The organism is Achromobacter sp. FW305-C-30-7 (genome assembly GCF_058783105.1).
In genome coordinates this window covers 334619-390364 of the sequence record NZ_JBYSYI010000005.1, presented here as the reverse complement: position 1 = coordinate 390364, position 55746 = coordinate 334619, and the positions used below count along the sequence as shown (strand labels likewise).

Sequence of the window (55746 nt, the reverse complement as noted above, 5' to 3'; positions counted from 1 at the left end):
CGGTCGGCCTTCATGAGCTTGGTGATGCGGGTCAGGGCGTCGTCCCACGACATCCGTACCCACTTGTCCGAACCTGGCGCCCGGTATTCCGGGTACTTCAGGCGGTTGGGGCTGTGGATGAAGTCGATCAGGGCAGCGCCCTTCGGACAGAGCGTGCCGCGGTTGACGGGGTGGTCCGGGTCGCCTTCGATGTGCATGATGCTGGCACGGGCGTTCTTGGAGCCGTCGCCCAAGCCGTACATCAGCAGTCCACAGGCGACCGAACAGTAGGGACAGGTGTTGCGCGTTTCAGTCATGCGCGCAAGCTTGTACTGGCGGACTTCGGCCATGGCCGTGCCGGGGGCAGCCCCCAGCAAAGCCAGGCTGGAGCCTGCCAGCGTCGCACCGGTCACCTTGAAGAACTGGCGGCGATTCATGTTGACCATGAAACACTCCTCTCCTGGTGAATGAAGAAAGCCTTAAGGCCGCCGAAGCGAAAAGGCCCTACGACTTCCAAGGACATTTTCCCGAGTATAGGCCTTGCGCGACGGCCGCGCCATGAGATCAGTCCTAAGACTGGCCCGTCCTTATGTCTGAGATTTGGATGCCAAATCGGGTTTTTTCGCAGATTTTGGATGATCCCGCGGCTGCTACCATTCTCGGCTGCCTGGACTGGCCGCAAGCTTCCCGCTGCGGGGACGCCACGCCGGCCCGATCTCCCTCTTTTCCCCCGCATGTCCGTAGGAGCGCCGATGCGCCGCCTTGTTGCCCTGGCCCTGTCTTTCGCCGCCGTCGCCGCGCTGGCGCCGGCCACGCCCGTCGTGGCGGCGCCCTCCGCCCCGACCCCGGCCGCCGCCGCCACCGAAGCAGCCCACCAGGCGGCGATGGAAGGCTATCTCTATTTCTATCCGCTGGTCACGATGGACCTGACCCGCCGCCAGTTCACCCATCCGTCGCGCGGCGCCGAGGGCGCCCCGGCCAATACCTTCCTGCACGGGCGCGCGCTGCCGCAGCCCGGCGCCGCAACGCCCTGGGCCAATCCCGACATGCTGCGCAGCGCCGCCTGGCTGGACCTGACTTCCGGGCCGGTGGTGCTGTCAGTGCCGGATACCCAGGGCCGGCTCTACACGCTGACGCTGCTGGACATGTGGACCGACGTGTTCGCCATGCTGGGCAAGCGCAGCACCGGCACGGCCAAGGGCAATACCGTGATCGTGCCGCCGGGCTGGAACGGCGTGCTGCCCTCTGGCATGGCGCGCATCGACGCGCCTACCGCCCATATCTGGGCCAAGAACCTGATCCAGACGGGCGGGCCAGCGGACTACCCCGCAGTCCACGGCTTGCAGGACGGCTTCGTGCTGACGCCGCTGGCGCAATGGAATTTGCCCGCGCAGGCGCAGCGGGTGAAATCCGATCCTTCCCTCAATCTGCGGATCCCCGTGCGCGAGCAGGTTGAATCCATGCCGACCGACGCCTACTTCGAGTACGCGGCCGAGCTGCTGCGCAAGAATCCGCCGCATCCCACCGACCAGCCAGTGCTGGCCAAGCTGCGCGGCGCGGGTCTCATCGCCGGCCGGCCGTTCGACTTCGCTCAACTCGGCCACCCCGCCAAACAAGGCATGCGGCGCGGCCTGCGAACGGCGCGCGAGCGGATGACGGCCGCTGCCGGCGGCACGGTGCGCAGCGTGAACGGCTGGCACCAGGAAACCGCCAACCTCGGCGTCTACGGCAATTCCTATCTGCGGCGCGCCCTGACGGCGCAAGCGCAGCCGGGCGCGGGCCTGCCCGAAGACCTGAGCGTGCTGCTGCTGGCCGCCGACAGCCAGGGCGCGCCGCTGGATGGCGCGCACGGCTACACGCTGCATTTCGAGAGCGGCCAGTTGCCGCCCGCCGCGGCGCTCTGGTCGCTGGCGGCCTACGATGCGCAAGGCATGCCGTTTGCCAATCCGCTGAGCCGCTACGCGCTGGGCGACCGCGATCCCCTGCGCTACAACGCCGACGGTTCGCTGGACCTGCGCATCAGCCACGCGCCCCCCGCGCCCGAGGAACAGTCCAACTGGCTGCCCCTGCCCGCCGCCGGGCCGGCAAGCCTGCTGCTGCGCGTCTATGCGCCCGAGCCGGCGCTGCTGGATGGGTTGTGGACGCCGCCCGCCCTGCTGCGTGACGTGCCGCCCGAAGAATTGGTGGAAGCGCCTGCGGAAAACACTGAAAAGACCCAGCCATGACAGTCGCCTGCCGCTACCATAGGTGTTTTATTCAAGATTGAACGACCGCCATGGACGAAGCCTTTAGCCACCAACTGTCGATGACCATCCTGATGACGCCGGACATGGCGAATTTCTCGGGAAATGTGCACGGCGGAACCATCCTCAAGTACCTGGACCAGGTGGCCTACGCCTGTGCCAGCCGGTACGCCGGCCAATATGTGGTGACCCTGTCCGTGGACCAGGTGGTGTTCCGCGAACCCATCCACGTGGGCGAACTGGTGACCTTCCTGGCAGCCGTGAACTACACCGGCCGCACCTCGATGGAAATCGGCATCAAGGTCGTCACCGAGGACATCCGCAAGAAGCTGGTGCGCCACACCAACAGCTGTTACTTCACGATGGTGGCGGTGGATGAGCAGGGCGCGCCGACCGCGGTGCCGCCCCTGGAACCGCGCAACCTGGAAGAAAAGCAACGCATGGAAGCCGCGCGCCTGCGCCGCGAACTGCGCCAGGAAATGGAACGCCGGCACGGCGAGATCAAGCGGGAGACCACGCACGACGGTCAGCCCTGAAACGGGCTTCCAGACCGATCCTCCCAAATAAAAACGAGCCCTACCGGGCTCGTTTTTATTTGCGCGTTTCCAACCGGGAAAGCGCGTGGGGCAGTTCTCAGGCGCGTTCCGCGGAAGCCGGCGGCGCCGGTGGCGCGGCGGCAGGCTCGCGATCGCGGCCGACCATGCGCTTCAAGCCCAGCCACTGCTGCGACCAGAAGCTGCGGCCGTAATCGCGCCCGCCCAGTTCCGCCTGCTGGTCATGGATGCCGGTAGGGCCGTAGCCCACGCCGAAGCGGGCGGTGCGGAACAGCACGTCCCAGATGGGGAACAGCGCGCCGAAGTTGTAGCCGCCCACCGGCCCTGGCGAAGACGCGTCGTAGGCGATGGAGTGGTGATGGCGGTGAAAGCGCGGGCTGACCAGCAGGCGCTCGCCGATGGCGCCGAAATGCATGCGCAGATTGGCGTGCGAGAAACTCTGCGCCAGCTGGGTAATGGCCACCACCATGACGAACTGCGCGGGCGGCACGCCCACCAGCTGCGACACGAATACCACCAGCACGTCGCGCAGCATGTCGTCCAGCAGATGGTTGCGGTCGTCGCTCCAGATCGTCATCTGGCGCTGGCTATGGTGCACCGCATGCAATGCCCAGAGCCAACCGAAACGATGCTGGGCGCGATGGTAGAAGTAGTCGACCGCGTCGAACAGCAGCAGGTAGATGATCAGGCTGACCCAGGCCTTGTCCGTGACGCCGGGCCAGTACTGGTCCAGCTGGAAGGCCGCGAAGCCCCAGACGTGCAGTTGCCCGAACACGCTGTCCCACAGCGGGTCCACGGTAAAGAACAGCAACAGGCGGAACGCGCCCAGGCGGTGGATCAGCGTGTACAGCACGTCGATGCCGATCTGGCGGCGGTCGGTCACGGCCTCCACGGGGCGCAGGCGCTGCAAGGGGCCGAATATCAGCACCAGCACCGCGATCTGCAGCAGGCCGACCAGCAGCCACATGGTGGCGTCGTAGCCGTCTTCGATGAAGTTGCTCATGCCCAGGTGGAACAGCGCGGGCTGAATCGCCGTTTCGAAGAGCCATTGCTGGCACTCTCCGAAGAATTGACTAAGCGTATCCATGATCAATGATGAGTAGCGATCCAGTCGCGGTAGGACGGGTGCGCGTCCAAGGTAGCAAAACAATAGCCCTTGCGCTGCAAACCGACAATCAGCGGCTCCAGCACGGCCGGCGCCCAGGGGTCCTGGCGCGACCAGATGCCCAGGTGGGCCAGCAGGATGTCGCCGGGCTTGATGGTGCGCAGCGCCTGATCCAGCAGGCGGGCGTTGGGGTATTTGTCGCTGGGCAGTTCATCGCCCAGGAAGCCGGCGGGCGCCCAGCCCACGTGCTCGAAGCCGCAGGCCTTGGCCGCCTTCAGCAGCGCAGGCGAGGTCTTGCCACCGGGCGCACGGTAGATCGGCAGCATGTTCTTGCCCGTCATCTGGTGGAAACGAGTGACGGACCGCTTGATCTCGGCGCAATACTGCTCGGGCGTCCATTCGGCGCGCTTGCCCGCGTCCGGACCGGCGCTGGGCTTGACGCGGAACTTGCCGCCGGGCAGGTCGGCCTGCCAATAGACGTGATCGTAGGTGTGCGAGCCGAAGACATGGCCTTCGGCCGCGCGCGCCTTCCACCACGGCGCCCACACGTTATCCAGGCTGGAGCCGTCGGTCAGCGTGCGCTCGTTGGCCAGGAAGAAGGTGACCTTGACGTTGTGGCGGGCCAGCACGTCGGCGATCAGCGGGGCCACGCCCATGTGGCCGGTATCGAAAGTCAGGTAGACCGGCTTGTCGCAGGTGGCGGGCGCGGCCGTTCCCAGGGCGGGAAAGGCCAGCGCGAGCATCACGGCCACAGCCACATGTCGTTTTGCCGGCAAGCGCTGCCCCTTGGGGGGCAGCAAGCCCGCGCAAGCGGGCGCGGCGTGGGGGCTCTTACCTCGTCGGAGCATGGTTCAAGGTCCAGACGCCGTGAGGCGACTTGCCCACCGGCACCTGATTGACGACCTTCTTCTGCTCAAGATCCACCACCGTGAGCTTGCGTGCCCAGCGCGAGGTGACCAGCAGGGTCTTGCCGTCGGCCAGCACGTCCATGCAGTCCGGGCCGCCCGGCACCGGGAAGGTGTCGGTGACGGCCAACGTCTGCAGGTCGATGCGGCTGATGGAATTGGCGGTGCGGTTGCTGACGAACAGATGGCGGTGGTCGCCCTGCGCGCGGAAGGCGTGGGCGCCCGCGGCGGTCTTGATGCGCGTCACCAGCTTGGCCGGGCCGTTGCTGACATCGTAGGCCTCGACGTAGGAGTCGCCGGTCAGCGCCACCAGCAAGGTCTTCTGATCAGGCGTCAGGAACACGTCGGCCGGCGTCTTGCCCACCGACACCGTCCACTTCGGCGTCTGCGTGGCCAGGTCGATGGCGATGAGCTGATCGCTGTCCTGCAGCGTCACGTAGGCCGTGGTGCTGTTCTTGTCGATCATGATGTGGCTGGGCGTCTTGCCGGCCTGGATACGCTTGACCAGCTTGAGGTCGAAGCCCTTTTCCAGCGGATGCCAGGAATAGATGTCGATGTGGTCCAGGCGGTTGGCGGCGGTCACGAACCACTTCATGTCCGGCGAAAACTGCAGCTGGTAGGGATCGACAATGCCGGTCAGCGTGCGCTGCACTTCACCGGTCTTGGGATCCATCAGCGTGATCGAATCGCTGGTGGCGTTGGCCACCATGAGCGACTTTTCGTCGGGGGTCAGGTACAGGTGATGCGGCTCTTTGCCCGTGGGCACGCGCCGCAATTCCTTGTAGGTGGCCGGATCAACGATGCTGACGTTGGCGTCCAGGGAGTTCAGGACGAAAATCGGGGCCGAGGCCGCCGCGGCGCTCAGCGCCATCCCTACGCCGAACAGGGCGTAGCGGACAAAATGCATGGGATTCAATTTCTAGGTCCGGCAAAGGGGTATCGGGCAGGGTCCCGGTGCTCGCCATTTTAGGCACAGCGCGCTGACAAAAGGGCGTCGCGCCACGCGATGCGGACAAACGGACACGCCTGTTGCGACCCAGCAACAGGCGTGCGCGGATTACTCCCCGAAAGCCGGAAAAATCATTTGGTGCCAACGGGTTGCGCGTCGGCGTCGGTCCAGGTTCCGGCACTGATATCGCGTTCCCGCAAGGCGGCGGCGCGCGCCGCGGACGCGGGTCCCAGGTCGGACTCCAGTACGCGCCCGTCGGGACCGATGACAAAGGTGTCGATGCCGGTCTGCCCGTAGCGGGCCGGCCAGGCGACGATGCGGTACGAACTGCCGTCGGCGCCCGGCATCACCTTGTACCGATAGCCGTAATAGGCGTCGTCCAGCGGCACCTCCGGCCCCATGCTGAGCGCGTCCAAGCCGTAGGCCTGCTGAGGCGCGCCAGGCACTTCGGGCCAGTACAGGCCGTCGCGTTGTCCCGGACGGCTGACCAGGCGGCTCGCATAGCGCCCTTGGCCCACGCTGTCCTTGTAACGGCCCTGGGCCGCCTGCAACTCCCGCAGCGTCGCGATGGCGGTCAGTTCGTTGCGACCGATGGCGCGGCGGCGGATTTCCGCCGTGCCGGCTGCCGGGTCGAAACGCCAGCCCTGCCCGGCACGCACAATGGGTACGGGCAGAGTCCAGCCCGAATCCCCGACCGCCAGCCAGGAACGGCCGCCGTCGGCCACGATTTCGTGCTTGCGCGACCAGGCCGCCAGGAAACGGTAGATATCGTCCTGCGCCACGCCACCCGGCACGATCTTCCGGTGATTCGGCCCCAGTACCTTGGCCAGTCCGTCCAGGTCGCCAGTGGCCATGGCGTCGACGAAGGCGTCGGCGGCGGCCTGCGGGCTCGGATACAGGCTTTGCGCGGCGACGGGGGCCGCGAGGCCCAGCGCCAGCAGCGACGCGGCGCCCAGCGCGCGCAAACGAGCAATGGTCATGAGAGTTCCCTTGTCCATGGTGCTTATCTCCGGCCGCCGAAATGTCCGCCGCCGCCACCGCCGCGTCCGCCGCCGGCGTGGCCGCCCCCGCGCGCGCCGCCTCCGCCGCCGCGGTTCATCTCGCTGCGGCTGTGCTGCTGCCGCATCTGATCGCCGTTGCCGGCGCCGCTCAGCGCATTGGCGCTATTGGAAGCACGGCCCCTGTCGCGCGCGGCCGCTTCGTCCGCGCGCTGGCGCTGGGACGCGGCCTGGCGGTCCTGCGTCGACACGCTGGAGGAAGGCCGGTTGTGCTGCGCTTGTCCGCCGCCCTGGGTCCGGTCGCGGGCGCCCTGCCCGCCCTGTCCGCCTTGCGCGGCTCGCTGGCCTTGCCCTTGTCCTTGCCCGCGGCCGGCTGCGGCATCGCCCCTGCCGGCGGCGCCTTGGCCACGTCCCGCGGACGGTCCGGAATGGCCGGCAATGGATTGCCCGGTGCGACCCTCGAACGACTGCGCCGCGCGGTCACGGGCGGCATCGCGGGAACTGGCGGCCGGCGCCGCGCCCGGCGTACGGCCGCCCTGGCCCTGCGCCCGGCTCTGCACACCGGCCTGGCGCTGGCTGTCGAAACGCTGCCGGCTGGCCTGGTCCGCATACGGGGTATTGCCGCGGTTGGCGGGATTGTGCTGCCAGTTGGTCCTGTTGTTGTTGATGTTGGTCCGGTCGATGCGCTGGTTGACGTTGATGTTGTTGTAGCGGTTGACGTCGATATCGACGTCGTTGTGCCCCCAGTCGAACCCGCCCCACATGGAGTTGACCGCGGCCACGCCCAGGCCGAAGCCTATGCCGGCCACCAGCGAGGTGGCGAACACCGAGCCCGGAGGCGGCGGATAGTAGTAAGGCGGATAGGAAGGATAGGCCCAGGCGCCGTAGACCACCGTCGGGTTGTAGCTGGGCACATACACCACCTGCGGATCGGCCGGCTCGATCACCACCACCGTCTTGTCGTTGGTGGTGTTGGAGGTGACCTTCTGCTGCGGCGTGCTCTTCAGGTTGCCGGCTTTCTGCGCCTGGACTCGCAGCCGCTGGACCGAGTCCATGACAGCGTCGGGTTGCGCCAGGAAGGCGTCGCCCACGGACTTCACCCAGTCCGGCTGGCGGCCCATCATGTCCATGACCGAAGGAAATGCCACCAGGGATTTGACGCTGGGATCCCAGGCCTCGCCTTCGACAGCCTTGACGGCCTTGTCGCCGGATTCCGAGGTGTGCGCGGCCGACCACTTGGCGGCCGCCGCGACATCGTCGGGGTAGGTCGCCCCCATGAGGATTTGCGAGAGCAGCGAATCCGGATACAGCGCCACGGGCGCCATCAGCTGATCCAGTTGCGCGTTGTCCAGCTTGGTCTGCGCCGTGGCGGGGAAGCAGGCAACCAGCCCCAGGCATAACCAGCCGATGAACCATTGTTGCAGTCGACGCATTTTCCGTTCTCCGTGAATCGCAAAACATGCTGCCACAAGCCAGGAGGAAATTGCCGGATATCGCGCAGACAATATATGCCTAACGCCGGCGCAGGGGAAGCGCCGGCGCGGATCTGTCTCGGTTCACAGTTTGGCGACGGAAACCTCGGTCGCCTTGACGAAGGCCAGCACCTCGGTGCCGACCTGCAAGTCCAGTTCCTTGACCGACCGGGTGGTGATGACCGAGGTCACGATGCCGGCCGGCGTATCCACGTCCACCTCGGACACCACCGGGCCCAGAATGATTTCCTTGATCTTGCCGCGGAACTGGTTGCGGGCGTTAATGGATTGAATGCTCATGGGTCTTGCTCCTGGTGTGTGGGGCGGCGCCATGCCGCCCCTGCGTGAATCACGGGGTGCGGCCTCAGACCGCGAGCCGCAGATGCCGGATCTGGATGACGGGCGCCAGCGGCCGATCGGCGTCTGGGGTGTCTTGCTGGCGCAGCGCGGCGCGCAGCACACGGGCCTCCAACGCGGCGAGCGCGGCCGAGCCGCGCACGCGTGGATGCGCGAGGCCGACACGCTCGTCCAGCACCACGCCGCCTTCGTCCAGCACCAGGATGCGATCCGCCAGCGCCACGGCCTCGGCCACGTCGTGGGTCGCCAGCACGGCGGTAAAGCCCTGCTGGCGCCAGAGGTCTGCCAGCAGCCGCTGCGCCTCGATGCGGCTCAGCGCGTCCAACCCCTCGAAAGGCTCGTCCAGCAACAGCAGGCCGGGGTGGCGCGCCAAGGCCCGGGCCAGCGCCACGCGCTGACACTGGGCCTCGGACAGCTGCGCGGGCCAGTCGCCACCGTGGCCGTCCAGGCCCACCTGCCGCAACGCATCTGCCGCCTGCGCCGTGCCGGGCAGGCCCAGGGCCACGTTGTGCAGCACGGTCTTCCAGGGCAGCAGGCGCGCGTCCGGCAGCAAGAGGCGCACACGGCTGTCGGGCGCCCAGTTGGGAAAGTTGTCGAACAGCAGCGGCGAGCGGCTCGGCTCTCCGCCCTGCTCGCCGCTGGGCGCAAGCTGGCCAGCCAGCAACTGCAGCAAGGTGCTTTTACCGCTGCCGGCGCGCCCGACCACCGCCACGAACTCGCCGGCCGCAATCTCCAGGTCCAGCGCCTGCAATGCAATGCGGTCGCCATAACGCTTGGCAAGCTTGCGCAAGGTCACGCGCAGCGCAGCTTGCGGTGCAGGCTCGGACGCTTCGTCCGGCTCCGTCCGCGCGCGCGCGTCCAGGTGCTGCAACAGTTCAAACTCATTGGGATTGATAAACATCATCGCGGCCTCCAGCGCAGCAGCCAGCGCTCCAGCACGCCTACCAGCGCCCCCGAGCCCAGACCGAGGCCCGCGTACAGCGCGACCCCCAGCAACAGCGTCGCCGCGCCCGGAGGAACGCTGTCCAACAGCGGCAGCCTGCCCGGGCCCGCCGGCGTCGCGTAGAGTTCCAGCGCTATCAAGCTCAGCCATAAGAGTCCCAGCCCCTGCCGCAGGCCCGTCAGGATGAACGGCAACGCGCCCGGCAGCAGCACGTCCCGGTAAAGAGGCCAGCCGCTCAAATCGTGCGACCGGCCGGTCTCGACCAGCGCCGGGTCCACCGCGCGTATGCCGCGCACCGTCTGGTATAGAAGCGGCGCAAGCAGGCTCAGCGGCGGCAGGACCTGCCTGGCCGTCTCGCCGCTGCCCAGCCACAGCGCCGCCAGCAGCGCGGGCGCGAGCCAGCGCAGGATCGGCGTATCGGGAGGGGTGTAGGCGTGGGCGCGGCGCATGGGTCACACGCTGAAACTGCCCGCAAGCGCGAGCCGACCCAGGTCGTAGGATTGATTGACAGATGCGCCGCGCGGCAGCACCTGTTCGGACAGGCGCTCCACCGAGTCCTCCAGCCGCCGCCGCGCCTCGGCGTCGATCTCACCCACGCCGAATTCATCCACGCGGACCTGCGCATCGGTGGCATAGACGCCCGCCAGAATGTGGCGCGCGCCCAGCGCGGACAGCACGGGCTTCAGGCCATATTCCAGCGCCAGCAGATGCGCGGGGCTGCCGCCCGTGGCGATGGGCAGCACTACCTTGCCCGCCAGGGCCTTGGGATCCAGCAAATCCAGCACCGCCTTCAAGCCGCCGGAAAACGAAGCCTGGTAGACCGGCGTGGAAATCAGCACCGCATCCGCCGCCGCTACCCGCGCGCGCAGCGTATTGGCCGCGGCGCTGGCGTAGTTGCCTTCTATCAGTTCTTCGGCCGGGATGTCGCGCAAGCCCAGTTCGCCGACACCCAGGCCCCGCGACTGCAGGATCCCGGCAGCGTGCCGCAGCAGCACCGAGGAACGGGAGCGTTGCGACGGACTGCCCGCTATGGCAAGTACGCGGGCATAAGCCTGGCGGCGTGGCGATGACATGGAAGTTCGTTTCCGGAAGTAGGTTCAAGGCGTCGAACCGATTCTGTCATCGCCGCGCGGCGCGGAAAAATACTTAGTCGATATGAGGTTATGTTGCAGCCCGGGTTCGGCTTCTTTTGGAAATATGCGCGGCGGGCCCCCCCGGGAACCTCGTCCGTATGCAGGACTGGATTGCGCCTGACGGCGAGCCTATACTGGATTGGCGAGTTGCTCCCTATTCCTTTCCCTAAAGGAGAGGCAACATGTATAAGCACCTGCTCGTCGCCGTGGACGGCTCCCTGCTGTCCGAATCGGCTTTCAAGCGCGCTCTTGTTTTCGCCAAGGAAATGGGAGCCACCATCACGCTCATCCGCGCCATCCCGGAGGACCATCTGCTGGTCTACCAGGCCGAAATGCTGGGCACCACGCAGGCGCAGCATACCGACCAGGCGCGCAAGAACGCGCAAACCTACCTGGACAACCTGGAAATGGAAGCGCGCCACGCGCTGGTGCCATGCAACGCCGTGGTCACGGTCAACGACCACCCCCACGAGGCCATCGTCGAAGCGGCGCAGAACCAGGGCTGCGACCTGATCATCATGGGTTCGCACGGCCGCCATGGCATGACGGGCTTTCTGCTGGGCAGCGAAACCCAGCGCGTGCTGGCGCGCACGCGCCTGCCGGTGCTGGTGTACCGCTAAATAGGCATGCGTGGCCGCTCAGGCGGCGGCCAGCGCGTGCTGGAAGGTGAAGCTGTCGGAATACATGTGGTCCAGACTGGCGCCGCGCGCGGCCAGGAGGCTCTTGGCTTCGCGGATCATCTCCGGCGCGCCACATAGGTAGAAAGCGTGCTCGGACAGATCCTGGTGGTCCTCCAGGACTGCCTGCTGCACGTGGCCGCGGCGACCCAGCCAGTCCGCACCCGCGCGCGACAGTACCGGCACGAAGTTGAACTCGTACAGTCTTCCCGCCCAGCTTTCGATCACCTCGCGCAGATAAAGGTCGGCCTCGGTGCGCATGCCCCAGTAAAGCGTGACGGGCGGGCAGTCTTCGTTGTCCAGCAGCGACTCCAGAATGGCCTTGATGGGCGCGATGCCCGTGCCGGTGGCCATCATGATGAGCGGCCGCCAGTCTTCCTCGTGATAGCTGAACACGCCCAGCGGCGCTTCGATCTCCACGCCGGCGCCGGCCTGCGCCTGGCCCAGCCACTGGTCGGTGTAGCGCCCGCCGGGGATGCGGCGCACGTGGAAATCCACCAGGCCGCCGGCGGGCGTCGAGGCCATGGAAAAGCTGCGCGTCTCGCCGTCGGGCAGCACCACGTTCATGTACTGGCCCGGCACATAGTCCATGCCCTCTTGCGGCAGCGCCAAGGTCAGGTGGATGACGTCGTCGCAGAACTTTTCGATGCAGTGGATGGTGGCCGGCAGACGGCGCGGTTCCGGAAACGACTGCCGGCTGCTGGCCACGCTGATGCAAAGATCGCCCAGGGGCCGGGCCTGGCAGGCCAGCGCATAGCCTTCGGCCGCCTCCTCCGGCGTCAAGGCCATGGGGAACTCTTCGTACTCCACGGCGCCGGACTCCAGTTTGATGCGGCAGGTGCCGCAGCCGCCAAAGGTGCACTCGTGCGGCAACTTCACCGCCGAGCGCTCGGCGGCCTGCAGCACGGATTCGCCTTCTTCGACCTGGAACGACTCGTCGGTTTGCAGGATATGCACGCGGTATGCCATGGCCGGCCTCGCTTATTTCTTGATGTCCGCCTCGACCAGCACCTTCATGCCGCGCGGCTCCAGCAGCGTCGCCAGGGCCGCCAAGGCGGCCAGGCCGGCCTTGGTGTCCTGTTCGCCATTGCCGCCGCTCAGGCCCACGCCGCCGATCACCTCGTTGTTCACCACGATGGGAAAGCCGCCGACGAATACGGCGAACTTGCCGTCGAAGCTCCACTGGATGCCGAAGGCTTCGTTGCCGGGCAGCGCCGGACCATTGGGCGGGGTGTTGAACAAGTGCGTGGAACGCTTGTGCCCGGCCGCCGTGAAGGCCTTGTTCCAGGCGATTTGCGGGCCGGTGATGCGGGCGCCGTCCATGCGCTCCAGCGCAATGGGATAGCCGCCGTCGTCGACGATGCAAATCGTCTCCAACACGCCGATCTCTTCCGATTTGGCGATGGCCGCGCGCACCATCACGCGCGCTTCTTCAAGTTCCAGACGATAGACCTGCTTCATGGGGATGACCTCCTCTGCTTGCGTTTAGGAACCGCGGCCTCAGCCGGCGCGGTAGACAGTCTTGATCTGCGTGTAAAACTCCAGCCCCACGCGTCCCGATTCGCGGAACGTGGAGGTGCTGGAATGCTTCAGCCCGCCGAACGGCGCGTTGATCAGGTTGCCGGTGGTGGTCCGGTTGATCTTGACCGTGCCGGCCTGGATGTCGCGGGCGAACCGGTGCGCGTAGCGCGCATCGGTGGTGGCGATGGCGGCCGACAGGCCATATTCGGTGTCGTTGGCTTTGGCAATGGCGTCCTCGTAGCCGTCCACCTCGATCAGCGCGATCACGGGCCCGAAGATCTCTTCCCGGGCGATGCGCATCTGCTGCGTAACGTCGGTGAACAACGCCGGCGACACGTAATACCCGCGCTCGAACCCGGCGCCCGTCAGGCGCTCGCCGCCGTACAGATGGGTGGCTTCCTGCTTGCCGACGGCCACATAGCCCAGCACGTTGTCCAGCTGCTTGGCGGTGGCCAGCGGCCCCAGGTCGAAGTTGCCGTCCAGGCCGTTGCCTATGGTCAGCGCCTTGATGCGGGCCAGCAGCTTGTCGGTGTAGGCCTGGCGCACGCGCTTGTCGACCAGCACCCGGCTGGTGCCGGTGCAGGCCTGGCCGCTCAGCGAGAATCCGCCCTTCACCGCCAGGTCCACGGCACGGTCCAGGTCGGCGTCCGCCAGCACGATCAGCGGATTCTTGCCGCCCAGCTCCATCTGCGTGCGGGTGGTCAGCCCAGCGGTCCGGTGGATCTGTTCGCCCGCGGCGGTGGAGCCGGTAAAGGAAATCGCCCGCACCGCGCGCGCGCCCGTAATGGCCTCGCCCACCGCGCCGGCCGGGCCGGTCAGGAAATTCAGCACCCCGGCCGGCAAGCCAGCCTGCACGAAAGCCTCGGCCAGCCGGTAGCCCGACATGGGCGCGTCGGACGAGGGCTTGAACACCACGGTGTTGCCCGTGATGAGCGCCGGGGCGATCTTGCGGGCGGGAATGGAAATGGGAAAGTTCCAGGGGGAAATCACCGTCACCACGCCCAGCGGTTCGCGCTGGCTGTAGACCACCATATCCGGATCGTCGTTGGGATAGGTTTCGCCCGTAAACGACTGCCCTTCCACCGCATAGAAGCGGATCGTCTGCGCCGAGCGCAGTACCTCGTCCTTGGCCAGGTTCAGGCTCTTGCCCTCTTCCCGGGTCAATTCGCGCGCGATGTCGTTGGCGTGGTCTTCCAGGTGCTGGGCCGCGCGGAACAGGATGGCGGCGCGCTTGGAAATCGGCGTATCGCGCCAACCGGCAAAGGCGGCTTCGGCGGCGGCCACCGCCTGGCGCGCATCCTCGGCGTCCGAGACCTGGAAACGGCCGACGATGTCGGCGGTATCTGCCGGGTTGATATTGGGCGCGGTCTTGCCGGTGCCGCTGGGCATCCAGCTGCCGCCGATGTGATTCAGGAATGTTTGCTGCGAGAGATCGTCCACGGGAGCGCTTCCTTGGTCTGCGCCCGGCTGGCCGCGAGTGCCTGAGCGGGCTGGCTTACTTATGAACATTGTATACTTTAATCAATATGGATCGATACGTGTAAACCCCTGCCCGGTATCGACCTCGCCCTTGGAAAAAAGGGTCCCCGCAGGGACCCCAAAGCAGCGCCACAAACAGGGTTCAACTCCAGATCAGCACCGCGCAGATCGTCGAAACGAACAGCGCCAGCAGCACCGGCAACAGCAGGGCGCGCACCAGCGACAACACGTTCACCCGCGCGAAGCCTGCCACCGCGATCAGCGAGGACCAGGCGATCAGCGTGCCGCCCCCGGTCCAGACCGCGCCCATCTGGCCCACCGCCGCCAGCGTCGCCGGGTCCACGCCCACCACCGGGCCCAGGGCGCCCGACAGCGTGCCGGTCAGGGGCAGGCCGGCAAAGCCGGAACCGTCGATGCCGGTGATCATGCCGACCAGCAGCACGCCAAAGGCCACCAGGAAGTGGTTTTCGGGGATCAGGTGCTGGCCGGCGGAAATCACCTCGAACAGCAGGCCCGGCGCCTGCGCCTGCGGCACGCCCAGGATCTGCGCGGCGGTTTCGTTGGCGCCCACGAAAAAGAAGCCGGCGATCGGCAGCACCGAACCCATGGCCTTGAAGGCGAACACAAAGCCGTCGGTGACGTGTTCCGGACAGACGTCCAGCATCTTGCGCGGGCCTTCCGCGGCCAGGGTCACCAGCATCATCACCACGAACGCCACGCCGCCCACCAGCGCCGCCGCGTCGCCGCCACGCAGCGCGGGCAGGGACGGGAACAGGCGCGGCAGCACCATGACGGCGATCACCGCCAGGAAGGCCAGCGGGGTCACGACCGCGAAGGTCTTGGACCAGCGCACTCGACGGCGCTCCTCGTCGCTCAGGGCCGGGCCGCTAGGCAGGGAGGGATCGGCGCCCATGGTGCCGCGGGCCAGTTCGGCCTTATCGAAAGAGCCAGACTGCTCAATGCGCGCCAGGCTGCCGTCCTGCGCGCGGGCCTGCCAGGCGGACAGCAGCGCCGCGTCGGCCGGCACGATGTGCTTGCGGATCAGCAGATAGGCGGCCACCAGCGCCACCCCGCCTGTGATCAGCGACAACACCAGCGCGCGGTCCGCGACCACGGCGGCGCTGACCGCCGCCCCCGCTGCTTTGGCGCTGATGCTGGGCGCCACGCCGATCACGTAGTCCGAGGACAAGGCCATGCCCTGGCCGGCGATGGCAATGGCCATGGCGCCCGCCAGCGGCGGCAGGCCTGCCGCGATGGCCGCGGGCAGCAGGATGGCGGACACCAGCGGCACCGCCGGCGTGGGCCAGAAGAACAGCGAGATCACGTAAGTACAGAGGGCGATGATCAGGAAGGACGAATGCCCGCCCCGCATGACGCGGCGAAACGGCTGCACCATGCGCACGTCCGCCTGCAAGGTCTTCAGCGCATTGAGCAGCGCCGTCATGAAGGTGATCACCAGAAAGATGTTGAACAGCTCCTTGGCCGCCACGAAGCTGGCCGAGAAGATGCCTATCAGGGCGCTGATCGGATTGCCCGTGATGGCAAGCACCACCAGAAAGGTGCCGATCACCGACGGCACCACCACATTGGCCCGCAAGATCATCGTCAGGATGATGGCGGCCACGCTGATCAGGTACATCCAGTGAGCAGCGTTGAGCACTACGTCCGCTTGCATGTGCTATTCCCCTTGTATGCGTGGCTGTCGTATCACCACATTCGGTATACTATATTTCGTTTGTAGCCATACCAATCGAAATATGCAGCGCCTAGGGAAAGCGATAATTCTGAAGAATCCATGAATATCGCCAGAAAATCAGGGGATTACCCTAGTTTTTGAAGCGCTTCATGAAATTCGGAAAAATCCTGGATAGACTATCGTATACATAGTAAGAACACATCCAGGCATGACATCTTCCCTGCCGTACCCCGATCTTCTCCAGTACGCCACCATGGCCGCCGTGGTGTTCGGCGCCGCGATCGCGCAGGGCGTGGGCGGCGTGGGCTTCGCCATGTTCGCGGCGCCGGTGGCGGCCATGTTCTTTCCCCAATTGGCGCCGGGGCCGCTGCTGACACTGGGCGGCTTCATTTCGCTCTTGACCGCGCTGCGCGAGCGCGCCGCCATCGACTGGCCCTCGGTGTCCTACGCGCTGGCGGGCCGCGCCGTCGGCACGCTGATCGCCATCTACGCCATGACGCGCTTCGCGCCGCAGGCGCTGGGCGTGCTATTTGCCGGGCTGATCCTGGTGGCCGTAGCGCTGAGCGCGGCGGGCCTGCACTTTTCCGCCACGCCCGGGCGCGTGTCCGGCGCGGGCGTGGCCTCCGGCATCATGGGCACCATGACCTCGGTGGGCGCGCCGCCCATTGCCATCGTGATGCAGCACGCGGCGCCGCCGCGCCTGCGCGCCACGCTGGGCATGGTGCTGTTCCTGGGCTCGATCTTCTCGCTGGCGATGCTGGCCTGGGCCAAGCGCTACACGGGCTATCACGCCGGGCTGGCGCTCAGCCTGGCGCCTTTCCTGCTGGCCGGTTTTGCGGTCTCCAACCGGTTGCGCCACCGCCTGCCCCCGCGTGCCGTGCGCGGCGTGCTGCTGGCGGTATGCGCCTTGGGCGCGCTGGGCGTGCTGGCCAAGGCTTTTTGGGGACACTGATGCGGTTCGCCCCCAAAGCCACGCAGCTACACCCGGTAATACAATGGAGACTGTATCCATTAAGCCGAACCTGCTCGCCATGACAACCTCACCCGTCAGCCCGCAAGCCGCAGAAACGCAGCACTCCGCCCCGCTGAAGATCGGCGAGCAGCATCCGCAGTTGTTCGCCGTCATCCGCGACAAGCTGCGCGAGCGCATCCTGAGCGGCGAATTCACGCCTGGCGATCGCCTGGTCGAAGGCCGCCTGTCCGAAGAAATGGGCGTGTCGCGCATCCCGGTGCGCGAGGCGCTGCGCGCCCTGGCTGCCGAAGGCCTGGTGACCATCGAGCCGCGCCGCGGCGCGTCCGTATCAGTGCTGTCCGACGCGGTCGCCTACGACATGGTGGAAGTGCGCGCCACGCTGGAAGGCCTGAACGCCAAGCTCGCGGCGCAGCGCCGCGACGAAAAGACCGTCGAGCGCCTGCAGGCTTTCCTGCGCGAAGGCACCGAAGCCGCCCGCAGCGAGCAGCTGGACAAGTTCCTGGCGCTGAACTCCCAGTTCCACGAAATGCTGGCCACCATCGGCGGCAACGTGGTGCTGACCGACCTGATGCGTTCGCTGCGCGACCGTACGGCGCTGCTGTTCGCGCCCAGCAACATGCTGCGCGCCAAACAGAACTGGGACGAGCATTCGCAGATTCTCAATGCGGTCATCGCCGGCAACGGCGATTTGGCGGCGCTGCTGGCCAGCCAGCACGTGCACAACGCCGCCAAGGCCTATACGGAAGCGCAGCAGCAGCCGCACGCATCGGTGGCCTGAGCCGGCCCGCGCATAAGCCGGTCCAGGCCCGCCGCGTCCTGGCGGGCAGCCGCCCTCAGGTCGCCGCTTCGACAGGATCGGACGCCGCGCCGACCACCACGCCCTTGCCGTTCTGGATCACCCACGAGACCTTCACGTCGCCATTGACGAAGGTCTGGCAAGCCATGCGGTAGCCGGCCTCGAAGTCCTCCGGGCGCAGATGCTTGCGCTCTTTCGGCTTGATGGCGTCGGTGTTTTCCAGCCCTTCCTCGATGCGGCACTTGCAGGTGCCGCACAGGCCGCCCCCGCACTTGAAGGGGATGCCGCCCTTTTCCTTGAGCGATACGCGCAGCAGATTGCTGTTTTCGGGCGCCGTGGCGACCATGCCGCCATTGGAAATGAATGTGATCTGGACCATATTGTTCAATGCTCCGCTGCGACCGCGCCTGGGCGCAGCGTCAAGGTCGATTCCATGCTGCCAAAACGCGTCAAATGGGCGAGCTCCTTGCGGGCCGCTTCCACCGACTCGAACTTCTCCAGGAATTTGGAAGGCACGCGGTTCACCACGTAAGGCGGGGTTTCCTCGGTGACGACCAGCTTGGTGTCGCCATGCAGGCGGGCGATGCAGTAGACCGCCAGCGCACGGCCATAGAAGGCGTAGTCGTAGGTTTCCAGGATGTCCACCGAGCCGTCGTCGGCTTCCGTGCGGAACACGCCGGGCTTGCTGGTCAGGATGACGTATACCGGGCCCATCGCCGCTATGCCTCCACGTCCTGGACCAGCTCGATGTCGCTGCTGAGCCAGAGCTGGCACGCCAGCCGGTAGCCCTGGTCGATGCGCTCGCCCAGCTGCTTCTTTTCCTTCCAGTTGACCGGCGGCAGATGCTCGGCCCCGGCCAGCACGCGGCAGGCGCACTTGGCGCACTTGCCCATGCCGCACTCGTAGCGCAGATGCGGATACGGAAACTGCTTGATGCCGGCCCGCACCACCAGGTTGGTGTTGTCCTTCACCACGTCGGTGTAGGTCTGGCCGCCCTTATGAAACACGATGGTAGGCATGGGTTTTCTGCTCTGGGATCTGCGGGCCGCGGCCGTCGGGCACAACGCACCGGACGGCCGCGCGATGTGCTCAGGCGGCAAGGCCCAGTTCGGGCAGCGTGATTTCCTGCTGCACGTAGTCGGTGTAGAGCGCGGTCGTGTACAGCAGCCGCATCTGGGCGCCGATCTCGCAGATCTTCAGGCAGCGCTGCTGCAGGTCCACCGTGTTGGCGTGCTCCAGCACGATCTGATAGCCGCGTTCGCCGTGGATTTCGTCGGACACGATGTGCAGGTCGAAGAATTCCACTTCCTCGTCGGTGAAGCCGTACTTCTCGCGCAGGGTCGGGGTCTGCTTGCGGTAAATCGACGGCACTTGCGATTCCAGGCCCACCACCAGCCCGGCCACCGCCACGATGGGATCCTCGCGCATGGCCACGGCGTAGCACCAGCTTTGCAGGGCGCGCGTGGTGGGCGACATGTTGTCGGGGTTGACGACCCGTTCGCGGGTGGTGCCGCAGGCTTCCGCAAAACGGATCAGCAGGTCCGTGTGGCGGTCACCGCCGATTTCCTCTTCATACATATTGGCCAGCAGAAAGTCCTTGGCCTCGGTGTACGTGTCGGGCGTGCGGGCGTAGAGATAGCCGAGGTAATCGGCGAACGGACCCACATAGTGATAGTGGTTCTCGGCCCAGCGCTGCAGGTGCTGCCGGCTCAGCTTGCCTTCTGCCCAGGCGATGGAAAAGGGAGAGGCGTTGGCGCTCTTGCCCTTGATCGCGTTTTCCAACGCGGTACGGAATTCATCTCGGTTCATCAGTTCAGCCATGACGCGCTCCAGGTCCAATGGTGAAGACTCCAGGCTGGTCTTAGCCCGGGCATGATGAACATTGTATACCGTCTACTATTTTGAACTGCTAGGGCAATCCCGAAGATCGGTGAAAGCTTGCTCAACAAACAGGGACAGTACTTATGGATCAATAACTTGGCGCTCACGCAGGGTGGTTGCCCGGATGAGCGCATTTGAGTACAATGAATACACTTTCAATGCAATACGGAAATACCATGAATACCCGCCACCCCCTGGGAGACGCCCCGATCGGCCAACAACTGCTGACGCACTACGCCCGCCGCGACGCCGTGCGCCACGCCACGCCGCTGTTTCCGTCGTCCTGGGCCGAACTCTTCGCGCCGTTCCGCAATGCCCGGCTGCAACCGCTGCGCGCGGCCAAGCCCGCCGCGCGCGCGCATGACGACGCGCCGGTCTGCCAGGCAGGCTGATTCCCGGGTGGAAAGCCTGGCGCTCGCGGCCAGGCGGAAAGACGAAAAGCGCTCAGGCGCCGCGCAACGCGGCGCCCCGCCACCGGTTCCAGGCGACCAGCGCCAGCACCAACACGAATCCCAGCGTGTAGGCCAGCATGTCCCACCAGTCGGGCACGCTGCCCAGGACGATGCGCAATAGCGGCTGCTCCAGCCGCCAGCCGAAATGCCGGGCCAGGTATTGGCCCAGTTCCACCGCGTAGCCGGTGAACAGCGCGGCCAGCGCCAGCGGCAGCACATCCGCGCGGATGAAGCTGCGATACACCAGATAGGCCCAGCCCACCGCCACCACGTCGCCCACGAAGCCCCGCAGCAAGGGATAGGGCGCGCCCAGGGTGGCGATCAGCGCTTCCAGCGCGGTTACGGCCAGCAGCGCGGCGAAGGCGCGCTTGTTGAATGTCAGGATCATCGAAGCGGAAAACGCGGAAATTGGAATGGGCAGCGCGGACGTTAACGCATTTGTCAGGCCGTGGCGCGTAGCCTCGTGTGAATGCGCCGGGGGCAGGGCGCTGACAAGAACGAGGAGACAGCAAGATGAGCACATTCGACCCGAATGGGCGCCGGCGCTTCCTGCGCCAGGCCTGTACGCTGGGCGCGACCGGCACGCTGGCCGGCCATGCGCTGACCAGCCTGGCGGCGCCGGCCACCGTCACCCTGCCGTTCGCCAATGGCGAGCGCGAGTTGATCGCCTATCCGCAAAAACGGCCCCTGATCCGCCAGACCTCGCGCCCGCCACAGCTGGAAACGCCGTTCTCGGTCTTCAACGAAAACGTCATCACGCCCAACGACGCCTTCTTCGTGCGCTATCACCTGGGCAACATCCCCACCGCGATCGACCTGAACACCTACCGCATCAAAGTGAGCGGCCTGGTCGACAAGCCCCTGGACCTGTCGCTGGCCGATCTGAAGCAGCAATTCGGCAAGCCGGTGGAACTGGTGGCGGTCACCCAGTGCTCGGGCAACAGCCGCGGCTTCTTCTTGCCGCGCGTGGGCGGCGGGCAGTCGGGCAACGGCGCCATGGGCAATGCCCGCTGGTTGGGGATCCCGCTCAAGCGCGTCCTGGAAAAGGCCGGCATCCGCGCCGATGCGCGCCAGATCTCATTCGAAGGCATGGACCGGCCGGTGCTGCCCGGCACGCCCGAGTTCGTCAAGGCGCTGGACGTCGCCCATGCGCTGGACGGCGAGGTCATGCTGGCCTACGCCATGAACGGCGCCGACCTGCCCATGCTCAACGGCTATCCCGTGCGTCTGGTGGTGCCGGGGTATTACGGCACCTACTGGGTCAAGCACCTGGCCGACATCAAGGTGCTGGACAAGGAGTTCGACGGCTTCTGGATGCAGAAGGCCTATCGCATTCCCGACAACGATTGCGCCTGCACCCCGCCGGGCAAGGCTCCGGAAAAGACCCGCCCCATCGGCCGCTACAACGTGCGCAGCTTCATCACCAGCTTGAGCGCGGGCGCGCGCGTCGCCCGCGGCAAGCCGGTGCAGGTGCGCGGCATCGCCTTCGACGGCGGCAAGGGCATACGCGAAGTCCAGTTCTCGTCCGACGACGGCAAGACCTGGCAGGCCGCCAAGCTGGGAAAGGACCTGGGCCGCTATTCCTTCCGCGAATGGCATGCCGACTTCACGCCCAAGGCCGCCGGCGACTACACGCTGAAGGTCCGCGCCACCAACATGGCCGGCGACACCCAGCCGCTGGACCCGCTGTGGAACCCGGCCGGCTACATGCGCAACGTGGTCGAAGCCGTCCGCGTCACCGCCGCCTGAGGAGAGCGCCATGAACCGCCATTTCCGTCGCTGCCTGCCGGCGCTTGCGCTGGCCTGCGCCTGTCTGTCCCCGGCCGCCCAGGCCCTGGAGATCAAGCTGCCCCAGGAAACCGCCACGCTGCACCCCGGCGCGGGCGCGGGCGCGCAGCACGCGGCCCTGTGCCTGATGTGCCATTCGGTCGACTACGTGTCGTCCCAGCCGCCCATGCCGTTGGGCTTCTGGGATGCCGAGGTCAAGAAGATGGTGGGCACCTACGGCGCCCCCATCCCCGCCGACCAGGTTCCGCTGATCGTGGAGTACCTGAATCAGGCTTATCCTCCGGCCCCGGCTGCGGCCCCCGCCGCCAAGCAGTAGGGCTGGCAAGCAGCAAGCTCCCTGGGCGGCGCACAGCCGCTCTGAGGGGCCGCGCGCGCTCCCATCGATCGCTGGCTTAGGCGTACCATTACCCGACCCAGACCACGCCCGACAGGAGCGCCCACCCGGCGCGCCGGAAGAACTCCATGCTGCAACCCGTTTCGGCCAACACCGATCTGCCCGCGGACGCGCCGGCCGCTCCCGCCCCCGTGCTGCAGGTGAGCACGCTATCCCCCTTCGCGTTTCCGGCCTTCCGCATCATCTGGATCGCCAACCTGTTCGCCAACCTGGGCACCTGGGCGCAATCCGTCGCCGCCGCGTGGATCATCACCACTGAGCAGAGCAGCCCGCTGATGGTCGCCATGATCCAGGTGGCCGCCGCCTTCCCGCTGGTGGCGCTGTCCATCCTGACCGGGGTGCTGGCGGACAACTACGACCGCCGCAAGGTCATGCTGACCGGCATGCTGCTGGAGCTGGCGGGCGGCGTCTTCATCACCATCCTGGCCTTCGCCGGGCTGCTGCATCCCATCACGCTGATCGCGTCCGTCTTCTGTATTGCCATCGGCAGCGCCATCGTCACGCCGGCCTGGCAGGCCGCCGTCGGCGAACAGGTGCCGCGCGCCCACGTCGGCAGCGCGGTGCTGCTGAACAGCGTCAACTTCAACGTGGCGCGCGCGGTCGGGCCGGCCATCGGCGGCCTGCTGCTGGGCGCCATGGGCGCGCCCTGGGTGTTCCTGCTGAACTGCTTCTGCTATGGCGGCCTGATCTGGGCCATCTGGCGCTGGAGGCGCGAGCTGCCGCTGCGCCGCCTGCCGCCCGAAGGCATCCTGGAAGGCGTGGTGGCGGCGCTGCGCTACACCCAGCATTCCACCGTGACGCGCGTGGTGATGCTGCGGTCCTTCGCTTTCGGGCTGTCCGCCAGCGCGCTGTGGGCATTGCTGCCGCTGCTGGCCCATGAACACGAAGGCGGCAGCGCACTGCTGTACGGCTACATGCTGGGCGCGCTGGGCCTGGGCGCCATCCTCGGCAGCGCCTTCGTGCGGCGGGTGCAGGCCGCCTGGGGCGCGGGCGGCCTGGTCAGCGTGGCCGCCGCGCTGCTGGCCGCGTGCCTGCTGGCGCTGGGCCTGACCGGCACCTTGTGGGTGGCCTTTCCGGCGCTGCTGCTGTCGGGCAGCTGCTGGATCGGGGTGCTGGCCACCTACAACACCACCGTCCAGATGCTGGTGCCCGACTGGGTCAAGGCGCGCGCGCTGGCGCTGTACCAGACGGCCATCTTCGGCGGCCTGGCGGCCGGGTCCTTCATGTGGGGCCACTTCGCCGGCACCATGGGCGTTTCCGGCGCCCTGGCCACCGCCGGCATCATGCTGGGCATCACCGTCGCGCTCATGTACCGCTCGCGCCTGCCCGAACACCTGGACACCTCATCGCTGGCGCGCGCCGACAGCACCGAGCCGACCATGGCCGCGGCCGGCTTCAATACGCAGCACGGCGCGGTGCTGGTCGCGGTCGAATACCTGATCGAGAAAGACAAGCTGTCCGCGCTGATCGGCGCGGCGCATCCGCTGCGGCTCATGCGGCTGCGCAACGGCGCGCAGCAGTGGCAGCTGTTCCGCGACCTGGAGCGCGAAGGGGTCTGGCGCGAAGTATTCCTGGTGGAAAGCTGGATGCAATACCTGCGCATGATCGACCGCATGACGCTGGAGGACAAGATGGTGCTGGACAAGGTGCGCGCGCTGCATGCCGGCGACAAGCCGCCGGTGGTGTCGCGCAACGTCAGCTATCTGGCGATGAACGAGGCGCAGGGCTTTTCGCTGCGACGCGACCCGGAGTCCCTGTAGCCGGCCGCGCCCGCCAGGCTTGGGCGCGTTCCGCCCAAGCCTGATGGACGGCGTCCATGTTGCGCGCCAGGGTGGCCGCATCGCCGAACCTCACCCGCGAGCCCTGCAAGCGCAGTTGCGCGACAACCTCTTCGGATTCGAGCGCCTGCGCCACCTGCTGCTGCAATTGCTCGATGCGGGCCGGCGCCACGCCGCGCGGCGCGAACAGGCCGGCCACGCCGCCGCGCTCCAGCCCGGCCACGCCTTGTTCGGCGAAGGTGGCAACGTCAGCCACATCCGGATGCCGGGCGGAACCCGAGATCGCCAGGAGACGCAGCCGCCCTGCACGCACAGGGTCCAGCAATTCGGCCAGGGAGGTCAGGCCCAGCGCCAGATAACCTCCCTGCAGATCAGTCACCAGCGGCGCGCCGCCCCCGTATGGGATCGCAGTCGCCACCACGCCCAGATGAGCATCCAGCAATTCCAGGGCAAGCTCCGGCACACTGCCGGGCGCCGGCACCCCCACGAACAGCGCATCCTGGTGCGCGCGCAGGTCGTTCAGGCTGCGCAGAGGCGAATCCGCCCTGACCGCCAGCGCCATGGCGGCCTGGTCCGTCATCTGCGCCACGGCGGCGAAATCGCCCGGCGAGGCATAACCGGCCTGCTTCGCAATATGCGGCACGATGGCCAGCGCGTGGTCATTGGTGAACAGCAGGGTGTGTCCATCCGGCCGCGCGGCCAACAGCTCCTGCGCCGCCAGCATGCCGCCCGCGCCGGGCCGGTTCTCGACCAGCACCACTTCGCCCAGGCCGGCCTCCAGCTGCCGCGCCAGCAGACGGGCGATCACATCCACCCCGCCCCCCGGCGGGAAGCCAACCAGGATGCGCGTCAAGGGCGTGGCGCGCAAACGCCCTGCCACTGCGGCGCCCAGGGCGCCCAGCGCGAACGCCGACAAGAGCCTGCGGCGGCGCCGGGATACGGCAAATTGCATGTTTCGATGACTCCTCGCGGATGCGGACCGGCTCCGCGCAAGGCGGCAGGATAAGGAGAAAAATCCCGCAAGGAAAGCCGGTCGCTTCGGAGGCCCGCCAGCCGCGTTTCTTAACACGTTCTAGAATCAGTGATCGCGGCGCGCCGGCCCTCTGCCCGGACGCCTAGCCCCAGTGGTCCCGCACATGCTCTCGTTTTCCCGCCATACCGTCTACCCGGCCGGCGTCGGCCTGCCGGCTTCCGAACGCCCGGGCGCGCTCCTCGCCGTCATGCTGGCGCTATGCATGGCCAGCCTGGACACCGCCATCGCCAACACGGCGCTGCCTACGATTGCGCGCGACCTGCAGGCCAGCGACGCGGGCTCCATCTGGATCGTCAGCGGCTATCAGCTGGCCATGGTGGCGGGCCTGCTGCCGGCCGCCGCCCTGGGCGAGATCCTGGGCCACCGGCGCGTCTACATCGTGGGGCTGGCGATCTTCATCCTGTCTTCGCTGGCCAGCGGCCTGGCGCCGTCCTTGCCCACGCTGGTGACGGCGCGGGTGCTACAGGGCCTGGGCGCGGCCGGCGTCATGAGCGTCAACGGCGCCCTGCTGCGCTTCATCTACCCCTCGCGCCTGCTGGGCCGCGGCCTGGGACTGAATGCCATGGTGGTGGGCATCGCCTTCGCGGCAGGGCCCACCGTGGCCTCGACCATCCTGCTGCTGGGATCCTGGCACTGGCTGTTCCTGATCAACGTGCCCATCGGCCTGCTGGCGTTCGCGCTGGGCCTGCGCAAGCTGCCCGAAACCGTGCGCGCGCCGCATCGCTTCGACGGGCTGGCAGCGGCGCTATGCGCCCTGACGCTGGGCTTGTTCGTACTGGGCGCGAACGAACTGGCGCACGCCGCCCCCCTGCCGCGCGTAGCGCTGGAATGGGGCGTCGCCGCGGCCAGCCTGTGGCTGCTGATGCGCCGGCAGGCGGGCCATCCCGCGCCCATCCTGGCGGTGGACCTGCTGCGCCGGCCCTTGTTCGCCTTGTCCGCCGCCACCGCCGTCTGCGCCTTCGCAGCCCAGGCGCTGGCTTTCGTGTCGCTGCCGTTCATGCTTCAGACCATGCTGGGCTACAGCCAGGTGCAGACCGGCTTTCTCATCACGCCCTGGGCGGTGGTGGTGGCGATCATGGCGCCCATCGCCGGACGGCTGTCCGACCGTTATGCGGCCGGCGCGCTGGGCGGCGTGGGCCTGGCGCTGCTGGCGCTGGGCATGGCGGCGCTGGCGCTGATGCCGGCTTCGCCTTCGGTGTGGGACATCTGCTGGCGCATGGCCATCTGCGGTGCCGGATTCGGCTTCTTCCAATCGCCCAACCTGCGCGCCATCATGATGTCAGCGCCGGCCTCGCGAGCCGGCGGCGCCAGCGGCATGATAGGAACGGTGCGGCTCTTGGGACAGTCCTCGGGCGCGGCCCTGGTGGCCGCCTGTTTCAATGTTTCCAGCACCCACGGCGCCATCGCCGCGCTGTGGCTGGGTTGCGGCTGCGCCGCACTGGCCTGCGTCGCCAGCTTTTCGCGGCTGCGCTTTGACGCGACCGAGCCGGCGCAGGCCGGCTCGACGCGCTAGCGCCGCGCTACTCGCGGACGTAGCACGGGTATAGCGACTTCTGCGCGCGCGCACGGGCCGGATCCACCTCGATCGCCACGATGGATTCGGTATCGCTGGATTGCGCCAGGGGTTCGCCATCGGGCTGGAAGGCGAACGCCGTTCCCCCGAATACCTGTCCCGACGCCGTGCGCCCCGCGCGGTTCGAACTGACCACATAGCAGCCCGACACCAGCGCCGCCATCGCGCCCGCCGTCAGCCACCGGCGCGTCGACGCGCTGCTGGCGCGCGGCGCCACGATCAACTCCGCGCCCGCACGCCCATAGGCGCGCGCGCGCTCGTTGAACATCAGTTCAGTGCACAGCTGCACCCCCAGGCGTATGCCGCCCACCTCGAATACCTCGAAACCGTCCATGGCGGAATGGAACCAGGTCGCTTCGAAATAGCCCGGTTCCTCCGGAAAGTACTGTTTGTGATGCAAGCGCGTGTAGCGGCCGTCCTGCAGGGCAAACGCCTCGTTCGCCAGCTTTGCGCCCGCGTGCACCGGCCGCGACGACACGAGAGCCGGCACCCCCAGCGCGGCCAGAGCGTCCAGGCCGGCCTCATGGATGCGCACCGAATCCGCCGCGCGCGCGGCGTCGTACTGAGGATCCGCGGCCAGCCAGGGCCCGAACGGCATTTCATTGGTCACCAGCAGGTCCGGTGCTAGTTCGCCTATGCGTTCGGCCATGCCTTCCCACGTCGCACCTGTGGGCTCCAGATCAGCCGGTCCTTCCATCATGCATATCCGCATACCCACACCCAATCCGATCGCGCGTCCCGGGATGGGCGCGTCATGCACGCATGGTAGACCGCCTGTCGCGGTTGCGAACGCGGACCGGCTCAAACCGTCCGTTGCGGGCGCGATCCTGTCCGGATCTGCCTGGGTCAGGCCAGCGTTGCGGCGTCGACCAGCGCACCGTGCCGGACCACCCGCTTGGGCAGGTCGCCGCCTATCCAGTAGGCCAGCTCGGATGGGTGCTGCACTTCCCAGGCGACGAAGTCCGCGTACTTGCCCGCTTCCAGCGTGCCATGCGTGGCCTGCAGGCCCAGCGCCTTCGCCGCGTGCGTGGTCGCCCCGGCCAGCGCCTCTTCGGGCGTCAACCGGAACAGCGTGCAGGCCATGCTCAACATCAGCCGAAGCGACAGCACGGGCGAAGTGCCGGGATTCAGGTCGCTGGAGATGGCGATGGGCACGCCATGGCGGCGCAACAGGTCGATGGGAGGAAGCTTGGTCTCGCGCAGGGCGTAGAACGCGCCGGGCAGCAGCACCGCCACCGTGCCGGCCCCCGCCATCGCCAGTACATCGCTTTCGGTCAGGTGTTCCAGGTGGTCTGCCGACCAGGCGCCATAACGTGCGGCCAGGGTCGCGCCGTGCAGCGGCGACAACTGTTCGGCGTGCAGCTTCACCGGCAGGCCCAGTTCGCGCGCGGCCTGGAACACGCGCTCGACCTGGTCCGGCGTGAATGCCAGATGCTCGCAGAACGCATCCACCGCGTCGATCAGGCCCTCGGCCGCCAATACCGGCAACATGCGGCGCGCGACTTCGTCGATGTAGTCGTCCGCGCGCCCCGCGTATTCCGGCGGTAGCGCGTGCGCGGCCAGACAGGTCGCGCTGACGGTCAGCGGCAGCATCTGACCCAGGCGCCGCGCCACCCTGAGCATCTTGCGCTCGTTAGGCAGATCCAGGCCATAACCGGACTTCACCTCCAGCGTGGTCACGCCGTCGCGCATCAGGTGCAAGGCCCGCTGGCGCGCGCTGGCGTAGAGCTCGTCTTCGCTGGCGGCGCGGGTGGCGCGCACGGTGCTGGCGATGCCGCCGCCTTGCGCGGCAATGGTCGAGTAGTCCACGCCTTGCAGGCGCTGCTCGAACTCCTGACTGCGGTTGCCGCCGAACACCAGATGGGTGTGGCAGTCGATCAGGCCGGGCGTCAGCCAGGCGCCGCCCAGGTCGTGCTCGCGCGCGGCGTCGGCCGGCGGCAATTGCGCCTCGGGGCCGATCCACTCGATGCGATCATCCCGCGTCACCACCGCGGCCCGTTCGATCACGGAATACTGGCCTTGGGCCATGGTGGCCGCGTGGCAATTGCGCCAGACCTGTCTCATGCATTTGCTCCTGTTGCGCGCCGGCTTCAAAGACTGGGCAGCAGGCCCGCCGGCACCAGCGCCGTCAGCCCGCGCGCCGCGATAAGCTGGCTGGCCGCCTCGATGTCGGGCGCGAAGAACCGGTCCCGTTCGTAGTGCGCCACTTTCTCGCGCAACAGGCTGCGGGCGCGCTCCAGCTTGGGCGCGGTCTTCAGGCCCTGGCGGAAATCCAGGCCCTGGCAGGCGCCGAGCCACTCGATCGCCAGAATGTCGCGCACGTTCTCGGCCATGGGCCAGAGCCGCTTGCCGGCATTGGGCGCCATGGACACATGGTCTTCCTGGTTGGCCGAGGTGGGCAGACTGTCCACGCTGGCGGGGTGCGCCAGCGCCTTGTTGTCGCTGGCCAGCGCCGCCGCAGTCACCTGGGCGATCATGAAGCCCGAGTTGACGCCGCCGTTGCTCACCAGGAACGGCGGCAGTTGCGACATGTGCTTGTCCATCATCAGCGAGATGCGGCGTTCCGATAGCGCGCCGATCTCGGCCAGCGCCAGCGCCAGATTATCGGCCACCAGCGCCACAGGTTCGGCATGGAAGTTGCCCCCCGAAACCACGTCTCCCTGTTCCGCGAACACCAGCGGATTGTCGGAGACCGCATTGGACTCGATCTCCAGCACCTGCGCCACATGGCGTATCTGCGTCAGGCAGGCGCCCATCACCTGCGGCTGGCAACGCAGCGAATAGGGATCCTGCACCTTGTCGCAGTTCACGTGCGAATGGCCGACCTCGCTGTCCTCGGTCAACAGGTCGCGGTACACGGCGGCCACGTCGATCTGACCTGGCTGACCACGCGCGGCGTGGATGCGGGCGTCGAACGGCGCGCGCGAGGCCAGCATGGCCTCCACGCTGAGGCTGCCGCAAACCAGCGCAGCCGCCAACAGGTCCTCGGCCTCGAACAGGCCGCGCAGCGCATAGGCCGTCGAAACCTGGGTGCCGTTGAGCAGCGCCAGGCCTTCCTTGGCCGCCAGCGTCAGGGGCTCCAGCCCCGCCTGGGCCAGCGCTTCGCGCGCGGGCAGCCAGGCGCCGCGATGGCGCGCCTTGCTCTCGCCCAGCAACAGCAGCGACATATGCGCCAGCGGCGCGAGGTCACCCGACGCGCCCACCGATCCCTTCAACGGAATATGCGGATAGACCTCGGCATTGACCAGCGCGATCAGCGCGTCGATGACCTTGCGGCGGATGCCCGAATAGCCTCGCGCCAGGCTGTTGATCTTCAGCACCATGATCAGCCGCACCATCGCGTCGTCCAGCGCCTCGCCGACCCCGGCCGCGTGCGACAGCACCAACGAACTCTGCAAGGACTCCAGGTCCTCGCGGGCGATCCGGGTGGCGGCCAGCAGGCCGAAGCCGGTGTTGATGCCGTAGGCCGTGCGGCCTTCGGCGATGATGCGCTCGACGCAGGCCACGCTGGCCTCGATAGGCCCGGCCGCTGCCGGGTCCAGCGTCACGCGCGCCGGCTGTTGATAGACGCGCCGCAAGTCGGCCAGCGTCATGAGGCCGGGTTTCAGATGCAATTCCATTGTGGGTCTCCTAGGCACGTTCCGGCGTCATGGCGTGGGGGTCGATATCGGCGCGCGGGCGGCGCCGCGATGTTGTGGCGGGGCTTCCCGGCGCGCGAACAGGTAATACAGGATGCTGGGCACGACCAGTCCGATGATCCACGAGATATCCACCCCGCCCAGGCGCTCGACCATCGGACCAGTGTAGAGCTTGGTGGAAATGAAGGGCATCTGCACCAGCACCCCGAACACATAGACCAGGATGCCCGGCCAGTTCCAGCGGCCATAGCGGCCGTTCGGATCCGACAGCGCCGCTACGTCGTATTGCCCGCGGCTGACGAAGTAATAGTCCACCAGGTTGACCGCGCTCCATGGCACGAAGAACGCCAGCAGAAAGAGAATGAAGGACTTGAAGGCGTTCAGGAAGGAATGCTGCCCGATCAACGCCACGGCCGTGGCCGCGGCGACGATGACCAGCACCAGCAGCGCGCGCTGCCGGCGGGAAATCTCCACATGCCCGCGAAAGCCGCTGGCGATGGTCGCGATGCACATGAAGCTGCCATACGAGTTCAACGTGGAAATCGTGACCTTGCCGAACGCGATGGTGAAGTACAGCAACGCCGCCATGGTTCCCGTGCCGCCCAGTCCCACGATGTAGGCAACCTCGCGCCCGGCGAACTGGCCGGCCGCCATGGCCGCGGCCAGCACACCCAGCACCATGGCGATCTGCGCGCCCAGCACGGAACCCAGACCCACCGCCAGGAAGGTCTTGAAGGAAGAGGTCCGGCTCGGCAGATAGCGCGAGTAATCCGCCACATAGGGGCCGTAGGCGATCTGCCACGAGGCCGCCAGGGACACCGCCAGCAGGAAGGAGCTCCATGTGAAATGGCGGATCTGCAGCAGCTGACCCACGTCGCCCAGCGCGATCACCCGGCTGAAAAGGTAAAAGAAGGCGATGATGCCCAGCACGGTCGCGATGCGCCCGATGATGTGGATCACCTGGTAACCGAACAGCGTCGCCGCCACGATCACCGCCGCGAAGATCAGGATGCCGACGGTATCGCTCACGCCGAACAACTGGCCCAGGGCCTGTCCCGACAGCACCGTGCCCGTGGCCGTGAATCCCAGGTACATCAGGCACACCAGCGCGATGGGTATGGCAGCGCCGTAGACGCCAAACTGCACGCGGCTGGAGATCATCTGCGGCAGCCCCAGCTTGGGCCCCTGGGCCGCATGCAGCGCCATGACTGCGCCGCCGAAGATTTGTCCGACGAACAACCCGATCAACGACCAGAACACGTCTCCTCCCAGCACCACGGCCAGCGCCCCGGTGATGATGGCGGTGATCTGCAGATTGGCGCCCATCCATAGCGTGAACTGGCTGTAGAGCTTGCCGTGGCGCTCGTCTTCGGGAATGAAATCTATCGAGCGCCGCTCGATGAGCGGCCCTCTTGCTGCCTGGCTGTCCTGAGTCATCGTGTTGTCTCGGTCATGGCTAGTCTACGGTCGCGGGCGCAACAGCAACCCGCTGGTATGGGCGGCTTAGTATCAGCGCTTGCCCGCAAGCATGGGCAGGTTCAGGCTCTGCTCCTTGGCGCACTCGATGGCCTCTTCGTAGCCGGCATCGGCATGGCGCATGACGCCCGTTCCCGGATCGTTGGTCAGCACGCGGCCAATGCGCGCGGCGGCCTCGTCCGTGCCGTCGCACACGATGACCATGCCGGCATGCTGCGAGAAGCCCATGCCCACGCCGCCGCCATGGTGCAGCGACACCCAGGTGGCGCCGCTGGCGGTGTTCAGCAGCGCATTCAGCAGGGGCCAGTCGGACACGGCGTCCGAGCCGTCGCGCATGGATTCGGTTTCGCGGTTGGGGCTGGCGACGGAGCCCGAATCCAGGTGATCGCGGCCGATGACGATGGGCGCCGACAGCTCGCCCGAGCGCACCATTTCATTGAACGCCAGGCCCAGCTTGGCGCGTTGGCCCAGGCCCACCCAGCAGATGCGCGCCGGCAAGCCCTGGAAGCTGATGCGCTCGCGCGCCATGTCCAGCCAGCGGTGCAGATGCGCATCGTCGGGGATCAGTTCCTTGACCTTGGCGTCGGTCTTGTAGATGTCTTGCGGATCGCCCGACAGCGCGGCCCAGCGGAACGGGCCCACGCCGCGGCAGAACAGCGGCCGGATGTAGGCCGGCACGAAACCGGGAAAATCGAACGCGTCGGCCACGCCTTCTTCCTTGGCCATCTGTCGGATGTTGTTGCCGTAGTCGAAGGTGGGGATGCCCAGGCGCTGGAACGCCAGCATGGCCTGCACGTGCACGGCCATCGATTGCTTGGCGGCCTTGATGACGGCGGCCGGTTCGCGCTTGGCGCGGGCGCGGTAGTCCTGCCAGGTCCAGCCCGCCGGCAGGTAGCCGTTCAGCGGATCGTGCGCGCTGGTCTGGTCCGTGACCATGTCGGGGCGTACGCCGCGGCGCACCAGCTCGGGCAGCACCTCGGCGGCGTTGCCGCACAGGGCGATGGAAACGGCGCGGCCTTCCTGCGTGTATTTGGCGATGCGCGCCAGCGCGTCGTCCAGGTCGCGGGCCTGCTCGTCCACGTAGCGGGTGCGCAGGCGGAAGTCGATGCTGGCCTGCTGGCATTCGATGTTCAGCGAGCAGGCGCCGGCCAGCGTGGCCGCCAGCGGCTGCGCGCCGCCCATGCCGCCCAGGCCCGCGGTCAGCACCCAACGGCCTTTGAGGTTGCCGTCGTAGTGCTGGCGGCCCGCCTCGACAAAGGTCTCGTAGGTGCCCTGCACGATGCCCTGGCTGCCGATGTAGATCCAGCTGCCCGCAGTCATCTGGCCGTACATGGCCAGGCCCTTGGCGTCCAGTTCGTTGAAGTGTTCCCAGGTGGCCCAATGCGGCACCAGATTGGAATTGGCGATCAGCACGCGCGGCGCGTTGGCGTGGGTCTTGAAGACCCCGACGGGCTTGCCCGACTGCACCAGCAGGGTTTCGTCCTCGTTCAGGTTCTTGAGCGACTCGACGATCTTGTCGTAGCAGTCCCAGTCGCGCGCGGCGCGGCCGATGCCGCCGTAGACCACCAGTTCCTTGGGGTTCTCGGCCACGTCGGGGTCCAGATTGTTCATCAGCATGCGCAAGGGGGCTTCGGTCAGCCAGCTCTTGGCGTTCAATTGCTTGCCGCGGGGCGCGCGGATGACGACATCGCGGTATCGGTTCGAGTTGTCCAAGAGGCTCTCCTTGATCGGTTCGGCTGCGCGCCCGATACGGGCGCCGCGCATGCCGTCATCATAGGATGCCTATGCTTGTATATACAAGCTAGCAAGAGTCGAATTTTTATCAGGGATTACCCGTAATAAAAAAGCCGGAACGAGCGTCCCGGCTTTGCTTCGAAACAGCCCAATACAGCACTACATCGCGGCGGCGCGCGGCAGCAGCTCGATCACGCAGGCGTCCAGCGGCGCATCGGCTTGCAGCCGGTACTCGACCAGGCCGTCCGTGGAGACGGCGTGCAGGCAGTCGTAGCGCGCCGGCAGCGCGTGCGGCGCGCCATTGATGCGCACCGTGAGAACACCGCCGGCGGTCATCACCAGCACGTCGCGCGCGGCGCTGTGAAAGGTCCACGGTCCCGCGCCCGCCACCCATTGCAACCGCGCATGCCAGCGCGCGGGCGCATAGATCAGGTTGAAGTCGCGTATCGGTCCGTCCAACAAGCGGCACTGCACCCGCGCGTCGCCCGCAAAGGCATAAGCCTGGCGCGGCCCGAGCGGCGCCTGCTCGCTGCCGTCCACGGTCAGCTGGATGCCCTGGCCTTCCAGCACGGTGATGATGCGCTGACAACCCGTGAAAGCCGAAAAGCCGCCGTCCTGGGCCACATCGGCGATGGACAGGCGCCAATCGAACGCAGCGGCGCTGCCGCCCGGGTTGCAGGCGACTTCCTGCGTGGTGCCGCCGCCGTTGCGCCAGGGCATGCGCGGATAGTCGGCAGCGCGGTAAAGATGGACTTCAGGTTGCGTCATGAGGTGAACTTGCCTTCCAGGCGATGCCGGGAACCGGGATGAATCAAACGGGCCAGCGTGACGGCATGGTCGCCGGACCAGGTGCGGCGGCTGATCAGCAGACAGGGCTCATCGCGCTCGATCTGCAGCAACTGACATTCGCGCGGCTTGGCCAGGATGGCTTCGACCACATGTTCGCCTTCGCTCAGCGGCGCCACGCGCGTCAGGTATTCGTATGGCGTGCTTTGCGTGAAATCCTGCTTGAGATAGTCCGGCGCCAACCGCACATTCACATAGCGATCCTCCAGCTGGATCGGCACGTCGTCTTCATAGTGGACGATGATCGAGTGATACACCGGCTGCCCCGCGCGGATGTCCAGCGCCAGCGCCTGCTCGGCGCCCGCGGGCTCCTCGGCCAGCCGGACCACGCGGCTGTGGTGGCGATGCTTGCGCGCCGCGATCTCGTCGGCAATGTTGTTGACGGCAAACAGCGCCGAGCGCGCCTTGGGCTGGGCCACGAAGGTGCCCACGCCCTGCATGCGCACCAGCAGCCCCTCGGCCGTCAACTCGCGCAGGGCGCGGTTGATGGTCATGCGGCTGAACCCCAGCTCATCGACCAGTTCGCTTTCCGAGGGCACCCGGTAGTGTTCTGGCCATGCGCCGCTGCGGATCTGCTGCGCGATCATCTGCTTGACCTGCGCATAGAGCGGAGCAGGGGGAGCATTGGCTTGGATGGGCAATTTGGGAGGGTTCGAGGCCACGGAAAATCCTGTAGTGCGGCGCGGGGCGGCCGGTAGCGGACAGCGCCTAGTATAGACAGGTACAGATTGCTTGCGCCGCGGCGCCGCGCGAGCCGCAGCCGCTGGCGGCCCTATGCATGGACCGCCGCGCCGGAGTATGTTGGTAGACGGGAGCCGCCAGATTCCCTATACTCCCCCCCTGTATTTATCGGAGCCTGCCGTGCCGCACTCCCCGGAAGAGAAAAAACGCGTCGTCACCCGCTTGCGACGCATCCAGGGCCAGGCGCTGGCGCTGGAGCGGGCCGTGAACGAAGGCACGGAATGCGGCGCGTTGCTGCAGCAGCTGGCCGCCTTGCGCGGCGCCGCCACCGGCCTGATGGCCGAGGTGCTGGAAAGCCATCTGCGTGAAACCTTCCTCCAATCCGCCCAGGGCGGTCGCCAGGACGCCACGATCGAACCCGAAGCGGAGATCGACCTCTTGATGCGCCTGGTCCGTTCCTACTTGAAATAACGCTATCTGACATACGTGGAGCCCTAGCTATGAAATCACGCGCAGCAGTCGCATTCGGACCCGGCAAGCCGCTGGAAATCGTTGAAATCGACGTCGCGCCGCCGCAGCGCGGCGAGGTGCTGGTGAAGATCACCCATACCGGCGTCTGCCACACCGACGCCTTCACCCTCAGCGGCGACGACCCTGAGGGTCTGTTCCCCGCCGTGCTGGGCCATGAAGGCGCGGGCGTGGTGGTCGAAGTCGGCGAAGGCGTGACCTCGCTCAAGCCGGGCGACCACGTCATTCCGCTCTACACGGCCGAATGCCGCGAATGCAAGTTCTGCCTGTCCGGCAAGACCAACCTGTGCCAGAAGGTGCGCGCCACCCAGGGCAAGGGCGTCATGCCCGACGGCACTTCGCGCTTCAGCTACGACGGCAAGCCGCTCTATCACTACATGGGCTGCTCGACCTTCAGCGAGTACACGGTGGTCAACGAGATCTCGCTGGCCAAGATCAACCCGGCCGCCCCCCATGAAAAGGTCTGCCTGCTCGGCTGCGGCGTCACCACCGGCCTCGGCGCCGTGCACAATACCGCCAAGGTCAAGGAAGGCGATACCGTCGCCGTGTTCGGGCTGGGCGGCATCGGCCTGGCCGTGATCCAGGGCGCGGTGCAGGCCAAGGCCGGCCGCATCATCGCCGTGGACACCAACCCCAACAAGTTCGTGCTGGCCAGCGCCATGGGCGCCACCGACTGCGTCAACCCCAAGGACCACGACAAGCCGATCCAGGACGTCATCGTCGAAATGACCGACGGCGGCGTGGACTTCTCGTTCGAGTGCATCGGCAACGTGCACGTGATGCGCGCCGCGCTGGAATGCTGCCATAAGGGCTGGGGCGAGAGCATCATCATCGGCGTGGCCGGCGCCGGCCAGGAAATCAGCACCCGTCCGTTCCAGCTGGTCACCGGCCGCGTCTGGCGCGGTTCGGCCTTCGGCGGCGTCAAGGGCCGCACGCAGCTGCCGGGCATGGTCGAAGACGCCATGAGCGGCAAGATCGATCTGGACCCGTTCGTGACGCACACGCTGCCGCTGGAACGCATCAACGAAGCCTTCGACCTGATGCATGAAGGCAAGTCGATCCGCACGGTCATCCACTACTAAGCACGAACCTTTGCGGCAACGACGGGCCCGGCGCGCCATGCGCCGGGCCCGTTGCTTTTCCATGACAGGCATGCGACATGTCGCTCCGCCACATGACAACACTGTCATTCATTTCCGCGTCATCTTGACCCGCGACCATTCGCCCTCCGATGACAGAGGGGTACACGCGAATGAACACGTGGAAGAGGAACGCGGGCGCGGCCATGCTGAGCGCCCTGGCGCTTTTGGCCGGCTGCGGCGGCGGTGACGACGATGACGACAAGCCCGTCGAACAGCCCGAACAGCCGGTCCCTGGCCGGGCAATGGAACTGACGATCCTGCACATCAACGATCATCATTCCAACCTGGACAGCAAGAAGAAGGACCTGAAGCTCAAGACCGCTTCCGGCTCGCGCGTGGCCGTGAACGCCGACACCGGCGGCTTCCCGCGGGTGACCGGCGCGATCAATGCGCTGGCCTCGCAGTCCGCCAACGTGCTCAAGCTGCACGCGGGCGACGCCACCACCGGCACGCTGTACTTCAACCGCGCCGGCGAGCCCGGCGAGGCCGACGCGGCGATGATGAACACCGTCTGCTTCGACGCCATGACCCTGGGCAACCACGAGTTCGACAAGGGCGACAGCGGCTTGAAGCGCTTCATCGACCTGCTGCATGCGGGCGCCTGCCAGACGCCCGTGCTGAGCGCCAACGTCACGTTCGCCGCGGGCTCGGCCTTGAATCCGTCGCGCGCCCCCGGGATGGTCAAGCCCGCCGTGGTCCTGAAGCGCGACGGCCAGGACATCGGCCTGGTCGGCCTGACCATCGCCGCCAAGACCCAGCAATCCTCCAGCCCGGACGCCGGCACCGTGTTCTCCGACGAGACCGCGGCGGCGCAACAGCAGATCGACGCGCTGCGCGCGCAGGGCGTGAACAAAATCGTGGTGATGAGCCACATCGGCTACGACTACGACAAGCAGGTGATCGCGCAGTTGAGCGGCGTGGACGTGGTGGTGGGCGGCGACTCGCACACGCTGCTGGGTCCCGCGTCCATGGCGGACTATGGCGTGGGTTCGCCCGCCGGCGCCTATCCCACCGTGCTGCAGGACAAGGACGGCAAGCGCGTCTGCCTGGTGCAGGCTTGGGAGTACTCGCAAGTGGTGGGCGAGCTGAAGGTCAGCTTCGACGCCAACGGCGACGTCACCGCCTGCGCCGGCACGCCGCACGTGCTGATGGACGGCCCGCTGAAGGTGGCCGGCGCCGCACCCTCGGCCGCGGACGAGGCAGCGATCCAGGCCGACGTTCTGGCCAGCGGTTTCCTGCGCATGCAGGCGCCGGACGCGCAGGCCACGGCCGTGCTGCAGCCGTTCAAGGCCAAGGTTGACCAGTTCAGCCGCAGCCTGGTCGCATCGGTGCCGCAAGAGCTGTGCTCCCGGCGCGTGCCGGGCGGTCCCGGTTCGCGCGACTACAGCCGCTCCAGCGCTGCCTGCAACACCCTGGGCAGCGTCAGCCTGCGCGGCGGCGACATCCAGCAACTGGTGGCGCAGGCTTATCTGGACGTGGCCAACGCCAGCTACGGCGGCGCCGACATCTCGCTGCAAAGCGGCGGCGGAGTGCGCGTGCCGCTGCTGGGCAACGTGACGGCGGCCAACGTGATCGAGGTCGTGCCTTTCGGCAATATGCTCTGGCGCCTGGACGTGACCGGCGCCGAGGTCAAGAGCATGCTGGAAGACGGCATGCAGGCAGTCTACGGCGCGGGCGGCTCCACCGGCCCCTATCCGTATGCCGGCGGACTGCGCTGGGACGTGAATGCGGCCCAGGCCCAGGGCAACCGCGTGTCCAATGTCGAAGTGCGGGACCAGGCCAGCGGCAACTGGCTGCCGCTGGACGCAAGCCGCAGCTACAAGCTGTTCGTGCTGAGTTTCAACGCCACCGGCGGCGACGGCTACAAGACCCTGGCCAACGTGCCTGCCTCGCGCCGCCAGGACATCGGCGTGCTGGACGCCGACGTGCTCCAGGCCTACATCGACAAACAGGCCAAGGATCCGGCCAGCGGTCTGCCGGTGCTGAACCTGTTGCCGGCGAGCCTGTACAGCACCAAGACGTACAGCGAGTAAAAGTGAACGCCGGGCGCGGCCGTCAGGCCGGCTGCGCCTGGCTTTCGCGGTAGACGCGCTCGGTCTTGCCGACGAACGTGGTCAGCGAAAACTCCCGCAGCGCCGTGCTGCGGGCTTCGGCGCCCATCACGCCCAGGGCGTCGCGATTTTCCAGGATCTGCGACAGCGCCTGCACGATGCTGTCCACCGATGCCGGCGGCACCACCCAGCCATCGCGGCCGTCGGTGACGTTTTCGGGCAGGCCGCCCACTGCGCTCACGATGACAGGCTTGCCCGCCGCCATCATCTCGCGGCAGGCGAAGGAAATCGTCTCCAACTTGGACGACAGCACAAAGCCCACGTCCAACGCCGACAGGAAAGGGCCGACATCATCCAGCAGGCCGGTGAACACCACCTGATCCGACATGCCCAGTTCAAGGACGCGCTGCATCTGCTCCGCGTCCGGCAGCTTGCCAGCGATCAGCACCACCACCTGCCGCCGCTGGTTTTCGGGCAGCATGGACACGGCGGTCACCATGTCCATCCAATTCTTGTAGACCGCGGTGCCGGCATTGCTGCCGATGACCAGCCGGCCCTGCATGCCCTCGGGCAGCAGGCTGTCGCGCGCCTGCGCCGTCTCGCGCCGCGAGGCGGGGCTGCATTTTTCCGTATCCACGCCGTTATGCACCACGCGCAGGTCCTCGTTGCGGAAGACCGACTGCTTCATGCGGCGGAACGTGTGGCTGCACACGCAGATGACGCGATTGGTGCCCCATTTGGCGCGTACCCGCGCGCCCAGACTATTGGCGCTGCGGTCGGTGTGCTGGGTATAGACCATGAAAGGGCGCCGCGCGCCCATGCCCACGGTCGCCAGCATGCACAGGCGGTGATCGGCGGAACCGTTGGCGTGGATCACATCGAACTGTTGCTCGCGCAGCAGGGCCCGCAGCTGGCGCAGCGCGCGCAGCTGCTGCAACGGGCGGCTCTTGAACTCCAGGGCCAGCGTGCGCACGCCGGGCAGGGCGGCGGCCTCGGCCAGCAGACGGCTGCTGGCAGGCGCGGCCACGGTCACCTGCGACTTCTCGCACAGGATGCGCGCCAGCGACATCACGTAGGTGGTGTGACCGCCGCCATCGCCTTGGTGGAAATTGGTGTACAGAATCTTCATGGGGTCATACTCGAAATCGGCTGCTCGGGCAGCAGGCAGCTCCAGTCGCGCTTCTCGAACACGTCATCCCCCAGCCGGCTGGCGGGAGACAGGTTGTAGACCTTGACCCCGCGTTTGCCAAGCAGCCGGCTGGCTTGCCGGAACGCGGGTTCGATATGTCCAGAGAATTGCCGGTCCAGCGCGGTGGACAGCTGCGTTGCCGCGCTTTCATAGAATCGGGGTCCTGCCGCGGCCGTCAGGTCCAGGCCGTGCAGGTAGATGGTTTTCGCGCCCAGCCACGCCAGCAGCTGCAAGCCCGTGTAGGCCACCGTGCCGCCGCCGAACAGGCCGCGCGTCGGGTCCAGGCTGAAGCCATGTGCATGCACCGGATTGCGGGCGTCGAACAGCACCAGGCCGGGATCGTCGGCCAGCCGCGCTTCCAGTTCCTCGGGACGGGCGCGCGGTTGCAGCGCGCGCTGGTGCACCTCTTCGAACAGCGCGATGCGGCAGCGCACGGAACGGCGGTCGAACAGGAAGCCGATCCAGCGGTAGACCTCGGGCGTGACGAACAGCGTCAGGTCCTGCGCCAGCACTTCCGCCACCAGTTCGCGCCTGCGGTTGACGAAACCCGCATCCAGCATCGCGTAGTAATCGAAGCGCAGGGAAGGGTGCTGGCGCCGCAACGCGATCGAGCCATTGACGCCCATCGCCACGTCCAGCCGGCAGCGCGCGTAGTCGATCTGGGCCACGGACGGGCCGCTGAGTATCAGATGGGCGTCCGCGCCGATGTCGCGCGGCAGCCGATCCAGGGGCGTGATGGCAGGGCCCTGCACGCCGCGCAGTTCGCAGCCGGTCAGCCGCCCCTGCGCATCGCGCTGCAGGGCCACGAAAGGCCAAAGGGTTTCGTTGTGGCGGTATGCGGCGGGCCGGGTGTGGCGATAGAAGTAACGCAGGCTCTTGGTCAGCGGACGCGAACGCAGCAAGCGTGGAATAAGCCCGGGGCTAGGCATGAGCGATGTTGCGCGGAAGCCGCGAAATAAGCTTGTAAGCGGCGAATTCTACGCAGCCGAACCTATCGAAAAAGCGAGTGAACCCTTGAAGATGTAACGCTTTTGAGTAAACGCCAAAACGTCCCCAAATTAGTTGCGAACGTTTTCCACAGGGCATGGCGTCACGCGCCGCAAAAATTTCGATTACGTTTTGCCGCAAAGATTTGCCTGCGCGGCTACGCCATGCGCTAAGCGAGCCCCCACGGCCTTCCGCTACGATGCGGGTATCGCAAGGTCCCGATTCAAGCACTCAACCCTGGATAGGAAGGATTTCGATGTCTACGACCGCCACCCTGAACGCCGCTGCGGCTGCGGCCAGCGCGCCACGCCTGAGCGTGCCGGCATTCCGTGCGCGCAAGCGCCAGGAGCCGCTGGTGATGCTGACGGCCTACACCGCGCGCATGGCCGAGCTGCTGGACCCGCATTGCGATGCCCTGCTGGTGGGCGACAGCCTGGCACAGACGATCTACGGACTACCTACCACGGTGCCCGTCACGCTGGACATGATGATTGCGCACGGCGCCGCCGTGGTGCGCGGCTCGCGACGCGCGCTGATCGTCATCGACATGCCCTTCGGCAGCTATGAAGAAAGTCCCGAACAGGCCTTCCGTTCCGCCGCTCGGATCTTGAAGGAAACCGGCGCGGCCGCGGTCAAGCTGGAAGGCGGGCAGAGCATGGCGCCCACCGTCGCCTACCTGTCCGCGCGCGGCATCCCGGTGATGGGCCATGTGGGCCTGACGCCGCAGGCCGTGAACATCCTGGGCGGCTACGGCGCGCGCGGCCGCGGCGAAGCCGAATATGCCCGCATCGCCGCCGATGCCGCCGCGGTGGCGGATGCCGGTGCGTTCTCGCTGGTGATCGAGGGCGTGGTCGAGCCGCTGGCGGCGTCGATCACCGAAGCCGTCGCCTGCCCGACCATAGGCATAGGCGCGTCCGGCCGCTGCGACGGCCAGGTGCTGGTGGTGGACGACATGCTGGGCATGTTCGACCGCACCGCGCGCTTCGTGAAACGCTACGACGACCTGGCCGGCCGCATCCAGCAGGCAGCGCAAGCCTATGCGGGCGAAGTCCGGACGCGGACCTTCCCCGAACCGGCCCATCTTTACGGCGTCTCCGGCGGCGCCTGATGGCCGCGCGCGTTTCTCGATAGAATCATCCCCATGCCTATCTTCCCGCACACCTCATGAGCACGCCCCGCATGGACACGCCCCAATTGCAGGACGCCATCGCGGACGCCATCAGCACCGCCACGCGCGGCGCCGGGCGCGTGAACATCCTGGTCGCGGGCAAGACCGGCGTGGGCAAGAGCACGTTGCTCAATGCCGTGTTCCGGGGCGACCTGGCCAAGACGGGCGCGGGCAAGCCCGTCACCCAGTCCACCCAGGAATTCACCCGCGCCGGCCATCCGCTCACCATCATCGACACGCGCGGCCTGGAAGTCGGCGACTACGAACGCTCGCGCCAGCAGTTGGCCGACCTGATCCGGGAACGCTCCGCCTCCGACGACCAGGACAAGCACCTGCACGTGGCCTGGCTTTGCATCCAGGACAGCAGCCACCGCGTCGAAGACGCCGAAATCGAACTGTGCGACATGCTGTCCAACGCCGGCATCCCCGTCGTGGCGGTACTGACCAAGGCGCGCAAGAACAGCCCCTTCGTCGACGAAGCGCGCAAGCTGCTGCCGCGCGCCAAGCAGGTGGTGGCGGTGCGCGCGCTGCCGGAATGGATCGAGGAGCTGGACGCGGAATTGCCGCCCATGGGCCTGGACAACCTGATCGAGGCTACCGCCCTGCACATCCCCGAGGCGCAGCAGCGGGCCTATGCCAACGCGCTGTCCACCCGCAACAAGAAGGCCCTGGAAGTAAAAAAAAAGCGGGCTGAGATAGAGGTCAACGTGGCCGCCGGCCTGGCCGCCTCGGCCGCCGCCGCCCCCATTCCGTTTTCGGACGCGTTCGCGCTGGTGCCCATCCAGGTCGGCATGATCGCCAAGATCGGCATCACCTTCGGCATGGAACTGGACACCGCCGCCATCACCACATTGGTCACCTCCACGCTGGGCGCGTCCGCCGCCACGCTGATCGGGCGCTCGGTGGTCTCCGGGCTCTTGAAGTTCATCCCCGGCGCAGGCAGCGCGGTGGGCGGCACCATCGCCGCCACCACCGCCGGCACCATCACCAAGCTGCTGGGCAATGCCTACGTGGCCGTGCTGTATGACTTCTGCCTGAAGAATCCGGGCAAGGACATCGACATCGCGATGATTGCCAAGGGCTTGAAGCAGCGCGTCACGTTCTGAAGCGCGCTGCCCTCGCACCGGTGCCCGCGCACTAGTGCGAACCGCGTCTTGCGAATTGCGCCGGATCGGCGGCGCCAGATCTATACTTTTCAGACCGCCCCCGCCGCTGCGACGCGCCAACGGCCCGGACGTCCCGCGCCGCGCGCCGGATGCTCTTGCGCAGAGCCCTGCCAGCCTGCGCGCAGGGAGACCCCTCATGACTCGCAAATACATCGATTGCCGCGAGTACCCCAGTGAAATGAACTGCTCGGTAGCCCTCGCGGCGGATTCCGAAGGCGAATTGCTGGAGGCGGCCGTGCAGCATGCAACCACGGTGCACAAGCATGCCGACACGCCCGAGCTGCGATCGCAACTGAAGTCGCTGTTCCACGACGGCACACCGCCGGTTGAAACGCCCAGCCGGGCGTGAACATGACTGCGGCCGCATTCGCGGCCGCCATCGTACTGGCGCCGGCGCGTTCCACCACGTCGGCGCGCGAGCGCTAAGCCCTTGCCAGCACCGGCGTAGCCGCCCGCACCACCTCGAACAGGTTCTTCGGATCGGGCGATTGCGGCGCGACCTCGATGCGGGCGCCCACGCCATGGCGAATGGCGGCATCGCGCAGCCAGCGCAGCGCCGAAAAGTCCTCCAGCGCAAAACCCACCGAATCGAAGATGGTCACTTCCGCCGGCTGCTTGCGGCCAGCGGCCTGGCCCGTCAGCACCCGCCACAGTTCCGTCACTGCGAAATCGGCCGGCATCTGCTGCAGATCGCCCTCGATGCGCGTCTGCGGCTCGTATTCCACGAACACCGGCCCGGCCCGCAGCACATCCGCGTGCAGCTCCGTCTTGCCCGGGCAGTCGCCGCCCACGGCGTTGATGTGCATGCCCGGCTCGACCATGTCCGCGGTCAGGATGGTGGCGTAGGCCTTGTCCGCCGTCACCGTGGTGACGACGTCCGTGCCCTTGACCGCCTCAGCCGCACTATCGAAGCGCACCACGCGCAAGCCGGGCACTGAAGCCAGATTGCTTTCAAGCTTGCGTGTGGCGCCTGCGTCCACGTCATAGACGTGCAGGGTGTCGATGCCCAGGAGGTAATGGAAGGCCAGCGCCTGGAACTCGCTTTGCGCGCCGTTGCCGATCAATGCCATCTTGCGCGAGTCCGGCCGGGCCAGCGCGCGCGCCGCCAGGGCCGAGGTCACGGCCGTGCGCAGCGCCGTGGTCAGGGTCAGTTCGCTGATCAGCAGCGGCTCGCCCGTGCTGACCTGCGCCAGCGCGCCGAACGCCATCACGGTGGACAGGCCGGCCTGCGGATTGCCGGGATGGCCGTTCACGTACTTGAAGGTGTAGTACTCGCTGTCGGCGGTGGGCATCAATTCGATCACGCCGGTCGCCGAATGGCTGGCCACCCGCGCACTTTTGTCGAACTCCTGCCATCGCAGAAAGTCCGCCAGCAAGTAGTCGAGCAGGCCGGCGAAGACCTGTCGCGGACCTTGCAGGGCCACGATTTTGGCCACATCGGAAGTTGAAAGCAGCGTCGTCAATTTGTTCTCCCCGAGTTATGGAACAGAAATTCTGGGGGATGGGCAAACCAATTAATAGTGACAACAATCCACACAAAACGCTAAGATTCTGCCATTCTGATAGCCATAAATAGCATTTTTCACAATGGATACGCTGGATCAGAACCTGCTCGGCCTGTTGCGCGCCGACGCCCGCATGTCGGTCGCCACGCTGGCGAAGAAGCTCGATGTCTCGCGCGGCACCATCGACAACCGCATCCGCAAACTGGAAGAGCGGGGCATCATCCGCGGCTATACCGTGCGGCTGCGCCCCGAAGTCGAGACCGAGGACATCGTCGCCTGGATGAGCATCGCCGTCGAAGGCCATGAAACCCGCAAGATCGTGAGCCTGCTGATGGGCGAGCCCAGCGTGGCGGGACTGCACGACACCAACGGCCGCTGGGACCTGCTGGCCGAGCTGCGCGTGCCTACCATCGACCAGCTGTCCGAAGTGCTGGACCGCCTGCGCACGCTCAAGGGCATCGCCGCCACCGAAACCAGCATCCATCTCAAGACCTTCAAGGCCCTCTGAGCGCTGGCATACGGGGAAACCCGATATAAAACTTTGCATGGACTCCATGACGCCGCGTTATGCATGAGGCCGGGACGGTCTCTGCCGCCACGGTGAAATTCCCCGCTGAATCAGGGCCTTGGAGTGAATCCCGTCGCATCCGGCGGCGCGCGCCGCCAGTCCGGACAGCGGTTCCCGATTTCGGCCCGCGGATGCATGCTTGCGCCTTCAGCCTGGAGATCCACATCGTGAGTAATGCATACCCCGCCCGCAAGATGGGCCTGGCGGTCGCCCAGATGGGCGCAGTAAACCTTGCCGATACGCGCGCCGCCGTGGTCCGCCGCCTGGTGGAAATGATGCGCGAGGCCGCCGCCCGCAAGGCGGAATTCGTCGTCTTCCCCGAGCTGGCGCTGACCACGTTCTTCCCGCGCTACTGGATGGAGGACGCTGAAGCCGTCGAGCGCTACTTTGAGAAAAGCATGCCCAACGCCGACGTGCAGCCGCTGTTCGACGCCGCGCGCGAATTGGGCATAGGCTTCTACCTGGGCTATGCCGAACTGACGCCCGAAGGCCGCCAGTTCAACACCGCCATCCTGGTGGACCGCAGCGCCAAAATCATCGGCAAGTACCGCAAGATCCACCTGCCAGGCCACTCGGACCATAAGATCGGCGCGCCGTTCCAGCACCTGGAGAAGAAGTTCTTCGAAGTCGGCGACCTGGGCTTTGGCGTCTGGGAAACCAACGACGTGAAGATCGGCATGTGCCTGTGCAACGATCGCCGCTGGCCCGAGACCTATCGCGTCATGTCGCTGCAAAGCGCCGAGCTGATCGTGCTGGGCTACAACACGCCGTCCCTGAATATCCACTGGAACGAGCCCGCGCATCTGCGCACCACCACGCACGAGATCGTATTGCAGGCCAGCGCCTACCAGAACGCGGTCTGGGTCGGCGCCGCCGCGAAGTGCGGCCACGAAGACGGCCACCACATGATAGGCAGCTCCATGATCGTCGCACCGTCCGGCGAAATCGTGGCGCGCGCAAGCGGCGAAGAAGACGAAGTGATCACCGCCAACATCGACCTGGCCATGGGCCAGGCCTTCCGCGACCACGTGTTCAATTTCGCCAAGCACCGCAACCCGCAGCACTACAAGCTCATCGTCGAACGCACCGGCGCCGGCGATCCGCTGCCCACGGCTGCCATCGACTAGACGCTGCACTCAACCACGACGCGGCGCGGGCGGACGCCGCCCGCGCTGCTAGACTGCCTGCTGGCCCTCAGACTGAACGACCCGCAGCAGGCAACAACCCATGCGCTTCATCGACACCGAACAAACCCGCAACGCCCTGTCCTTCGACGCCGTCATTCCCGCCCTGCGGGAAGCCTTCCGCGGCAGCGCCACCGTGCCGCCGCGGCATGTCCACGCCATCCAGTCGGGCAATGCGCACGGCACCTCGCTGATCATGCCGGCCTGGAGCGACCGCGGCTACTTCGGCGTGAAGATCATCAATATCTTCCCCGAGAACACGCATCTGGGCCTGCCGGGCCTGCACGCCACCTACAACCTGTACAGCGCCACCACCGGCGTGCCCATCGCCCAGGTGGACGGCGACATCGTCACCGCCTACCGCACGGCGGGCGCGGCCGCGCTTGGCGCGGACTACCTGGCGCGCGCCGACGCCAGCACGCTGCTGATCGTGGGTTCCGGCCGCATCGCCGGCCTGGTGGCGCAGGCCATGCGCAGCGTGCGCCCCATCCAGCGCGTGCTGGTATGGAACGTGCGCGCGGCCGGCGCCGAGAAGCTGGCCGGCGAGCTGCGCGCGCAGGGCTTCGATGCCGAGGCCGCCAGCGACCTGGAAGCCGCCGCGCGTCAGGCCGACATCATCAGCTGCGCCACCCTGTCCACCGTGCCGCTGATCCACGGCGCCTGGCTGCGTCCGGGCGTGCACCTGGACCTGATCGGCAGCTTCAAACCCGAAATGCGCGAGACCGACGCGGCCTGCTTCGACGGTACCTCGGTCTACGTGGACACCAGCGAAGCGCCCACCAAGTCCGGCGACCTGCTGGCCGCTTTCGAGGCCGGCACGCTCAAACACGAGGACATCCGCGGCGACCTGCACCAGTTGGCCGCCGGTGAACTGCCGGGCCGCCGCGGCGACCAGGAAATCACCGTGTTCAAAGCCGTGGGCAGCGCACTCGAAGACCTGACGCTGGCAACACTGGTGTACGAGTCGGTCAGCGGCGAACGCGCTTGAGCGCGCGGCGCCTGCGGCGCTATTCGAAGCCGCGCGGACCCAACGCCTGGACCACGTAGTCGATGAAGGACTTGATGCGCGAGGAGATCGCGGTGTTGCGGTAGTACACCGCGTTGATCGGCTGCCGCACGTCCTGCGTCTGCTTCGCCAGCAGTTGCTGCAAGGTGCCGCTTTCGCGGTCGCCGCGCGTCATGAAGTCCGACAGGCAGACGACGCCGCCGTCGTTCAAAGCCAGTTGCCGCAAGGTTTCGCCGCTGAACGCGCGCACATGGGGCTTGATGTGCAGGGCCTGGCCGTCGGCCTCCAGCAGCGGCCATTCGTTCAGCGCTTCCAGCTGGCTGAAGCCCAGCAGGACATGCGAAGCCAGATCGGCCACGCGCCTGGGCGTGCCATGCTTGGCCAGATAGCCGGGACTGGCCAGCACGCGCACGCGGCTATGGCCCAGCGGCACCGCGTGCAGCGATGAATCCTTCAGGCGCCCGATGCGGATGGCCAGGTCGGTGCGGCGCTCCAGCAGGTCGATATTGCCTTCGTTGCTGTTCAGTTCCAGCTCCACCTGCGGATAGCGCTGGCGATAGCCCGGCACCAGCGGCGCGATCACGTGCAGCATGAAGGGCGATGCCGCATCCACGCGCAAGCGTCCTGCCGGCTGGTTGCGCCGCAGGCTCATCAGTTCCTCGCTTTCCTCCACTGCGGCCACGATCTTGCGCGCCTGCTCCAGATAGGCCCGGCCTTCCTCGGTCAGTTCCAGCCGACGCGTGGTCCGGCGCATCAGCGTGGTCTGCAGCTTCTCTTCCAGCCGGCTCATGGTCCGGCTGGCGGCGGAAACAGTCTGTCCAAGCACATCCGCGGCGGCAGTGATCGAGCCGCTGTCCACGATGGCGATAAAGACCTGCATTTCGTCTAGCGTCGTCTTCATTCTTGCATTTATATCAAAAGTCTTTCGTGCATACCGGACTTTTTCCGCAAGTATCCGACGGGCACACTGCAGGCATTCCCGGACGCTTGCGTCCGCAGCCCTGAATCCCCAAAGGAGTTACCCATGAGCATTCCCGTCTTCGGCGCCGGCACTTTCCGCCTGCAAGGCCAGGCCGTCATCGATTCCGTGCGCAACGCGCTGGACCTCGGCTACCGCGCCATCGACACCGCGCAGATCTATGAAAACGAAGCCGAGGTCGGCCAGGCCATCGCCGAATCCGGCGTGCCGCGCAATGCGCTGTTCGTCACCACCAAAATCTGGGTCCCCAACTACGCCCGCGGCAAGCTCATCCCCAGCCTGCAGGACAGCCTGGCCAAGCTGCGCAGCGACTACGCGGACCTGACCCTGATCCATTGGCCCGCGCCCGGCAACGGCGTCGCCGTCGAGGAATTCATGACTGCGCTGGCCGAGGCCAAGGCGCAGGGCCTGACCCGCCAGATCGGCATCTCCAACTTCCCCATCGCCGAAACCCGCGCCGCCATCGCCGCCGTGGGCCGCGAGCAGATCGCCACCAACCAGATCGAACTCAGCCCTTACCTGCAGAACCGCAAGCTCGCCGCCTTCCTGCAGGAACAAGACATCCCGGTCACCTCGTACATGACGCTGGCCTACGGCAAGGTGCTGAAGGATCCGGTCATCGGCCAGATCGCCCAACGCCACGACGCCACGCCCGCACAGGTGGCGCTGGCCTGGGCCCTGCAACTGGGCTATGCCGTCATTCCGTCGTCGACCAAACGCGAAAACCTGGCCAGCAACCTGCTGGCCCAGGACCTGCGGCTGACGGAGGCGGACATGGCGCAGATCGCGGCGCTGGAGCGCAACGGCCGTGAAGTCAGCCCGGAAGGCCTGGCGGCGCAGTGGGATTAAGCCTCGAATAGTGAAAATGCACTATTTCAAATTCAAGGAGTAATACTTTCGGATACTAGCGAACTGGTTTAGGCGCGCCTATATATCGCAGCTACGGGCGCAATCATTACTGTCGTCATGTCGTCTTGCCTGCAAACGCCGCCCTCGCGCTGAAAGCCTGTCTCCACTGGAGTACGCCATGGCTGCAAAGAAGCAAGCGGGGCGTGCCGCCCCGGCACGCAAGACGGTGGCAACGCGGCAGCCCGCCGCCGGCAAGACGCCCCGATCCGCTCCAAAGCGTAAAAGCCGCAGCCTGCCGCCGGCGCTGCCGTTTCGCCGCACGGCCAAGCCCGATGCCTTCGATGTCCGCGACATTCCGTTCCACCCCAACATCTCGGTCACGCCCAAGACCGAGATGATCCCCGCCATGGGGTTGACGGTGAAGCATCAGGAAGACACCTCGGCCTGCACCGGATTCGCCCTGTCCACGGTGGTCGAGTACCTGCTGCGCAAGTCGGAGCGCGAACCGCGTCCAGCCATCTCGCCGTTCATGCTGTATTCCATGGCCAGGCGCTACGACGAGTTCCCGGGTTCGGTCGACGACACGGGATCGAGCCTGCGCGGCGCGCTCAAAGGCTGGTTCAAGCACGGCGCCTGCGCCCAGGATCTGTTTCCGACCCTGAACATGCCGGCGGCGGCCAACGAGACCGCCGACGACTGGTGGCTGGATGCCGTCAAGCGTCCGCTGGGCGCCTACTACCGCATCGACACGCGCAACATCGTCGAAATGCACGCTGCGCTCAACGAGGTCGGCATTCTGTACGCCAGCGCGGGCTGCCACGCCGGCTGGGACGACGGCCATGGCGTCACCCCGCTGAAGGCGCCGTCCACGCCGGGAGCCCAGCCGTTCTGGATCATCCCGCCCGACCCGCAGGATTCCGCCACCGACGGCCACGCCTTCGTCATCGTCGGCTATACCCAGGACGGCTTCCTGATCCAGAACTCCTGGGGCGAGGAGTGGGGCACCCACGGCATGGCGGTGCTGACCTACGACGACTGGATGCGCAACGCCATGGATTGCTGGGTGGTGCAGCTGGGCGTGGTCACGCATGAGCACACCAAGATCTCGAACAGCATCACGCTGCGCACCGAAGGCAAGCGGGTCACCCTGGCCGCGGGCACTGTGCTGCGCAACCGCGAGATCTCGCCCTTCATCGTCAACGTGGGCAACAACGGCAAGCTCAGCAACAGCGGCGCGTTCCGGACCACGCCCGACGATCTGCGCGCCATCGTCGACGTGCACATGAACGCCGCGCGCGAGAAATGGGGCTTGAAGGACAAGCCCATGGACGTATGCGTGTATGCGCACGGCGGCCTGGTCGGCGAAGAGGATGCGGCGGAGGCCGCCGCCGAATGGATACCGCTGCTCTACGAGAAGCAGATCTTCCCGGTCTTCCTGATGTGGGAGACGGACTTCATCACCACCGTGAAGAACATCATCCAGGATGCCGCCCACAGCGTGCCACGCACCACCGGCGGCCTGGGCGAGCGGCTGGAGCGTTGGTGGAACCAACGCCTGGAACGCTGGCTGGCGCGGCCTGGCACGGTGATCTGGGGCGAAATGAAGCAGAACGCCCAGGCCATGAGCGCACCCGTTCCCAAGGGCATGGCGCAGGAAGAAGCCGCGATGATCATGCTGTACAAGCATTTCAAGGCGCACGTCAGCCAGGGACGCGTGCGCCTGCACATCGTCGGCCACTCGGCCGGCGCCATCGTCGCCAGCCACTTCGTGCACCGGCTGGCGGCCGACGGCGGCGAACTGGAATCGCTCAACCTGATGGCCCCGGCGGTCACGCTGGACACCTTCCGCAAGCTGGTCGTTCCGAACCTGAAGACGCGGGTAAAGCGCTATCAGCAGTTCCATCTTTCCGACCGGGCTGAGGAAGACGATCCCACTTGCGGCCCGTACCGGCGCTCGCTGCTCTACCTGGTGAGCGAGTCCTTCGAAGGCGGCACCACCACGCCGCTGCTCGGCATGGAGCGCTATTTCCGCGATGCCGGCATTGCGTGCGACGCCGTGCATGTCTCGCCCGCCGGCAGCCCCGCGCCCGGCTCCACCAACCCGCCGGTGGCGGCCAGCACGCACGGCGGATTCGACAACGACAAAGGCACCCAGCAGCAGATCATTGCATTCATCAAGCGTTGAGCCGGCAGCCGCGCCCGCAAGGGCGGCAGGCAGGGAGGGCTTCGATATGTTTGAGTTTCCTCAGGCGCAGACGGACCTGGATGCTGGCGCGCAAGTACGCGTGCCAGCATCCGCCTCCATCCCGGGCGATCCCGCGGCAATGCTGCGGGTGATGTCGCGGGCGGGCGTGCCTTGCCTGTTGCTGGACCGTGACGGCGTCATCATCGACATCAGCGATACGCTCGCGCCCAGCGCCCAGGCGTTCCGCGGCCGCGCCGCCGCCGAGACCTACGGCCTGGGCGAACCGTTGACCATGGGCAGCGGCGCGGTCGGCGGCATCTACCAGGCCGCGGACGGCGCGCCCGTGCCCGCGCAACTGGTGCCCTTGTGCGAATTGGAAAGCGGCAAGATCGTCGTGCTGGTCAACGATGGCACGCCCTTCAGGAAAGCGGAATCACGCCGCTTTGAACGCACGCCCTATGCGGTGTTCCGCCTGGATCTGGACGGTGTGGTGCGCTTCGCCAACCGCGAGGCCGCGCGCGCGCTGGGCCAGAAGCTCGACGAGGTTTGCGGCGAGCCCCTGGCCCGCCATTTCCGCAAAAGCGACGCGCCCCGCATCGCCGATGCCATCCGCTGCTGCGCCCGCAACCAGGAGGGCGATTCCATGGTGGCCGTGATCGTCACCATGCCCGGGCGCGAAGGCGAAGAAAGACTGTTCCAGCTGGTAATGACGCCAGACCCCGCGCCCAACGGCGAATTGCTGGGCGTGATCGCCGTCATCCAGTCGCGGGCGCTGGAGTCCGCCCGCGACGAGATCCGGCGCATCGCGCTGGATCCGTCCATCAACGGCTGGCGTCTCAAGCTCGACGCCATCCTGGAACAGATCCGTCCGCTGGTGCCGTTCGAGCACGCGGTGTTCGGCATCTACGACAGGCAGGTGTCGCTGTTCCGCGCGATCGCGGTACGGCCCGAAGGGGTGGAACTGTGGCCGGCGCGCTGGATGGAGCTGCCCCCTGCGATCCGGCCGTTCCTGGATTCCGGCCAGACCTGGGTCGAAGAGATGGACCGCTTCGTCAGCGACCAGCGCTTCGAGCCAGGCGACGAGGTCGTACGCTGCTACCGCGACATGGGCATGCAGGCCAGCGTCACCCTGCCCGTCACGCGTCCGGGCGGCTACAGCTCGGCGCTGAGTCTGTGTTCGCGCCAACCGGCGCAGTACGGGCAACGCCACCTGGAGATCCTGCGCGCCCTGGACTTGGAGCCGGTACTGATGCGCTTCGAGAAAGAGCGCGACGACGAGCGCGTCACCTTCGCCGAATCATTGCGCGAGACGATCATGACGGCCGCTTCCTTGCGCCGGGCGGCGGAGGACATCGTGCCCAGACTGGCGCAGTTCTTCTCCTGGGACTACGTGGCGCTGTTCCGCGTCAACCGCAAGGAAAGCCGCTACGAGATCGTCACCCAGCACAGCCTGGCGCCCGAATACGCCTTGCCTGCGAACTACCTGCAGCCCATCGAGCGCGGCATGCTGGGCCAGACGCTGCGCCAGCGCCAACTGCTGTCGCTGGACGACGTGGGCGACCCTGGGGATCCCAGGAACGATTACACCGGTCCGCCGCGGCCGCTGCGCTCGGCCATGACAGTGCCGATTCGCCTGAACGGCCGGATCCGTTGGCTGCTGGACGTGGAGTCCTCGGTATCGCATGCGTTCAAGGGACCCGACGCCGACGATCTGCTGGAGATCATCGAGTCGCTGGAGGAAGGGCTGGACCAGCATCTGCTCAGGCAGACCAAGCAGAGCCTGATGGTCGAAACCGAACAAGCGGTCGTGTTCGTGGGTCGCGAGGGCTCCATCATCGAGATGAACCGCGTCGCGGCCGACATGCTGGGCACCGAGCCCGGCCGCTGCCTCGAAGGCGAGACGCCGGTGTCGATCACGGCGTTTGCGCTGCCCGACGACGCGTCGGCGCACACGCTGCTGACTTCAGATGCCGGCGTCCGGCGCGAACGCATCGAGCTGCGCGGCGCGGGCGGACAGCCGCGCTCGGTGCTGGCGACCCGGACGGACCTGGATCCCAGCCTGGACATGGCCATCTGGTTCTTCACCGACATCGCCGACATGAAATGGGCGCGCGACATGCGATTCCTGCGCGAAACCGTGGCCGAGATCGCCGACCAGACCCGGACGTCGCTGGCGCTGGCCTGCAGCCTGACGACGCAGACCGCACTGCTGCACGAGGACGCGGCACGCGGCGAACAGCCCGAGGCCATCGTCACCCGGGCCCATGCCCTCAGCCAGCGCATCGTGGCGGAAATCGGCAAGGCCGACATCACCTTCGAGCGGCTGGCCAGCGCCAGCGAAGCGCGTCAGCAGGCTCCGCCCGAGCATGCCCGCGTCGCGCTGCATGAGTTGCTGACCCGGATCATCGCCGCCTTGCCGCAGCGAGACCAAGGCCGCATCGCGCCATTGGCGCAAGTGGGCGCCGCCAGCGGACCCATGGTGCATGCCGACGCCGATACACTGTCCGCGGCCTTCCGCTCCATTCTTGCCTATTTGCTGCGCTGCCGCTCCGATGACGCCCGGGTGGAAATCGACATCAGCGACGACCCTGACGGCTGCTCGGTGCAACTGGGGCTGAGCGCCGCGCAAAACTGGGACACGGACCAGCGCGCGCACGCAGTGCCCGACGACGCGCTGCTGAACGCGGAGCGCGCGGCGCATGATGGCGCCGGATTGGCCATCGCCCAGATCGTGCGCACCATGCAGGCCCACGGCGGCACCTTGGCGACGCAGCCGCCCCTGGCCGAGTCGGCGATGCCGCCCGCGGAGGCATATGAATCGGTCCTGCCGCCATGGCGTTCGTTCACCCTGCGCTTTCCTGCCCGGTCGGGTTGATGGAGGCGGCGATGGAACAGCCTGCACAGAACAACAACTGGATCCTGCTTGCTGGCGGCGACGATGTCGACGAGGAATGCTGGGCGGACCGCATCCAGCAATTGCAGCGGCATGAGCAGAAGTACCCGCGCATCAAGCCCTTCGTCGGCGCCCCTTTCCGGCACGTCTTCAACCTGGAGAACGCGCGGCAGGAGATCGAGCGTTGCGGAACGCTGCCGGGCCTGATGATCATCGACGCCAAGCCGGCGCCCCAAGCCACCAAGAAAAAGAGCGGCGCGGCGGCTGTCGAGCTGCTCAACTGGCTGGCCGAACACGCACCCGTACCCGTGCTGGTCGTGACCGAAGCCCCCTCCGAAGCCGTGCAGCGTTGCGTGCTGGAACGGCCCGAAAGGCTGATGTGGAGCAACGAGATCGGCAAGAAGCGGGACGGCGGCGCAGACCTCGCCGTGGTGCTGGACAGCGTGGCGGCCGCTACGCAACGCCGCCGGCTGGTCATAGAAGTTGCCGAAAAATCGGTCCGCTACCGGATCCAGTTCGGCCCGCACGACTTCAGGTCACCGGAAATGCCCTACAAGCGGCAACCCGATATCGCCGCGCTGCTGACGCGCGTCGAGAAGTTCTCGCCCTATCTCGACAACCAGAGAGTGGCCGATTGGCTGGAGTCGCTCAGCGACATGGGCAGGCAGGCGTTCGACGTAATGGTGGCCGAAACCGTGGGGCCGCCCATCGCCACGCTGATCCAGCGCGCCCGCGACCAGGAAGGCGTCTCGTCCGGCGATGGGCTCGCCTGGATGGACCTGCGATTCGATTTCAATGTGTCGGACCATCAGAGCGCCGCCTTCTTCAGCCTGCCGTTCGAATTGAGCTGCAATGCCGATTTCAAGGCCAATGACAGGCGCTACCTGTGCCAGCGCATCCCCATGGCCCGCCGCCTGCACATGGAGGGCATGGACTCCGCCAGCGATTGGGAGCAGACGGCGTCCCGGCCAGCCGGCCCCGTGCGCCTGCTTTTCATCGGCGCGAACTTCAGCGGCACCATTTCGTTCCAGCCGGAAGATGGCGGAGACGATATCCCGAGCGTCACGCTGCCTCCGCTGGAGTCGGTCGCCGACGAACTCGAGAACCTGCAGGCCCTGGCCAAGCGCCTGGACGGCCGCCTGGTGGTCGAGGACGTGCCGCCCCTGACCGGATACGCGCTGCAAGACTATCTGGAAGAAAAGGTGACTGGCGGCGGCTACGACATCCTGCATTTCTCCGGCCACGCCCACTCGGTGCGCGACAGCACCATGCTGGTCTTACCGGGCAGCAGG

54 protein-coding genes (2 of these 54 only partly in view) are annotated in these 55746 nt (G+C 66.8%); 23 read left to right on the top strand and 31 right to left on the bottom strand.

Features of this window, described 5'->3' with window-relative positions:
• Nucleotides 1-425 carry the beginning of a formate dehydrogenase-N subunit alpha gene (gene fdnG / locus AC3WOB_RS18735; RefSeq protein ID WP_492275842.1) on the bottom strand. 2644 nt of this gene lie to the left of the window's left edge, so the window shows 425 of its 3069 coding nt (coding positions 1-425); the start codon lies at nucleotides 423-425; the stop codon falls past the left edge of the window.
• Nucleotides 426-731: 306 nt separating this feature from the next.
• Between fdnG and AC3WOB_RS18730 the strand changes: the two genes are divergently transcribed.
• Nucleotides 732-2204 carry a DUF1254 domain-containing protein gene (locus AC3WOB_RS18730; RefSeq protein ID WP_492275841.1) on the top strand — a complete coding sequence of 491 codons (1473 nt, stop codon included), beginning with the start codon at nucleotides 732-734 and terminating at the stop codon, nucleotides 2202-2204.
• 50 nt (nucleotides 2205-2254) lie between these two features.
• A complete protein-coding gene (locus tag AC3WOB_RS18725; protein WP_013391074.1) occupies nucleotides 2255-2758 on the top strand; it encodes an acyl-CoA thioesterase in 504 nt (167 codons plus the stop codon).
• Between the two features lie 97 nt (nucleotides 2759-2855).
• On the opposite strand, the gene AC3WOB_RS18720 is transcribed toward AC3WOB_RS18725, so the two are convergent.
• The 9 genes from AC3WOB_RS18720 to ssuE form a co-directional block, all read right to left on the bottom strand.
• Nucleotides 2856-3863 (bottom strand): sterol desaturase family protein, encoded by a 1008-nt coding sequence (locus AC3WOB_RS18720; RefSeq protein WP_492275840.1) that lies wholly within the window; start codon nucleotides 3861-3863, stop codon nucleotides 2856-2858.
• Nucleotides 3864-3865: 2 nt separating this feature from the next.
• Complete coding sequence (locus AC3WOB_RS18715) at nucleotides 3866-4624, bottom strand: polysaccharide deacetylase family protein (RefSeq protein ID WP_492275956.1); 759 nt, start codon at nucleotides 4622-4624, stop codon at nucleotides 3866-3868.
• A gap of 88 nt (nucleotides 4625-4712) precedes the next feature.
• Nucleotides 4713-5693 carry a YVTN family beta-propeller repeat protein gene (locus AC3WOB_RS18710; protein WP_013391071.1) on the bottom strand — a complete coding sequence of 327 codons (981 nt, stop codon included), beginning with the start codon at nucleotides 5691-5693 and terminating at the stop codon, nucleotides 4713-4715.
• Between the two features lie 173 nt (nucleotides 5694-5866).
• Nucleotides 5867-6715: a DUF2950 family protein gene (locus AC3WOB_RS18705; RefSeq protein WP_492275839.1), complete on the bottom strand. Its 849-nt coding sequence runs from the start codon at nucleotides 6713-6715 to the stop codon at nucleotides 5867-5869.
• A gap of 23 nt (nucleotides 6716-6738) precedes the next feature.
• Complete coding sequence (locus AC3WOB_RS18700; RefSeq protein ID WP_492275838.1) at nucleotides 6739-8166, bottom strand: DUF3300 domain-containing protein; 1428 nt, start codon at nucleotides 8164-8166, stop codon at nucleotides 6739-6741.
• Nucleotides 8167-8289: 123 nt separating this feature from the next.
• A complete protein-coding gene (locus tag AC3WOB_RS18695; RefSeq protein WP_006227327.1) occupies nucleotides 8290-8505 on the bottom strand; it encodes a TOBE domain-containing protein in 216 nt (71 codons plus the stop codon).
• A 64-nt stretch (nucleotides 8506-8569) separates the two neighbouring features.
• The gene (locus AC3WOB_RS18690; protein ID WP_492275837.1) at nucleotides 8570-9466 is read right to left on the bottom strand and encodes an ATP-binding cassette domain-containing protein; all 897 of its coding nucleotides are present in this window, start codon (nucleotides 9464-9466) and stop codon (nucleotides 8570-8572) included.
• Nucleotides 9463-9954 carry an ABC transporter permease gene (locus AC3WOB_RS18685; RefSeq protein WP_492275836.1) on the bottom strand — a complete coding sequence of 164 codons (492 nt, stop codon included), beginning with the start codon at nucleotides 9952-9954 and terminating at the stop codon, nucleotides 9463-9465. The genes AC3WOB_RS18690 and AC3WOB_RS18685 overlap by 4 nt, the downstream gene beginning before the upstream one ends.
• Before the next feature lie 3 nt (nucleotides 9955-9957).
• Nucleotides 9958-10578, bottom strand: coding sequence for an NADPH-dependent FMN reductase (ssuE, locus tag AC3WOB_RS18680; RefSeq protein WP_492275835.1), 621 nt, complete (start codon nucleotides 10576-10578; stop codon nucleotides 9958-9960).
• 242 nt (nucleotides 10579-10820) lie between these two features.
• On the opposite strand from ssuE, the gene AC3WOB_RS18675 reads away from it, so the two are divergent.
• Complete coding sequence (locus AC3WOB_RS18675; RefSeq protein WP_013391065.1) at nucleotides 10821-11258, top strand: universal stress protein; 438 nt, start codon at nucleotides 10821-10823, stop codon at nucleotides 11256-11258.
• A gap of 18 nt (nucleotides 11259-11276) precedes the next feature.
• On the opposite strand, the gene AC3WOB_RS18670 is transcribed toward AC3WOB_RS18675, so the two are convergent.
• From AC3WOB_RS18670 to AC3WOB_RS18655, 4 genes are all read right to left on the bottom strand, one after another.
• The gene (locus AC3WOB_RS18670; RefSeq protein ID WP_492275834.1) at nucleotides 11277-12284 is read right to left on the bottom strand and encodes a 2Fe-2S iron-sulfur cluster-binding protein; all 1008 of its coding nucleotides are present in this window, start codon (nucleotides 12282-12284) and stop codon (nucleotides 11277-11279) included.
• A gap of 12 nt (nucleotides 12285-12296) precedes the next feature.
• Nucleotides 12297-12776, bottom strand: a complete 480-nt coding sequence (locus AC3WOB_RS18665) for a GlcG/HbpS family heme-binding protein (RefSeq protein ID WP_013391063.1) — start codon at nucleotides 12774-12776, stop codon at nucleotides 12297-12299.
• Nucleotides 12777-12815: 39 nt separating this feature from the next.
• Nucleotides 12816-14225 (bottom strand): aldehyde dehydrogenase family protein, encoded by a 1410-nt coding sequence (locus tag AC3WOB_RS18660; protein ID WP_049797894.1) that lies wholly within the window; start codon nucleotides 14223-14225, stop codon nucleotides 12816-12818.
• Nucleotides 14226-14457: 232 nt separating this feature from the next.
• The gene (locus AC3WOB_RS18655) at nucleotides 14458-15990 is read right to left on the bottom strand and encodes a hypothetical protein (RefSeq protein ID WP_013391061.1); all 1533 of its coding nucleotides are present in this window, start codon (nucleotides 15988-15990) and stop codon (nucleotides 14458-14460) included.
• Between the two features lie 229 nt (nucleotides 15991-16219).
• Between AC3WOB_RS18655 and AC3WOB_RS18650 the strand changes: the two genes are divergently transcribed.
• Together AC3WOB_RS18650 and AC3WOB_RS18645 are read left to right on the top strand one after the other, a co-directional pair.
• Nucleotides 16220-16963, top strand: coding sequence for a sulfite exporter TauE/SafE family protein (locus AC3WOB_RS18650; protein ID WP_013391060.1), 744 nt, complete (start codon nucleotides 16220-16222; stop codon nucleotides 16961-16963).
• Nucleotides 16964-17042: 79 nt separating this feature from the next.
• Nucleotides 17043-17762: a GntR family transcriptional regulator gene (locus AC3WOB_RS18645; RefSeq protein ID WP_013391059.1), complete on the top strand. Its 720-nt coding sequence runs from the start codon at nucleotides 17043-17045 to the stop codon at nucleotides 17760-17762.
• Between the two features lie 55 nt (nucleotides 17763-17817).
• Here AC3WOB_RS18645 and AC3WOB_RS18640 read toward each other — a convergent pair whose 3' ends face one another.
• The 4 genes from AC3WOB_RS18640 to AC3WOB_RS18625 form a co-directional block, all read right to left on the bottom strand.
• Nucleotides 17818-18168: a 2Fe-2S iron-sulfur cluster-binding protein gene (locus AC3WOB_RS18640; protein ID WP_332011821.1), complete on the bottom strand. Its 351-nt coding sequence runs from the start codon at nucleotides 18166-18168 to the stop codon at nucleotides 17818-17820.
• Nucleotides 18165-18494, bottom strand: coding sequence for a ferredoxin (locus AC3WOB_RS18635; RefSeq protein ID WP_492275833.1), 330 nt, complete (start codon nucleotides 18492-18494; stop codon nucleotides 18165-18167). The genes AC3WOB_RS18640 and AC3WOB_RS18635 overlap by 4 nt, the downstream gene beginning before the upstream one ends.
• 5 nt (nucleotides 18495-18499) lie before the next feature.
• Nucleotides 18500-18799, bottom strand: a complete 300-nt coding sequence (locus AC3WOB_RS18630; RefSeq protein ID WP_173144504.1) for a 2Fe-2S iron-sulfur cluster-binding protein — start codon at nucleotides 18797-18799, stop codon at nucleotides 18500-18502.
• Between the two features lie 70 nt (nucleotides 18800-18869).
• The gene (locus AC3WOB_RS18625) at nucleotides 18870-19601 is read right to left on the bottom strand and encodes an iron-containing redox enzyme family protein (RefSeq protein ID WP_492275832.1); all 732 of its coding nucleotides are present in this window, start codon (nucleotides 19599-19601) and stop codon (nucleotides 18870-18872) included.
• 236 nt (nucleotides 19602-19837) lie between these two features.
• Here AC3WOB_RS18625 and AC3WOB_RS18620 point away from each other — a divergent pair, with 236 nt between their 5' ends.
• On the top strand, nucleotides 19838-20053 hold the full coding sequence (locus tag AC3WOB_RS18620) for a hypothetical protein (RefSeq protein WP_013391054.1): 216 nt from the start codon (nucleotides 19838-19840) through the stop codon (nucleotides 20051-20053).
• 52 nt (nucleotides 20054-20105) lie between these two features.
• Here the strand turns inward: AC3WOB_RS18620 and AC3WOB_RS18615 are convergent, their stop codons facing one another.
• Nucleotides 20106-20501: a DUF2809 domain-containing protein gene (locus tag AC3WOB_RS18615; RefSeq protein ID WP_492275831.1), complete on the bottom strand. Its 396-nt coding sequence runs from the start codon at nucleotides 20499-20501 to the stop codon at nucleotides 20106-20108.
• Between the two features lie 125 nt (nucleotides 20502-20626).
• On the opposite strand from AC3WOB_RS18615, the gene sorA reads away from it, so the two are divergent.
• The 3 genes from sorA to AC3WOB_RS18600 all read left to right on the top strand — a co-directional run bounded on the left by sorA (nucleotide 20627) and on the right by AC3WOB_RS18600 (nucleotide 24055).
• Nucleotides 20627-21862: a SorA family sulfite dehydrogenase catalytic subunit gene (gene sorA / locus AC3WOB_RS18610; protein WP_332011826.1), complete on the top strand. Its 1236-nt coding sequence runs from the start codon at nucleotides 20627-20629 to the stop codon at nucleotides 21860-21862.
• 10 nt (nucleotides 21863-21872) lie between these two features.
• Complete coding sequence (gene sorB, locus AC3WOB_RS18605) at nucleotides 21873-22217, top strand: SorB family sulfite dehydrogenase c-type cytochrome subunit (protein WP_492275830.1); 345 nt, start codon at nucleotides 21873-21875, stop codon at nucleotides 22215-22217.
• A gap of 146 nt (nucleotides 22218-22363) precedes the next feature.
• Nucleotides 22364-24055, top strand: coding sequence for an MFS transporter (locus tag AC3WOB_RS18600; RefSeq protein ID WP_492275829.1), 1692 nt, complete (start codon nucleotides 22364-22366; stop codon nucleotides 24053-24055).
• Here AC3WOB_RS18600 and AC3WOB_RS18595 read toward each other — a convergent pair.
• Nucleotides 23991-25025, bottom strand: coding sequence for a tripartite tricarboxylate transporter substrate-binding protein (locus tag AC3WOB_RS18595; protein ID WP_492275828.1), 1035 nt, complete (start codon nucleotides 25023-25025; stop codon nucleotides 23991-23993). The genes AC3WOB_RS18600 and AC3WOB_RS18595 overlap by 65 nt on opposite strands.
• 184 nt (nucleotides 25026-25209) lie before the next feature.
• Between AC3WOB_RS18595 and AC3WOB_RS18590 the strand changes: the two genes are divergently transcribed.
• The gene (locus AC3WOB_RS18590; protein ID WP_492275827.1) at nucleotides 25210-26619 is read left to right on the top strand and encodes an MFS transporter; all 1410 of its coding nucleotides are present in this window, start codon (nucleotides 25210-25212) and stop codon (nucleotides 26617-26619) included.
• A 7-nt stretch (nucleotides 26620-26626) separates the two neighbouring features.
• On the opposite strand, the gene AC3WOB_RS18585 is transcribed toward AC3WOB_RS18590, so the two are convergent.
• From AC3WOB_RS18585 to hutC, 7 genes are all read right to left on the bottom strand, one after another.
• On the bottom strand, nucleotides 26627-27379 hold the full coding sequence (locus AC3WOB_RS18585) for a carbon-nitrogen hydrolase family protein (RefSeq protein WP_492275826.1): 753 nt from the start codon (nucleotides 27377-27379) through the stop codon (nucleotides 26627-26629).
• Nucleotides 27380-27525: 146 nt separating this feature from the next.
• Complete coding sequence (gene hutI / locus AC3WOB_RS18580) at nucleotides 27526-28743, bottom strand: imidazolonepropionase (RefSeq protein ID WP_492275825.1); 1218 nt, start codon at nucleotides 28741-28743, stop codon at nucleotides 27526-27528.
• A gap of 26 nt (nucleotides 28744-28769) precedes the next feature.
• Nucleotides 28770-30299 (bottom strand): histidine ammonia-lyase, encoded by a 1530-nt coding sequence (gene hutH / locus AC3WOB_RS18575; protein WP_492275824.1) that lies wholly within the window; start codon nucleotides 30297-30299, stop codon nucleotides 28770-28772.
• Between the two features lie 27 nt (nucleotides 30300-30326).
• Nucleotides 30327-31754, bottom strand: coding sequence for a purine-cytosine permease family protein (locus AC3WOB_RS18570; RefSeq protein ID WP_492275823.1), 1428 nt, complete (start codon nucleotides 31752-31754; stop codon nucleotides 30327-30329).
• Nucleotides 31755-31826: 72 nt separating this feature from the next.
• A complete protein-coding gene (hutU, locus tag AC3WOB_RS18565) occupies nucleotides 31827-33506 on the bottom strand; it encodes a urocanate hydratase (protein ID WP_492275822.1) in 1680 nt (559 codons plus the stop codon).
• A 180-nt stretch (nucleotides 33507-33686) separates the two neighbouring features.
• A complete protein-coding gene (locus AC3WOB_RS18560) occupies nucleotides 33687-34295 on the bottom strand; it encodes a HutD/Ves family protein (RefSeq protein ID WP_492275821.1) in 609 nt (202 codons plus the stop codon).
• On the bottom strand, nucleotides 34292-35035 hold the full coding sequence (gene hutC / locus AC3WOB_RS18555; protein ID WP_013391041.1) for a histidine utilization transcriptional repressor HutC: 744 nt from the start codon (nucleotides 35033-35035) through the stop codon (nucleotides 34292-34294). The genes AC3WOB_RS18560 and hutC overlap by 4 nt, the downstream gene beginning before the upstream one ends.
• Before the next feature lie 199 nt (nucleotides 35036-35234).
• On the opposite strand from hutC, the gene AC3WOB_RS18550 reads away from it, so the two are divergent.
• From AC3WOB_RS18550 to AC3WOB_RS18540, 3 genes are all read left to right on the top strand, one after another.
• Nucleotides 35235-35525, top strand: a complete 291-nt coding sequence (locus AC3WOB_RS18550; protein WP_041652083.1) for a metal-sensing transcriptional repressor — start codon at nucleotides 35235-35237, stop codon at nucleotides 35523-35525.
• 29 nt (nucleotides 35526-35554) lie between these two features.
• Nucleotides 35555-36664, top strand: a complete 1110-nt coding sequence (locus tag AC3WOB_RS18545; protein WP_013391039.1) for an S-(hydroxymethyl)glutathione dehydrogenase/class III alcohol dehydrogenase — start codon at nucleotides 35555-35557, stop codon at nucleotides 36662-36664.
• 170 nt (nucleotides 36665-36834) lie between these two features.
• Nucleotides 36835-38757 (top strand): bifunctional metallophosphatase/5'-nucleotidase, encoded by a 1923-nt coding sequence (locus AC3WOB_RS18540; RefSeq protein ID WP_492275820.1) that lies wholly within the window; start codon nucleotides 36835-36837, stop codon nucleotides 38755-38757.
• A gap of 22 nt (nucleotides 38758-38779) precedes the next feature.
• On the opposite strand, the gene AC3WOB_RS18535 is transcribed toward AC3WOB_RS18540, so the two are convergent.
• Both AC3WOB_RS18535 and AC3WOB_RS18530 read right to left on the bottom strand, forming a co-directional pair.
• The gene (locus tag AC3WOB_RS18535) at nucleotides 38780-39904 is read right to left on the bottom strand and encodes a glycosyltransferase family 4 protein (protein WP_492275819.1); all 1125 of its coding nucleotides are present in this window, start codon (nucleotides 39902-39904) and stop codon (nucleotides 38780-38782) included.
• On the bottom strand, nucleotides 39901-40893 hold the full coding sequence (locus AC3WOB_RS18530; RefSeq protein ID WP_492275818.1) for a WaaZ-like lipopolysaccharide core biosynthesis protein: 993 nt from the start codon (nucleotides 40891-40893) through the stop codon (nucleotides 39901-39903). The genes AC3WOB_RS18535 and AC3WOB_RS18530 overlap by 4 nt, the downstream gene beginning before the upstream one ends.
• 314 nt (nucleotides 40894-41207) lie before the next feature.
• Here AC3WOB_RS18530 and panB point away from each other — a divergent pair, with 314 nt between their 5' ends.
• From panB to AC3WOB_RS18515, 3 genes are all read left to right on the top strand, one after another.
• Nucleotides 41208-42059 (top strand): 3-methyl-2-oxobutanoate hydroxymethyltransferase, encoded by an 852-nt coding sequence (gene panB / locus AC3WOB_RS18525; RefSeq protein WP_013391035.1) that lies wholly within the window; start codon nucleotides 41208-41210, stop codon nucleotides 42057-42059.
• Nucleotides 42060-42115: 56 nt separating this feature from the next.
• A complete protein-coding gene (locus AC3WOB_RS18520; protein ID WP_041652082.1) occupies nucleotides 42116-43225 on the top strand; it encodes a YcjF family protein in 1110 nt (369 codons plus the stop codon).
• Between the two features lie 196 nt (nucleotides 43226-43421).
• Nucleotides 43422-43634 (top strand): DUF1059 domain-containing protein, encoded by a 213-nt coding sequence (locus tag AC3WOB_RS18515; RefSeq protein ID WP_013391033.1) that lies wholly within the window; start codon nucleotides 43422-43424, stop codon nucleotides 43632-43634.
• Nucleotides 43635-43707: 73 nt separating this feature from the next.
• Here AC3WOB_RS18515 and ocd read toward each other — a convergent pair whose 3' ends face one another.
• Nucleotides 43708-44748, bottom strand: coding sequence for an ornithine cyclodeaminase (gene ocd, locus AC3WOB_RS18510; protein ID WP_492275817.1), 1041 nt, complete (start codon nucleotides 44746-44748; stop codon nucleotides 43708-43710).
• Nucleotides 44749-44872: 124 nt separating this feature from the next.
• Between ocd and AC3WOB_RS18505 the strand changes: the two genes are divergently transcribed.
• From AC3WOB_RS18505 to lhpI, 3 genes are all read left to right on the top strand, one after another.
• Nucleotides 44873-45298: an Lrp/AsnC family transcriptional regulator gene (locus AC3WOB_RS18505; protein ID WP_013391031.1), complete on the top strand. Its 426-nt coding sequence runs from the start codon at nucleotides 44873-44875 to the stop codon at nucleotides 45296-45298.
• 254 nt (nucleotides 45299-45552) lie between these two features.
• Nucleotides 45553-46485 (top strand): N-carbamoyl-D-amino-acid hydrolase, encoded by a 933-nt coding sequence (locus AC3WOB_RS18500; protein WP_492275955.1) that lies wholly within the window; start codon nucleotides 45553-45555, stop codon nucleotides 46483-46485.
• A gap of 100 nt (nucleotides 46486-46585) precedes the next feature.
• The gene (gene lhpI, locus AC3WOB_RS18495) at nucleotides 46586-47530 is read left to right on the top strand and encodes a bifunctional Delta(1)-pyrroline-2-carboxylate/Delta(1)-piperideine-2-carboxylate reductase (protein ID WP_013391029.1); all 945 of its coding nucleotides are present in this window, start codon (nucleotides 46586-46588) and stop codon (nucleotides 47528-47530) included.
• Nucleotides 47531-47549: 19 nt separating this feature from the next.
• Here the strand turns inward: lhpI and AC3WOB_RS18490 are convergent, their stop codons facing one another.
• Nucleotides 47550-48449: a LysR substrate-binding domain-containing protein gene (locus AC3WOB_RS18490; RefSeq protein ID WP_492275816.1), complete on the bottom strand. Its 900-nt coding sequence runs from the start codon at nucleotides 48447-48449 to the stop codon at nucleotides 47550-47552.
• 123 nt (nucleotides 48450-48572) lie between these two features.
• Here AC3WOB_RS18490 and dkgB point away from each other — a divergent pair, with 123 nt between their 5' ends.
• The 4 genes from dkgB to AC3WOB_RS18470 form a co-directional block, all read left to right on the top strand.
• Nucleotides 48573-49376 (top strand): 2,5-didehydrogluconate reductase DkgB, encoded by an 804-nt coding sequence (gene dkgB / locus AC3WOB_RS18485; protein ID WP_492275815.1) that lies wholly within the window; start codon nucleotides 48573-48575, stop codon nucleotides 49374-49376.
• Between the two features lie 178 nt (nucleotides 49377-49554).
• Complete coding sequence (locus tag AC3WOB_RS18480; protein ID WP_492275814.1) at nucleotides 49555-51561, top strand: C1 family peptidase; 2007 nt, start codon at nucleotides 49555-49557, stop codon at nucleotides 51559-51561.
• A gap of 46 nt (nucleotides 51562-51607) precedes the next feature.
• Nucleotides 51608-54436 carry a PAS domain-containing protein gene (locus AC3WOB_RS18475; protein WP_492275813.1) on the top strand — a complete coding sequence of 943 codons (2829 nt, stop codon included), beginning with the start codon at nucleotides 51608-51610 and terminating at the stop codon, nucleotides 54434-54436.
• Nucleotides 54437-54447: 11 nt separating this feature from the next.
• Nucleotides 54448-55746 carry the 5' portion of a CHAT domain-containing protein gene (locus AC3WOB_RS18470; RefSeq protein WP_492275812.1) on the top strand. It continues 333 nt past the right edge of the window, so only the first 1299 of its 1632 coding nucleotides appear in the window; its start codon is at nucleotides 54448-54450; its stop codon lies off the right edge, out of view.

Coding starts and splice junctions, on each gene's coding strand:
- AC3WOB_RS18730 (WP_492275841.1), top strand. CDS start 732: ATGCGCCGCCTTGTTGCCCTGGCCCTGTCTTTCGCCGCCGTCGCCGCG.
- AC3WOB_RS18725 (WP_013391074.1), top strand. CDS start 2,255: ATGGACGAAGCCTTTAGCCACCAACTGTCGATGACCATCCTGATGACG.
- AC3WOB_RS18720 (WP_492275840.1), bottom strand. CDS start 3,863: ATGGATACGCTTAGTCAATTCTTCGGAGAGTGCCAGCAATGGCTCTTC.
- AC3WOB_RS18715 (WP_492275956.1), bottom strand. CDS start 4,624: ATGCTCGCGCTGGCCTTTCCCGCCCTGGGAACGGCCGCGCCCGCCACC.
- AC3WOB_RS18710 (WP_013391071.1), bottom strand. CDS start 5,693: ATGCATTTTGTCCGCTACGCCCTGTTCGGCGTAGGGATGGCGCTGAGC.
- AC3WOB_RS18705 (WP_492275839.1), bottom strand. CDS start 6,715: ATGACCATTGCTCGTTTGCGCGCGCTGGGCGCCGCGTCGCTGCTGGCG.
- AC3WOB_RS18700 (WP_492275838.1), bottom strand. CDS start 8,166: ATGCGTCGACTGCAACAATGGTTCATCGGCTGGTTATGCCTGGGGCTG.
- AC3WOB_RS18695 (WP_006227327.1), bottom strand. CDS start 8,505: ATGAGCATTCAATCCATTAACGCCCGCAACCAGTTCCGCGGCAAGATC.
- AC3WOB_RS18690 (WP_492275837.1), bottom strand. CDS start 9,466: ATGATGTTTATCAATCCCAATGAGTTTGAACTGTTGCAGCACCTGGAC.
- AC3WOB_RS18685 (WP_492275836.1), bottom strand. CDS start 9,954: ATGCGCCGCGCCCACGCCTACACCCCTCCCGATACGCCGATCCTGCGC.
- ssuE (WP_492275835.1), bottom strand. CDS start 10,578: ATGTCATCGCCACGCCGCCAGGCTTATGCCCGCGTACTTGCCATAGCG.
- AC3WOB_RS18675 (WP_013391065.1), top strand. CDS start 10,821: ATGTATAAGCACCTGCTCGTCGCCGTGGACGGCTCCCTGCTGTCCGAA.
- AC3WOB_RS18670 (WP_492275834.1), bottom strand. CDS start 12,284: ATGGCATACCGCGTGCATATCCTGCAAACCGACGAGTCGTTCCAGGTC.
- AC3WOB_RS18665 (WP_013391063.1), bottom strand. CDS start 12,776: ATGAAGCAGGTCTATCGTCTGGAACTTGAAGAAGCGCGCGTGATGGTG.
- AC3WOB_RS18660 (WP_049797894.1), bottom strand. CDS start 14,225: ATGCCCAGCGGCACCGGCAAGACCGCGCCCAATATCAACCCGGCAGAT.
- AC3WOB_RS18655 (WP_013391061.1), bottom strand. CDS start 15,990: ATGCAAGCGGACGTAGTGCTCAACGCTGCTCACTGGATGTACCTGATC.
- AC3WOB_RS18650 (WP_013391060.1), top strand. CDS start 16,220: ATGACATCTTCCCTGCCGTACCCCGATCTTCTCCAGTACGCCACCATG.
- AC3WOB_RS18645 (WP_013391059.1), top strand. CDS start 17,043: ATGACAACCTCACCCGTCAGCCCGCAAGCCGCAGAAACGCAGCACTCC.
- AC3WOB_RS18635 (WP_492275833.1), bottom strand. CDS start 18,494: ATGGGCCCGGTATACGTCATCCTGACCAGCAAGCCCGGCGTGTTCCGC.
- AC3WOB_RS18630 (WP_173144504.1), bottom strand. CDS start 18,799: ATGCCTACCATCGTGTTTCATAAGGGCGGCCAGACCTACACCGACGTG.
- AC3WOB_RS18625 (WP_492275832.1), bottom strand. CDS start 19,601: ATGGCTGAACTGATGAACCGAGATGAATTCCGTACCGCGTTGGAAAAC.
- AC3WOB_RS18620 (WP_013391054.1), top strand. CDS start 19,838: ATGAATACCCGCCACCCCCTGGGAGACGCCCCGATCGGCCAACAACTG.
- AC3WOB_RS18615 (WP_492275831.1), bottom strand. CDS start 20,501: ATGATCCTGACATTCAACAAGCGCGCCTTCGCCGCGCTGCTGGCCGTA.
- sorA (WP_332011826.1), top strand. CDS start 20,627: ATGAGCACATTCGACCCGAATGGGCGCCGGCGCTTCCTGCGCCAGGCC.
- sorB (WP_492275830.1), top strand. CDS start 21,873: ATGAACCGCCATTTCCGTCGCTGCCTGCCGGCGCTTGCGCTGGCCTGC.
- AC3WOB_RS18600 (WP_492275829.1), top strand. CDS start 22,364: ATGCTGCAACCCGTTTCGGCCAACACCGATCTGCCCGCGGACGCGCCG.
- AC3WOB_RS18595 (WP_492275828.1), bottom strand. CDS start 25,025: ATGCAATTTGCCGTATCCCGGCGCCGCCGCAGGCTCTTGTCGGCGTTC.
- AC3WOB_RS18590 (WP_492275827.1), top strand. CDS start 25,210: ATGCTCTCGTTTTCCCGCCATACCGTCTACCCGGCCGGCGTCGGCCTG.
- AC3WOB_RS18585 (WP_492275826.1), bottom strand. CDS start 27,379: ATGATGGAAGGACCGGCTGATCTGGAGCCCACAGGTGCGACGTGGGAA.
- hutI (WP_492275825.1), bottom strand. CDS start 28,743: ATGAGACAGGTCTGGCGCAATTGCCACGCGGCCACCATGGCCCAAGGC.
- hutH (WP_492275824.1), bottom strand. CDS start 30,299: ATGGAATTGCATCTGAAACCCGGCCTCATGACGCTGGCCGACTTGCGG.
- AC3WOB_RS18570 (WP_492275823.1), bottom strand. CDS start 31,754: ATGACTCAGGACAGCCAGGCAGCAAGAGGGCCGCTCATCGAGCGGCGC.
- AC3WOB_RS18560 (WP_492275821.1), bottom strand. CDS start 34,295: ATGACGCAACCTGAAGTCCATCTTTACCGCGCTGCCGACTATCCGCGC.
- AC3WOB_RS18545 (WP_013391039.1), top strand. CDS start 35,555: ATGAAATCACGCGCAGCAGTCGCATTCGGACCCGGCAAGCCGCTGGAA.
- AC3WOB_RS18540 (WP_492275820.1), top strand. CDS start 36,835: ATGAACACGTGGAAGAGGAACGCGGGCGCGGCCATGCTGAGCGCCCTG.
- AC3WOB_RS18535 (WP_492275819.1), bottom strand. CDS start 39,904: ATGAAGATTCTGTACACCAATTTCCACCAAGGCGATGGCGGCGGTCAC.
- AC3WOB_RS18530 (WP_492275818.1), bottom strand. CDS start 40,893: ATGCCTAGCCCCGGGCTTATTCCACGCTTGCTGCGTTCGCGTCCGCTG.
- panB (WP_013391035.1), top strand. CDS start 41,208: ATGTCTACGACCGCCACCCTGAACGCCGCTGCGGCTGCGGCCAGCGCG.
- AC3WOB_RS18520 (WP_041652082.1), top strand. CDS start 42,116: ATGAGCACGCCCCGCATGGACACGCCCCAATTGCAGGACGCCATCGCG.
- AC3WOB_RS18515 (WP_013391033.1), top strand. CDS start 43,422: ATGACTCGCAAATACATCGATTGCCGCGAGTACCCCAGTGAAATGAAC.
- AC3WOB_RS18505 (WP_013391031.1), top strand. CDS start 44,873: ATGGATACGCTGGATCAGAACCTGCTCGGCCTGTTGCGCGCCGACGCC.
- AC3WOB_RS18500 (WP_492275955.1), top strand. CDS start 45,553: ATGGGCCTGGCGGTCGCCCAGATGGGCGCAGTAAACCTTGCCGATACG.
- lhpI (WP_013391029.1), top strand. CDS start 46,586: ATGCGCTTCATCGACACCGAACAAACCCGCAACGCCCTGTCCTTCGAC.
- AC3WOB_RS18490 (WP_492275816.1), bottom strand. CDS start 48,449: ATGAAGACGACGCTAGACGAAATGCAGGTCTTTATCGCCATCGTGGAC.
- dkgB (WP_492275815.1), top strand. CDS start 48,573: ATGAGCATTCCCGTCTTCGGCGCCGGCACTTTCCGCCTGCAAGGCCAG.
- AC3WOB_RS18480 (WP_492275814.1), top strand. CDS start 49,555: ATGGCTGCAAAGAAGCAAGCGGGGCGTGCCGCCCCGGCACGCAAGACG.
- AC3WOB_RS18475 (WP_492275813.1), top strand. CDS start 51,608: ATGTTTGAGTTTCCTCAGGCGCAGACGGACCTGGATGCTGGCGCGCAA.